The sequence below is a fragment of the Amycolatopsis sp. NPDC031561 genome (genome assembly GCF_055580625.1).
The window spans coordinates 1-50536 of sequence record NZ_JBVILA010000031.1 but is presented as its reverse complement, the minus strand read 5'-3'; the positions used below and the strand labels follow the sequence as shown (position 1 = coordinate 50536).

Sequence of the window (50536 nt, the reverse complement as noted above, 5' to 3'; positions counted from 1 at the left end):
GCGTCGGCTGCGGCCGCGAGCGCGCCGGTGACGACGGACTTCACCATGCTCCTCCGCACCGCGTCGGGCAGGCCTTCCAGGAACTGCTCGGGTGTCACGAACCGAGCGTCGGGTGCGGCGTGCACGGCCGGATCCCAAGGGGTTCGCGAGGTCGGCAGCGCGCTGACGTTGTTCATGATGTCTCCATCGGCTGGTCGAGGTCGGGGTGGAAAGCGAGCGCGAGCCGGTCGATCAGGCCGTGTTCGGTCTCGCCGGACAGCAGCGCGAGCTGTTGCAGCAAGGTGAACGCGGTCGAGACGAGACTGCCGGTCAGGTAGTCCGGCGAATCCGCGGGGAAGCGCTCCCGGGCATCGACGATGTACTCGCTGACGGCGGCCGCTCCCGCTTCGGTCCAGAGATCCGCGTCGACACAGCTCCGGAGGATCGCAAGGGTCGACAGCTGAGCGTCCCCGTAGGGATCTTCGTGCGTCACGAACAGCAGCGTCGCAGAACAGGCGGCGACACGATCGAGCCACTTCACGCCTGCCGAGAGGACTTCGGGGCTGGGCATCGTCTCGGGAACGCACGAGGGCCCCGGCCGTGGATCCGGCGGGGGCCCTCGGGGAACGGGGTCAGATCTCCTTGGCGTGCATGAAACAGCCGCACGAGAGGAAGAGCGCGACAGGGGTTACGGCCATCCACCAGGTTCCCCAGCCCAGGACGAGGGCGAGGCCGGCGGCCACAAGGAACAGCAGGCCCATGCCGATCATGGTTGCCCGTTCGTCGGAGCGGGCCTTCAAGACCTCCTCGACCTCGGCGCGCTTCCGGCGTCGTTCGAGTGTGTCTTCGTAGTCGAGCAGCTGGGTGGTCTGGTGGGTGATACGGGTCCGCAGACGGCGATAGGTGTCGGAGTTCGGATCAAGGGAGTCGAGCAGCTTCGTGTCCTGGTTGATCTTCTCGCGCAACGTCTTCAGGTTCGGCACGTACGACTCGGCGGTGATGATTCCTCCCACAGGCAAGCGGATTCGGCCGGCAGCGGGATGTTCAACGGTTGCCCGCGAGGCGAGGTTCCCGTGAGGCCGGAACTGGGCGGCCGCAGGCAATGGACCGGTCAGCCCATCACGACCAGGCGACGAAGTTCTAGAAAAATCTAGCCGTTCAACCCTTCTTTTAACCCGTTCATGCTACTTTTTAAGTATGAAGACAATGTTGCAGCACTTGCGGGAGACCGCAGACCTCGGCCAGCGCGAACTCGCCTCACTCGCGAAAGTCAGCCAGGAGACCATCAGCCAGCTGGAGACCGGGAAGTCGGCGCGGCCCAGGCTGGACACGCTGACCAAGCTGCGCGATGCGCTCGAGCTTGACGATCTGCGTCCGGAAAGCCTGCTCGACTCCAGCCCACTGCACACCGACCTGGACCTCGCGGCGGCGGAAGCCACCCTGATCACGCTGGTGAAGGTGCTGCCCGCCTACCGCGAGGACAGCGCGCGCCGGTCGGAGTTCTGGTGGAAGCTCTCGAAGCACCTGGGCTACGGGGACCTGTATCCGGCCACGCACACCAGCGGTCATCTGGAGTCGGCCATCACCGGCAGCTATTCCAATGCCGCGACCGATCTCGCCGAGTACGTGCTGATGTTCTTCGACCCGGACGACGACGAAACGATCGGGATCCTGGCGGAGTACTCCGGGATCGGGCCGAAGCGGCAGGTGGCCCGGCGCTGGTGCCGGGATGTCACCGACGCGGCCTGGGTCCTGCACCGTGCCGCGATGACCTCCTACCCGCAGCAGGTCGGCGAGCTCTACAGCGAGGCCGGTGAGACCACCGACCCCGCCCGGATCCGGGAACTGTGCGGCAGCGTCTACGCCATCGTCCGCGCCCGCGCCTACCCCCGCGCCTCCGCCGCGGACCAGATCAACGCGCTGGTGTCCGATCCCTCGACCGAGGAAGTCCACTACCGGATCGGCAAGACCGCCGGGCTTGAGGTTCAGGAGACCGCGGTCAAGTTCCGGACCGCCTGGCCCGGCCTGGTCGCCAACCCTGACCTCGACCATGACGTGGCCGCGCGGCTTCTCGACGCCGTGCTCGACCGGCTCGGCGACCCCCACGCCACCCTCGCCGGCCGCGCGCTGCTCGGCCTGGCCGAGCGACCGGACCTGCCGCGCCCGCTGCTGCAGCGCATCAGCGACACCATCGACGTTGACCGCGACCAGCGCCCGGAGATCGACGGCGGCTGGGTCGTCGCCTCCCTGCTGGCGATCCGCAGAACCCTGCACGAGCTCGACAACGCCGACGAGGCGGACACCGACGATGTCGTCTCCCGTCCGGTCCTGCACGTCGTCACCGATGAGGAGGCACAGCCCACCGCGTGGTGGCAGCGCTTCCTCAACCGCGGCCGCTAGCGCGACAGCCCGCGACAGTGCCCTGAACGCACGAAAGCCCCCAGCCGATGTCGGCTGGGGGCTTTCGTGGAGGTGTTCGTCAGTCGCCGTTCCACAGGACGAGGTGGTTGGCCTCGCCGCCGATGTCGATGGCGGCGTCGTGATCGGGGTCCCGGAGGGCTTTGCGGTTGCTTTCGGGGACAAGGTGCACTTTTCCGGCGAGGGAGAGGCGTTTGAGGTGTTCGTCCTGGGCGCCGCGGCTCAGGCCTCGCTGGTCGAGGCGGGGCCTGAGGTCGACCAGGGCGACCCAGTCCCGGGGGCCGCGCGCGAGGTCGTTGATCTGCTCGCGCAGGTAGTTCTCCCACCGGTCGTCAACGGACATGCTGGTCATCCCTTCTCAAAGCGGCAGGTGCCGTGGGCCATGCGGTGTTTGATCAGATCGGGAAGGTCGCGCCAGTCGACACCGACGGCGCCGAGCCATAACGCCTGCTCGCGTTTGCCGAGGGTGACGTCGTAGTGCCAGGTTTCGGCGGCGAAGCTGCCCGGCGGGGCGGGGATCGGTCTCGACACGGAGCGGACGCGCGGGTCCTGGAACCAGCGCCGTGGCAGCCCGAGCTGAGCGGCGAAGTCGTGGAGTTCGGGCTCGGTGTCGGCGATCAGGTGCGACCAGCGGCCCGCTCGGCCGCCGGCCACCGCGGGAACGGTGAAGTCGTCCACGTAGACCGTCATTCGCTCTCCGCGCGGGCCTGGCACGGCGTGCTCGGCGCCGGTTGATGTACCTGCCGGTAGGCAGCCGCGCTGGCCTGGATCCGCCGGGCCAGCTCCTGCAACTCGAGGATCGCGAAGGCGGCCTTCCCGTCGAAGGTGCTGAACAACGTGGCCGCGCGGTCGTTGACCGCCGCCGCGACCCGGGAGTCCTCGAACGCCAGGAACTCGCCGTCCTCACTCTCCAGCCCCTCGACCGGCGGGTGCGCGAGATCGTCGTAGGCGCTCACCGGACACACCGTTTCAGCATGTCCCCGAGCGCCGTCTTCTCCGCGGTGGTGATCGTGAGGCTGTAGTAGTGCTTCACGGTGATCCAGTCCGTGGCGTAGGTGCACCAGAAGGAGACGAGCGGCGGCTTCCACTGGTCCGGCGCCTTGTCGCTCTTCTCCTGGTTGACGTTGTCGGTGACGGCGAACAGCTGCGGCCGCGTCAGGTCGTTCGCGAACTGGCGGCGCTTCTCGTCTGTCCAGGACTTCGCGCCGCTGACCCAGCTCTGGGCGAGCGGGACCATGTGGTCGATGTCGACGTCTGTCGGGCTCGTCCAGGTGTCGCCGTCGTAGATGCTGGTCCAGCTGCCGGAGGTCGGGGCGCAGTCGGAACCGGCCTTGACGTCCTTGCCGTCGCGCTTGAGCACGAACTCGCGCGTGTTGCAGTTGTTCCCCTGGTTGTCCCAGTGCGGGTACTTCTTGCGGTCGTAGCCGTCCATCGAACCGCGCGGCGCGACGACGAGCTCGTCCAGCTGCTGCCCGGCATCAATCGGGACGACAGCCGAAGCAGGGGCGGGCTCGGCGCCGGTGGCCGACGGCAGACCGCAGGCGGTGGTGATCGCCGCGACGACGGCGGCGATCGTGGCGAGGCGCTTCACGCGGCACCTCCCGTGGCGCGGGCGCGCACCACGGCGACGAGGGCGTCGACCTGGCGGGGCGGGGGAGTGTGAGTGTCGACGACGTCGTGGGCCTGCTCGTCGAGCACGTCGGTCGCCGCGGCATCGAGCGCCAGGTGGCCCCAGCGGCCGCGGTAGTGCGTGCCGAGCCGGGCGATCACCCGGTCGACCAGATTCGGGTCGGCGTCGTGCGCCACGACATCGCCGTGTCCGTTGTGGATGGTGGTGGGCATGTAGATGTCCTCGAAATTGGTTGGCGGGCAAACGAAAGAAACCGGGGCCGACCTCGTGGTGAGGTCAGCCCCGGTGGCGTAACCGGGTGGTTCAGCGCTGGGTGTGGGGAGTGAACAGCCGCCGCTGCCGCGTCTCGCTCACCTCAAGTTCTCGGGCAGTTCGTGCTGGTTGGCGATCCAGTACTCGATCACCTGGTCCAGTGGCACGTTCTCGTTGAGCTGGTGGGAGTAGTGGGCGGCGAGGTCGCTCTGTACCTCGGTCTTGGTGGTGTGGCCGTCGTTGAGCGCATGCTCGAGGTCGTTCACGATCCGCTCGACGAGATCGGTGGGGATGGCGAAGCGTTCGGCGATGGTGGCAGCACTTGGTGATGTGCTCACTGATGACCTCACTCCGTTGGTCGGTGAAGGGGCGGACGTTCAGCGCTGGGTGAGCAGGGTGGCGATGTCGCGGGTCTGGGCGGCGACGGCGTCGGTCAGGATCCGGCGGTGGTCGAACGCCAGCTGATCACCCGCGAGTACCTCGTGGACCGGTCGCCAGGCCGACACGGGGTGATCGTGGGCGTGCAGCCCGAGCTGGGCGCGGGCGACGTCAAGGGAGAACACCTCGCCGAACCTCGCGGCGTTCTTCCGGCACAGCGTCGTCTTGCCGCTGCCCGAGCACGCGATGAGCAACCGGAAGGTGGTCACCAGCCGACACCGTCCGGGAGCGGGACCGGTTTCCATCCGCTGGGCCAGGGCGCGTCGCGGACCATGTCGTGGGTGCGGGTGCAGCGCCGCTGCGCCTCGGCGCGCGCGGCCGCGGTGTCCGGCTCGACGTCGAAGGCGGTGCCGTCGCCGTCGCAGGAGGCGGTGAACTCGACATCCGACGTGGCGGGCCGGGAACCGGTCCCACCGGCGGCGGGTGGTTCGCAGGACGAGGCCGGTGCGACGGCGAGGACGCCGGCGAGAACGAGAGCGTGGATGGTGGCCATGGACTTCTCCAGTCGGTCGGCATGGGAAACGGGGCTGGGGCCGGAACCAGTGGTTCCGGCCCCAGCGGGGCGTAGCGTCAGGCAGGGCGGTCAGGTGACCGGGAGACCTTGGTGGTCAGGGGCGAGTGCCCGATGTGGCGCTATGGGCGTAGGCCTGTTCGGCCTCCCGCAGCGAGGCACCGTTCTGGGTCGCCTCGTAGATCTGGTGGGCCTGGTCCGGGTCGCTGTATCCGGGATTGCACTCCGAGCAGCGGTCGACCATGCGGACACGGGCACAGGCGGGATGCAATGGAACGCTCCTTCAGGGAGTTGGGCGCTAGCTGAACGGGATGCCGGTGATCACCGGCGGCACCTGCGCGTCGATCGCGGTGTCCTGCCGGTTCTCCAGTCGTTCCGCGACGAGGTCCAGGACGCGGTCGAGCACCATGTGCAGCAGGTAGAGCACGACGGGCGGGGCCAGGCGCAGCGCCAGCCGCGTCCCCACCTCGTCGAACCCTGCCGGGTCGTTGGCCGTCCAGGCCGCGGCGACGTCCGGGACGACCGGCGCGACCAGCAGCGCGGCCAGCGCGAGATGGGCCACCGCGGTGACGCGGGACAGAGCGCGGCCGTCGCGGTCGAGCTGGAACCGCACGTACGGGTCCAGTGCCTCGAGGTGGTGAGTCCGGCCGAGGTCGCCGTAGATCGCGTCCCGCCCGACCCGGATGACCATCAGCAGCAGCACGACGATCAGCGCGCCGGTGAGCAGGTGCTGGGGACTGCGGCCGGTGGCGGCGGGCCACAGCATCGTGTCGGGCTGGGCGACGACGACCAGGTAGAAGACGGCCAATGCCGCGCCCACCAGGATCAGCTCGGCGAGCGCCTGCGCGGTGTGCAGCCAGCGCCGGTAGTGGGTGTTGAACCGCAGCGGCGACTCCGGCGGCCGGGTCCTCGGGTCGGGCCCATCGGTGAGCTCACGCATGCGAAACCCTTTCCAGGTAAGGCGAAACGGGATGGCGGGGCAGGTCCCGGGGACGGGCCGGGGCCTCGGTGCCGGGCGGGTCGTCGGGGGCGGCGGCGATCGCGGCCCGATAGCACTGGCGGGCGATCAGCGCCGCGACGAGGGCGAGGACGAACACCGCGACAGCGGCGATGAACGTCACCGCGGCGATCACGCCCACGGCTCGGTCACCGCCGGGGCGGTGTAGAGGTCGCCGAACGCGGCCGCGGTGGCCGGGTCGAGCGGGGCGTCGGGGGCGATCTCGTTGTCCAGCCAGGGATCCCCGTCGGGCAGGCAGGGCAGCCTGGTGTCGTACTCGTTCCCGGCGGCGTCCCGGATCCGCGCGGTGCCCGCTTCCGTTCCCGATCCGCGCATCTGGATGTGGTTGGTGCCCGACAGCATGCGCCAGAGGGCTTTCTGCCCGGCCACGTCGGTGTCGCCGCCGGTGTGGAGCACGGGCAGGAGCGCGATGTTGAGCTTGCGGGCCCGGCGCGCGATCTGCGCCCACCGGTGCGGATAAGCACCGACGACGTGTTCGGCGTCCTCGATGACGGCCAGCACGATCGGCAGTTCCGTCCCGGCCAGCGTCGCCAGCCCACGGGCGGCGGCGATCTTCACGCGGTACTCGACCGCGGTCCGCAACGCCGTGACGGCCCGGTCGGGGGAGTCGAGCACCGGGATGGACGCGAGACGGGCGAGCGGCGGATTCGACGCGCCACCGCGGGTGTCGGTGTAGAGGGTGGTGACCGCCACGGCGTCGCTGGCGCGGGCGGTGGCGGCCAGGGCGAGCGCGGCGTTGCTGCGGCCGCTGTGGCGGGGGCCGGTGATCACACCGCCGGAGACGTGGACATCGTCGGTGAGGTCGAACCAGGCGGGTCCGGCGCCGTCGAGCCGGGTGCCGAGGCCGAGGTTCCCGGCGTGGTCCCAGGCCAGGGCCGGGGTGGCGGCGGGTGTGGTGATCATGGTGGTCACGAGCGGGTGCCTTTCTGCGAGGTGGACGGTTCACGGAAGGTCAGGCGGCGCCGATGCCGTCGGCGGCTTCGTGCTCGGCGGCGTTCTCCCCGTCCGGGCGACGGAAGACCGCGAGAGCGAGGCGCCGGGCGAGCTGGGTGCCGAGGCCGAGGTCGATCGCGTGGTCGATCAGGGCGTTGAGCCGCAGGGCCAGGACCCAGCCGGGCTGGTCGTCGGCGGGGGAGGCCATGCGGTTCAGGACGGCCCGCAGGTAGGACGGCTGCTCCAGTACGGGCAGCAACCCGAGGACACGAGGCCGGTCGTAGGCGCGGGCGTGAGCCAGATCGGCCAGCAGTGCGGCGAAGCGGGCGTCGTCGACGTCTTCGGCGGCGCGGGTCAGGCGCGCGCGTTCCTCGGTGGCGTCGGCGAGTTCGGCGAGCAGTTGCGAGTCCTCGAGGTCGTTGTCGCTGCGGATCATCGCGGTCACCAGCCCGTCGACGAGGTCTGCGAGGTCGAGGCAGCGGAGGCTCGTGCCGGAGGTGAGCGGGGTGAGCGTGCCGGTCATGCACGGTCCTTCCAGGTCAGCGCTTCAGCTAGGCGTGCGAGGTGTGCGAGGCTTATCTGGCCTCGCAATTCGTGCGTGGAGGTGTGGAGCTACAGGTCGCGGGTGCTGCCGAGGAGCTTGCGGGCGAGGCGGATCCTCGTACCGGTTCCCTTGCAGCGGCGGCATGTGCGCCAGTGCTCACCGGAGGAGTCGAAGTGCTTGCCGCCGTCGCAGCTGCCGCAGGCGGTGTAGGGGTAGCACCAGCAGTAGGCCAGGTAGAACAAGGCCAGCGCGGCGAAGAACAACAGGGGCTTCATGGGCGGGGCCTTCCCGAAACGGTGACGGCCCCCGCCGGGAGGGGCGGGGGCCGTCGCGTCGAGCGGAGTGCGGTCAGGAGACGGAGACGTCGCACCCGCCGCCGGCGTCCGCGATGGACGTGGTGTCGGGCGCCGGGCAGGAGTCCCCGGCGTCCAGGCCCCCGCCGTCGCCGACCGGGGTGCCGTTGCCGGGGTGGATGGGCGCGGCGGCGGACGGTAGGGCGGTTCGGCTCGGGCGGTCGTTGCCGAGGCGTGCTGGCTGTCGACGGTTCATCAGCGAACTCCTTTATCGGGGTTGGGCGGGACGGATGGGCGCCGGGCGGAGCGGAGCAGACCCGCTGGAATTCCTCGGGAGTCCTACGAGGCATATCGGGCCTCGCAGGACTAGCAGGGTGTAGTGCGGGTCTGTTCTGCCGCGCGGGGAGCGGTCACTTGATGCGGTAGCGGCCCTTGCCGAGGTTGTCGAGGCGGGTCTCGCCGATGGAGCGGATGTGTCCGCGCACGGCCTGTTCGCTGATGCCGAGCGCGGCGGCCATGTCCTTGGTGTGCCAGGCCTGTCCGTCGCGCAGCAGGATCATGACCCGCTGGGCGCCGGGTTTGAGATCAGCCGCGGGGACACCGTCCGGTGCGGCCACCGCGCCGCCGGCGGCGGCGGCGGGTGTGGTGGCGCCCTGGGCGGAGGGCCGGACCGGCAGGACCCGTACCGACGCCATCCCGCCACCCGACGCCGGGGTGGCGGTCGTGCCGGTGCCGGCCTGCTCTGTCTGGGGTCCCGTGTGGAGCATGGTCAGCGCGGTCGCCTCGCCTGCCGCGTCGAAGGCCTCCAGGGTGGCGAGGGCTTTCTCGGTGTAGCGGGCGGCGGTCTTGTGCCGGTCGCGGTAGGCCGGGCCCGCGGCCTTGGTGGCCCGCGCGTCCAGGGTCGCTTTCGGCTTGGCGGCCAGGCGCTCGGCGGCGTGGTCACCGATGTTGCGGGCCCGCCACATGACGTGCTCGCGGTCGGTGTCGATGGCGTAGCCGTAGCCGCCGCCCTTGCGCAGGCTCAGCGGGGACGGCGCGCTGCCGGGCAGCAGCCCGCAGTGCGACTTCTCCATCATCCGCATGATCAGCAGGTTCCCGGTGATCATCCCCGACCGCAGGGCGGCCGAGTTGCCGAAGGTGTCCATGGTGAAGATCTGCGACGCGCCGATGAACCCGATGCCGAGTTTCCGGGTGACGCGGTCCAGCTCGCCGAAGTCGTAGCCGAAGGTGTTGCCGCTGACCGGGTTCTTCAGGTTGAACGCCTTGTGGCACTCGTCGATCATCACCATGATCGCCGGGCGTTCGCGGGTGTGGGTGAACCCGTCGAGGCCCATCGCGACGTTCTCCGCCTCGCGGATCTTCGCCACGTTGCACACGGCCCGCCACAGGTGCAGCAGGTTCCCGATGTAGGCGACCTCGAGCGGCGTGTGCTCGTCGGAGTCCAGGCCCATCAGCGACCAGTCGGCGTGGTCCTTCAAGGCTTTCGACGACGCACCGCCTTGGGGGTCCATCCACCAGATCTCGAACCCGAGCGCGCGCAGCCCGTCGGCGATGAGTTCCAGGACCCTGCTCTTGCCGGAGCCTTTCGAGCCGAGCACGAAACCGCTGTTCACGCTGTTCGGTCCGGCGACGTGGTAGCGGGTCGCGCCCTCGCCGTCGACGTAGGGGCCGATCTCGATGTAGATGTCCTGGCCCTCGACGATGACGACCGGGCCGCTGTAGGTGGTGTCGACCTCGGCGCTGACCCGCACCGACATGACCACCTCGGTCGGCCGGGCGCCTTCGTCGAAGCTCAGGTCCTTACCGAAGAACCCGATCGCCGAGCCGATCTTGCCCGCCAGGTTGCGCAGGTCCTGCACGGTCTGTTTGCCCGGCACCAGGCCCAGGGAGAACGTCACGCGGTGATCGGCGAGCTGCGGGGCGGTGAGTGTCGAGCCGGGCACCAGCCCGCCGGGGACGGTGACCGTGGCGGACCAGGCCTCGAGGATCGACTCGGCCGCGGTGGCGACCGCGGTGGCTTCGGCGTCCGCGTCGGTGGCGGGGACGAGGGCGGTCTCGCTGGCGAGGACGAGGTCGGTGCCGGCGGGGTAGCCGGGGCGGATCCGCTGCCACCAGCGCGCGGACAGGCCCACCGTCCCCAGACCGAGCGCGAGCCACATCTCCAGCGCGCTCGCGCCGGTCAGCGGGGTGGTCAGGCACCAGGCGCACGACGCGGCGACCCCGGCCTGCACCCGGCTGGTCATGCCGGCCTTCTCGATCTGCTCGGCGCACTTCTTCGCCAGAGCCCAGCCCCCGGCGAGCGCGACCGCGCCGGTGCCACCGGCGACCGCGAGGTCGACCGGGGTGTCGGTGAACTCGGTGGCGACCGACCCGGCGACGCCGAGGCCTGCGGTCGCGGCCGCGGCGTACCAGGGGTAGCTCGCGCGGCGGGTCCGCCACCCGAGCGCCTTGGCCTTCTTCTTGGTGCGAGCGACGTTCTCCTTGGCGATGCTGACTTTGGTGCGGGCGGTGGCGTAGGTGTCCCGGGCACTGCCCAGCACGCCCTTCGCCTTCCCGGCCTCGGTGTTCGCGGTGGGCTGGGGGAGCGGGTCGTGGGTGGCCACCGGCGCGGCGGCCGGGGCGGTCGTGGTGTCGGCCATGGTCGGGTGTCCTTTCGCTCGGTGACCGGATGTGCTGAGCGCGCCGGGCGGGAATCGGACCCGCCCACCGCCACGGGGCACCGGCCGTGATGGCCGGTGCCCCGTGGCGGTGTCCTCTTTCAGCGCTGTCGTGCGGGGTCAGGCGTTGGCGTAGAAGGCCGTGTTGTCGGCGACGTTGCCGGTGGCCGCCTGGGTCTGGACCTGCTCGGCGATACCGGCCTGCCGGTCGAAGGCGTCGGACGCCTTGTCGTAGGCGCCCTTCGCGCTGGTCATGTTGTCCGGCAGCGGGTTCAGGGCCTGCTCGGCGCCCGCCAGCGCCTGCTGCGCGAGCATCAGCTGCTCGTTGGCCAGCTGGAACTCGGCGACCGGGTCACCGGTGAACCCGTGCGACTGCAGGGAACTCATCGCGAGCTCGGCGTCGGCCAGCTCGGCCTTCAAGTCCTCGGCCAGCTTCTTCAGCTCGGCCTTCTGGGCCTCGACGACACTGCCGACCGTGTTCAGGTACTCGGTCATCTTCGCGGTGTAGGCCTTCGCCGCGGGCAGGTTGGTGATCTCGGCACTGGCGTTCATGTTCACGTCCTCCATGGGGGTGGGGTTGCCCGCCGAGCTCTCGGCGGGGGCGGGGGTGTCCTCGACGATCTCGGCGTCGAGAATCTCGGTGTCGGCGGCACCGGCGGTGGAGCCGGCTTCCAGCTGCAGTTGAGGACGGACGATCTCGCCTTCGGCGCGGACCGTGCCCGGGGATTCCGGCGGCGGTTCTGGTGCGGGGCCCCACATCGGATCCCGGTCCTGGTCGTCATAGACCCGTCCGGTGCCGAACCGGTAGCGGTCCTCGTCCGTGGTCCATCCGGTCGCTCGGCCCCCGCCCCCGCCCTGCGTACCGTCGCCCGACGTGCCGACCCATTCCTCGTAGAGAGAGCCGGCGCCACCTCGGCCGTTGCCCGGCCCGCCGGGAGCGGCGTTGCCCGAGGCACCGGACGCGGACGTCCCGGGGCCCGGCGTTCCCGGCGGTGTTTCCCGACCTGCCGGAGGCGGTTGCGGCGCGGGACCGTCGTTTCCCGATGTGGCGCCCGGTGTTTCCCGGGGACCAGCGGCCGGAGCGTCGGCGGAGGCCATGCCGGGGTCGCGGACGGCGTTCTCGTCCCAGGCCGCGTTCTCGTCGCGGCGGGCGGTCGCGGCGGCCTTGGTCTTGTCCCACATGACGCCGAACTTCGCCGCCCACTGCTCGGCGCGGGCGGCGCGTTTCTCGGTGCGGGCGATCTTCTTGCGCAGCCACTCGGAGTCGTTGTGCTTCTGCCGTGCGGCCTGGAACATCTTGCGCCGCCTGTGTCGACGGCTGGATCGGTCGGCCCAGGCCTCGACGCTGTTGGTGAGCATCCGGCCGAAGTAACCGCGCAACCCAGGCTCTACCGGCTTGTCCGGGTGCTTGCGTTTCCACTTCTCCACACTCGGTGCGGGTTTGCCCCGGGCCAGGGCGATGGAGTCGGGGACGGCCTGCGCGGCCTGCCTGGTCAGGTAGGCACTGATGATCAGGATGAACAGCAGCTCCACGGCACGTTTCCTCCTTGTCGGCTCGATAAGGGACGCGATCGGTACGTGCCCCTGGCGGGAGTCGAACCCGCCCATCCGCAAGGCCCCCTTGGCGGGGGCCGTGTGGTGACACCGGTGAGGGCCGCCCCGCGTGAGTGACGCCCGGGGGCTCGGGCGGGCTGGCACCTGGCCACGCGGGCCGGACCTCAGCCGGTGATGGCGGCGATGACCTGCGGGCCGACGCCGCCGGTGCCGGTCACGATCGAGCTCAGGAGCCGCCCGACGAAGCCGAGGCATCCGGCCGCGAGCATGGGCAGCAGCACCAGGCCGGTCTTGGCCAGGCCGTCGGGTTTCTTGTCGACGCCGATGTCGAGCACGGTGCCGAGGAACAGCGCCGCGGCGACGATGGTCACCAGGATCGCGGGATTACCGCCGAACCAGGTGACCGGCCAGCCGACGATCCAGATCAGGATCCCGCCGAGGAAACCGCCGATGTCCGACAGCGCGAACGCGGTGGTGGCCAGGAACAACACGCCCGGGGAGATCAGCCAGGCGAACCAGTCCGGGATCCATTTCGCCCGTCGCTTGCGGATCAGGATCCAGGTCACGAACAGGGCGAGCGCGGACAGGATGTACATGAGGGACTCCTTCAGATCGGGCGGGTCAGTAGTTGGTGAGCAGCTCGATGGCGGTGTGCGCCGGCCACAGCAGGACCGTCAGCACCGCCCGGGTCCCGGGCAGCAGCGACGCGACGATCAGCAGCGCGACGAACACCCCGGCGCGGACCGGGCGTTCCATCAGCCACGCGCGGGCGTAGCCGCGGGCGGCGTGATACATCGCGATCCAGGACCACGCCTGGCTCGCCGCGCGCAGCACCGGCACGTCCGGGGTCTGCGTGTTCTCCTTGCCGTAGCGGCGGATCTTCGCCAGGGACGGCCGGTCCTTCGTGGCGATGTCCGGCGGGCCGAAGATGTCCTTCGCCCACGGCCTCGCGACACCCTCGGTCCAGGCCTTCACCCGGTCCACCGGCGACCGGCCGGGCCCGGTGCCGGGGCTGGTGTCGCTCGCGGCGTCCCCGTCCGGGCCCGGGGCGGCGGGTGTCGGGACGACACGGAGGTGGGTGTCGGGGCGGATGGCCGGGATCGGGAGCGTCTTCTCCGCGTCGGTCTCCGGCGGGACCGGCGGCCGGGCCTGGTCCGTCGTGGACGCGGGCGTCGGCTGGGGCAGCTCGTGCACGGCGGACATGGGGCATCACTTCCTCTGCTTCAGGGTGGGGACTTCGTGGGATGGGTCAGCGGATGAGCTGGTCGCCCGCGCGGACGAGCGCGTGCAGCGCGGCGTCCAGCGCCGCGGTGACGTCGGCGCCGGGATCGCGGCGCCGGGCCCGCGCCGCCGCGGCGCGGGCGTAGTCGAAGCCGTGCGCCAGGCGCTCGACCGGATCACCGGTGGCGGCGAGTTTCTCCGCCAGCAGCGCCCTCGAGTTCTCGTGATGACGCCGGCGCGCGGTCGGCGTCCCGGGTTTGCGGCGCCTGCGGTGACCGGCCATCCGGCTACACCAGCCAGCCGCGATACGAGGTCACCAGCCGGGTACTCCCCGGCTGGTAGATCCTCAGCACATACCGCGCCAGCCACGGCATCTCCGCGCGGTCACCGCCGGGGTCCTCGCCCTCAGCGGTACAGGCCAGCGGCAGAAAGTGCTTGGCCAGTGTGGTTTCGGTGTCATACGCGTCGTCGAGGTCGAAGAACTCGCTGACCTCCTCGACCCGGTTCGGCAGCCTGCCGCCGTCGAGACGTTCCAGGCGCAGTTCGTAGCGTTCACGAGCCAATCGGATGGTCCTTTCCAGACGTGCCAACAAAAACCGGGAAGGCGAGGGCCGGTGGCCGAGCGCGCGCTGAAACCCGCGAGGGGTTTCATCGGGGTTGCGGCGCTCGGCCACCGGTGTTTCCCGCGCAGCACAAAAGCGGGGGAGGGTGTGCTGCGCGGGGTGGGCGCCGGAAGCCGTGCGGGTGTGGCTGCTCACCACGCGGCTCCCGGCCGTCTCGGACGGGCCGTTCCAGAGGCCTGGGCAACGCTCGCGGACCGCGGGGAGGGCTGACCTCCGCGAGCGTTCCCCCGGTGCTGGACCGGGATCTATTTGATGTCGGCGAGCCAGTTCCGGACAGCACGTTCGGTGACCAGGTCGTAGCCGCGTTCCTTGAAGTGCTTGAGCACTGGCGCCGGGGTCAGGTTTTCCGGATCCGGTTGCCGCAGTGCCCAGCTGAGGACGTCGTCCTTCGTCATCTTCGGCTTCCCGGACGGCTTCGTGGTCTGCTTCGTGGCGGGTTTCGGTTTCGTCGATCGGGCGGCCGGTTTGACGACTGCTGCCGGCGTCGAGGCGGCGGCTTCCAGCTGCCGACGGGCTGCGGCGGTGCGCAGTCGACGCTGTTCGGCGGCCTCCGCTTGCTGCTCCGCCTCGATCTCGGCGATCGCGGCGTCGAACGCCGCCTTCTCCGCGCGGTACTGCGTCCCATCGCCGAACCCGTGGATGACGTGCAGGAGGAACCCGAGGAACGCGATCCCGCCGAAGAGGATCGCCATCGACGGGTTCTTCTCCATCCAGTGGATGACGTTCATCCCCGAGGCCGTGACCGCCGCGGTGAAAGCGATCAGGAGAAATGGAACCCACTGCCGCGCGGCCCTGCCCTGATCCCGCTTGGCGAGGGCGGTGTCGCACGCCGACACCATGATCGTCTCCGAGGTGGTGGCGATGATCGCCGCCGCGAAATAGCCGGGGAGCCCCAGTTCGAACAGGTCACCGAAGAAGATCACCTGGCCGATGGCCCCTGTGGCGATCGCGATCCAGTACACGGCGACCAGACCGTGCTTACCCCACCGGTTCGGCGCCGCGGGTGCGACCGGAACACGAGGTTCGATTCGAGCAGCGGGCTGCGGGAGCGGAGCGGGCGTCTCGGTGGACGCGACCTGAGTGTTCGCTGCGGGCGCCGGGGGCTGGGGGGCTTCCACCGGAGCGCGTAAGGCAGGCGCAGCCTTCGGCGGGGTCGGCAGGTCAGGCACCTCCAGCTGGGACGGCATCTCAGTGAGTTGCGCGGCCAGCTGGTCGAAGGTGTCGTGAGGTTCTTCAGCAGGGCCAAGGTGCGTCGCGTCGGCAGACACGGGTCATGTCCTCTCATGCTCGGGGAGATTGATCTCGCCGGTCGACGGCGGATGAGGTTCCGGTGGCCTGGGCACCACACGCGCTCGAGGGGAGCGCATGTGGTCCCCCGGTGCCGGAGCGCCGAGTCAGATAGCTCGCAGCGCGTCCTGCAGATGAACCAGGACATCGAACTCTTCGGCGATCTCGGCCTGCAGGCGAGTGATCCGGGCGCCAGTGCCGACCGGGTCGATGCCGCTATGGAAGGCGACGGTGTGGCACCTCAGCAGCAGTTGCTTGCCGACGGCGTCGGTGAGCACGTCGTGCTGCAAGGCGCCAAGGTCCGGGGAATCGGTGACGGGAAGGCTCATCGCTGCGCCTTCCCCCGGGCCCGGAAGACCCGGTACAGCCAGAAGGACGCTGCGAGCCCGGCGAGCGCGGCCACGAGCTGGATCGGCTCGTGGGAGGCGAACAGCAGGACCAGACCGGCGGTCAGGATCGTGGCCATCGCCAGCAACGGCGACCCGACCGGCTCGATGACCGTGGTGGGCGGGACGAGCTGCGGGTCGGCCAGGCCGACGTCATGGGAAAGAGGTTCGGTGATCATGCTGCTGCCTCCAGCTGTTCGTGATCGGAACCGGCGGGGAGCGGAGCCAGGGCCGCGGTGAACTGCGGCTCGGCGAGGCGCTGTCGGTGTACGCGCTCGTCCCTGGTCGTGGTCATCAGTGCGAAGAACTCGAACAAGCCGTTGAGCTGCCTGTCGCTCGTGTTCAGCAGGTCCAGGTCGACCTGGGTGAACTGGGCGGCGTACTCGGCGCGGGTCATGCGCATGTCGATCTCCGTTCGTGGGTGACTCCCAAAGGCCCACCCGCGGGGAAGTGCGGGTGGGCCAACGGCAGGCATCGATCGGTCTGACCTGCAAAAACTTGTGTGCAAGGGGACCGCCTCGACTTCGGGGATACCTAGGCGCGCATCGCTCGGGCTAACCGTCCTGGCGGGCTGGTAATACGCGCTCGTAGAGACCTAGGTTTCGCGGTCCTATGAATTTCTCTGCGATCTCCCGCGTCTACAGGGAGTCCTCACCAGCACAGCTGGGGGAGTGGAGCGTGCCACCACGGGCGCAGACCCGCTTCGTTTTGGGCGGAGCCGGGATCGGACCGGAGTCTCGCGCCAACTTGCTGTTCAGACAGTGCCGCGCCAGTCACGTACCGTTCTGTAATTACAGACGTTACTGTTATGACAGAAGCTGCGCAAGAGTCCGGATCATGTAAGTTTTGTAATTACAGAAAGAGGCCGCCGCGTGAGGAGCCGCAAGCCCGTGAAGAAGCCCCGCTGGGAGGTCGTTTACGACGGCCTGCGCGAGCGCATTGAGCTGGGAAAACTGGCCCCTGGCGAAACCATCCCTGGCGAAATTGCGCTATGTGACCTCTATGGAGTTAGCAGGCCGACCGTCCGCACCGCACTGGGCAAGCTCGAACAAGAAGGGCTGATCACCGTCGGCGCCGGCCGCCTTGGGCGCCAGGTCCGCAAGTACGCGCCTGCGGTCTGGCACCTGACCGAGTGGGAACGCGGGGACCGACGCGACGACGCCGCGCGGGGAATCGACGACTGGGCAGCTGACATGGTCGCCCAGGGCAAGACGCCTCGACAGCAGGTCAGTGTGCGGGGCATTCCTGCATCACGCCAAGTAGCGCGATGGCTGGACGTGGAGACCAACACGATGCTGATCCGGCGACGCCGGATCCGGATCGCTGACGACGAAGCCGTGTCCATCGCCGACAGCTGGTTCCCCATGGACATCGCCGACCGTGAATGCGTGGTCGACGGCCGCCGGATCAAGCCGATCATGACCGAAGCCGACATCGCCGTCGCCGGCGGCTTCATCAACGCCATGGGCATCAAGCAGGTCCGCTACTTCGACGAGATCCGCTCGCGCGTGGCCACTCCCGAGGAGCAGGAGCTGCTCGACATCGGAGCGGACCCCGTCGGTGAGCACGCCCGCGTCGGCATCGACGAGACCGGCCGTCGCATCCGCGTGATCGTCTCCGTCTTCCCCGGCGACCGCATGTACCTCGCCCTCACCTTGGAGGCATGAGCATGGTCCAGCCCATCACCTACCGCATCCGCCACGCCGATCACCAGGACCTCAACGCCTGCCTCGATCTCCGCGTCCAGGCCGAGAACGCGCTCGCGGCCGCGGGGATCGTCCAGTGGCACGACCGCGAGCACGGCCGCCAGGTCATCGCCAGTTGGATCGACCAGGGCGCCATGCACGTCGTCACCACCCAGGCCGGCGACGTCGTCGCGTGCTTCGCGCTCGCCGCCGCCGACCCAGCCTTCTGGACACCCGCCGAAGCCGCTCAGCCCGCGCTCTATCTCTACAAGTTCATTCTTCGCAGCGATCGCCGCGGCTACGGCCTCGGCGATCTCCTGCTCGACTGGTGCGCGCAACGCGCCGCCGACACCGGCGCTCGCTGGCTCCGCCTCGACTGCTGGCGCACCAACACCGGCCTGCACAACTACTGGCTCCGCCATGGTTTCCGGCAGCTCGACATACGCGAACATCCCGTTCGGAACTCCGGCGCACTGTTCGAACGTGACGCGGATACACAGCTCGCATCCGCCGAGATCCGCGCGGCCATCACGCTCGTCGACGACACCAGCGCGGTCCTCACCGCCGCCGTTCCTCTTCGTGAAGACCGGGATCGGTACGACCCCACCGGCGAAGCCGCGCTGTGGAACGAAGCCGCCGCGCTGGTCGCGAACCTGAAAACGTCCGCCCGCTCGACCGACCCCGACGCCTGGAACACCGCCCTCGACCAGGCCAGCCGGGCATTGGAAGACCGAGCCCGAGCCGTTCGCCAGGCTGGGGGCATGTACCACCGAGTGATCTCCGCCTAACGGCTGGCTGCTTTGGGGTGGGACCAGGAATCACCTGGTCCCACCCCTTTTCTTGCCTGTTTCCGCTTTGAAGTTCTCAAACAACATCTAGTCAATACGACATTGACTAAGTCTGTACGTGAGAAAGGCCTGTTCAGGTGCCCTGAAGAAAGCCTCGTCTGATGCGGTCGAGGTGGCTGCGGGCGTCGTCGCCCCAGGTGATGAGGTCTTGGATCTCGGTCCAGTAGTTCTCGTAGTCGCGCAGGTTCTGGGCGTCGGTGATGAGCGCGGTGGCGTTGATGGTGCCGACGAGGACGGCGCGGGAGTCGTAGATGGCGAAGGGATGGAGCGCGGGCACGGTGGCCGGGGTAGTGGAGGGGATGATCCCGAGCCTGACGTGCCCGGCCTGGCTGATGTCGATGAGGTGGGCGAGCTGTCCGACCATGACGGCGGGGCTGCCCATGCACCAGCGGAGGGCGCCTTCGGCCATGACGATGTCGATCGTGCGGCCGCTGGTGAGGATGTCCTGGCGGAGCAGTCGGGCCTGGACGGTTCGATCGAGGTCGTCTTCGGGCAGGGAGTCGCCGAAGAGCGCGCGGATGTAGTCGGGTGTCTGGACGAGGCCAACGACGATCGACGGGGAGAACTCGCGGATCCGTTCGGCGGTCCGCTCGATCTTGCCGATGCGTTCCTGCATCCACCAGCCGCCGCGCTGCAGGGTCATCCGGGCGCTGTGGCTGGCTTCTTTGAGGTCTTGGGCCATCTGCATGAGCTCCTTGCGGACTGAGGCCGGCGCCTTGTAGACGCTGCACAGGGCGGCGACGTCCTCGGGGCTCGGCGCGAAGGCGCCACGTTCCGCTCGGGAGACCTTGCTCTGGGACAGCCCTGCCCGCTTGGCGGCTTCGTTCCCGCTGATGCCGAAGTCCGCGCGCAGGGTGCGCAGCGCGGTCGACAACGGCGGGGTCGGCGTGGTCATGGTGTATCTCCTGGATCAACAGGGTCAGGCGGCGTGGCGATCACGCCAGGCATCGGGGTGGCCGCGCCAATAGTCGCCGAACGACTGCGCGGCAGACCACGCGGCCTGGGCGCAAGTCTGGTACCGGGCGAGCTGGTTGACGTCGTCGACGGGCTCAGCGCCGGTGAAACGGCCGCGATCGTCGTAGTGCATGAGGACCAGGTGCTCGTCGTCGATCAGCCAGAAGTCGTGGTCAACCAACTCGGCCGGGGCATCTCGCTCGGCGAGATCGAGGATCCCGATCCGTTCGCCGGCTTCTTCGTTGTGGACATAGCCCCACTCGAAGTCGAAACGCAGGTAGTCGGTGAGCGGGGAGCGCACGACGTGAACGCGATAGGTGTGCTTGCCCTGAGCGACCTCACTTCGGATCACGTCCAGCCAGGCTTTCTTGCGGGCCATGTCCGGGCCGGGCTGCCCGGCGAGGTAACGCTGAAAGTCCTCGCCGTCGCTGCCGACATCGAGGAAATCATGGGTTTCCAGGCGAAACAGGCGCCGGGTGAACCGGTCGTCGATGTAGGCGCCAAGCTGCTCCTCATCCAGCATGGGCAGGGATCCTTCCAGGCGCGGCCGCGACCTCGACGGCGTCCTCGCCCTCAGGCAGCTGCAGCTCGGCGAGCGCTTCGGCGTCGACCACCCGGGGACCGACGACCAGCAGGGTGTCCCGGCCTGTCGGGTAGATCCGAATGTCGTCGGCGACCAGGCCGTCCGGTAAGAGCCCGACGGGAATCTCCACTACGGCGTCGGAGGCGGTCAGGGTGAGACCGGGCACGCTGTCGCAGGCCGCGATATAGCCCTGGACTACGACGGTGCCGCGATCGCTGGTGTTGATGTTCGGGCAGGTCCGGCCGTTGTTGCAGGCCGCCGCCACCAAGGTGATCTTCATCGTGCCCCTGACCTCTCGCCGAGCGGACGAACGCAACTGAGTGTGGGACATGATCACACACTTAGTCAATATACAATTGACTAAGTGCTGATTTCCGCTGTCTTTCGACTGGCGACTGCGGGGGATATTTGCTCTAGCTCGCCTCTGCGAGGTCTAGCAAAGAAACGCGGTGTCCAAGGGCTAAATTGGCAGGTGGACGACCAGTTACTCCGAGAGGAAGCACCGTGAACAACGGCAACTCCGTTCTGCTCGTCGTCGACATGCAGGCTGGGTTCGTGTCCAGCAAGTCGGCCCCGGTCGTTCCGCACGTCGTCGATCTCGTCGACCGCTGGGAAGCGCTCGGCCGGGACGTGGTCTTCACGCGCTTCATCAACCGGCCCGGTAGCCAGTTCGAGCGGCTGATCCACTGGTCACGCTTCATGCCAGACGCCGAAGAGGTCGAGATCATCGACGAGCTCGCCCCGCACGCCGCGCGAGCCGCGGCCGTGGTGGACAAGGTCGGCCAGTACTCCCCGTTCACGACGGAGTTCACCAGGCTGGTGAACCTCCACGGCTGGTCGCAGATGGTGATCTGCGGGATCGCCACCGAAAGCTGCGTGATGAAGTCGGCCTGCGACGCGTTCGAGCAGGGCTACACCCCGTGGGTCGTCACCGACGCCTGCGCCTCGCACGCGGGCGCCGACAAGCACGAGGCCGGCCTTCTCGTCATCAAGCGATTCATCGGCCGCGGCCAGCTCGTCGACGCCGCCTCCGTGATCGACGGCAGCGCTCAGGCCGCTTGAAGAGGAACCGGTCCTTGAGCAAGAGCCGCCTGGCGGTGCTGGACGTCGACGGCGTCATCGCGGACGCCGCCTGGCGCCTTCCGCTGCTCGGCAACGATCCGATGTCCGCGAGCAGAAAGTCCTGGGCCGCGTTCTTCGACGCGGCCGGGGACGATCCGCTCATCCCCTCAGGGCGAGCGCTGGCACGTCAGCTCGCCGTCGACCACGAGATTTGCTGGCTCACCGCGCGCAGCGACCGCACACGCGACCTGACCGCGGCCTGGCTCGATCGGCACGACGTTCCGCGAGACGAACTGCGGATGCGCCCGAACGACGATCTCCGACTCTCGCCGGTGTGGAAGGTCGAACAGCTCCACGAGCTCGCCCGGACCCGTGCCATCGACGTCGTGGTCGACGACGACGAACGAGTCGTCGCGATGGCCTTGGACCAGGGCTTTCCTGCCGTGTTCCCCCCGGCTGCGAACACCTCGGCCCGCCACCTCGCGTAGCTTTCTCTTCTGCGATGTCTCGCAAAGATGCGACAAGTCCGGCGAGAAGCACCAGTTGCGTGCGGACCAGGCCAGGCTGCTGATCGAGCGTTCGTGATGCGGAATGCTTTGGTCATGAGCGAAGAATCCGAGCGGCTGGCGAAGGCTCTCATCGCGTTCCGGAAAGCGGAGGGCATCTCCGTGAGGGAGCTCGCGCATCGCACCCAGTTGAGCCAGGCGACCATCAGACTCCACGAGAGCGATCGCGGACGCCCGCCTGTCCCGATCGCGGCCCGTCGTTTCGAGGAAGTACTCGGCTGGGCCCCGGGCAGTATCCCGACCGATTCGAGCGAGACGACGGACCTCGACCTTCCACCGGACTCCAGCGCTGGCACTGGGTAGTCCGAGAGATCAGGTGGTCAGAGACCTATGCCGGGAAAGCTGCAGCGGGTTACCGACAGTTCCGATCCGGCTGACCCCAGAGCCTGACAATTTTCTCCACGAGTTCTCGTAGATCACGCCCCTGCTCCGCCTGTGCCGGCCGGGGACCCGCCGACGCAGGCTCTTTCGTCGGAGCATGATGTCGCACCAGGCGCAGGTCTCTGGTCTGCTCGTCTGGCTGGCGCTCGTCGTGGGCGCTCACCATTCCTGCCCGCCGCGCTGGTGGGGCACGTCAAGGTCGGTGACGTGGAGGAACTGGAGGTAGCAGGTGGTGCAGGGCACGCCGTGGGCGTGTTCGGCGGGTTCGGTCTGGTCGAGTTCGAGTCGGGTGCCGCAGAGGGTGGTGACGGCGGTGTCGTCGCCGTCGACGGCCGCGCTGGGCACGAAGTGGGTTTCGCGGTCGGTTTCTCCGCAGATCCGGCGGCTGGGGGTGGTCGCGCCACGGCGCAGGCGCAGCGGGACCACGCGCGGCCGGGTCCGGGACGGGCGGGCGTGAAGGTTGGGGCGGCCGGTGCAACGGGGGTTCATGGGAGTAGAAGGATCCTCACTCGACTGGGGTATTGGCCTTTGCGACAGAGGAATATTCGGGTTTCAGGTGTAATAATTCGTGTCGCACTGAAGAGTTATTGAGTGCACGGGATGCGGGGCCGGCCCGAAGGCCGACCCCGCAGTCGGTTCTCTGACGGGGAACCGGTTAGTCAGCTGATCAGGATGATGGCCTGATCGGCGGCGGTGGTCAGCAGGACGAGCAGAGGTACGGCGATCATCATGATCACCGCGCATCCGCCCCTGCTGGCCAGCCCGCCGTCCTTGTCTTTACGGTGTTTTCCGCCCATGTGGGCGCTCCTTTCTGTTCACGGGCTGGGCCCGTGGGCCCGCGTGTCGGGCACGGGCCGGTCCATACCGGCCGGGCGAGTGGCGGGGAAATGCGGCGTTTCCGTGTTCATGACGAGGGCTCCTGGAAATCGATATCTGTCGATGCTTTTGCCGTCGATCTTGGTCCGGCGAGAACCAAACTATCCAGCTGCGCGAGGCCGCCGGGAGCTGGAACTGTGCTCGGACGATAGGGAGTCAGTCCCTGTCGGTGAACGGTTTTGAATATTTCTGCCCGGCAGATCACGTCGAACTGTATTGCCTGGTCAGGGCAATAAAACGGCTGGTCCGAATCGTCATGGCACTGATGGCACTAATGATTACTGAACCTGACGGTAATGAGGCACTGAACGTGGCACTGAACAATTAATTGCCTGGGTCAGTGCCGTACTCGCGTGTTCAGTAGCCGCCGGTTGGCCGCTGTGGCGCCGAGTGTGGTGCGGACAGCACAGCGCCCGGGCGGCGACGACGTCGCCGGCCGGGCGCTGTGTGGAGTGCCGGAGGGTCAGGCCGAGGGAGGTACCGGGGCCAGGCGCCGGTCGTGGTGATCGACGAAGGCGGGCGGCGGGCGCAGCCGTGACCGCGGGAGCGGCGGCAACGGCGAGCGGGTGCAGCCGATCATCGTCTCCAGCTTCCGCCGGACCTGGGGCTTGGTCAGGGACGGGTCGTTCCGGAAGATCGCGGTCTCGGCGGCCTGGGTCAGTTTCGCGATCTGGGTCCGCAGCTCCCAGCTCAGGTGGTCGAGTTCGAGGTTGTCCTCGAGGAGCTGCCTGATCTGGGCCCGCAGGGACCGGATGAGGTCTTCCTGGGAGCGGTAGGCCCGGGTCATGGAGTCGAGTAGCAGCCGGAGATCCGGCGGGTTCTCCCACGACGGGACCGAGCTTTCCCAGGCCGGGGTCGGGGTTTCCGCCATCGGCAGGGTGTGGTGGTCCTCGCGCGGCTCCTGGTGAAGAGGCTCGCGGGACGGGGGCGCAGGGTCCGCCGGATGCGGCGGCGGATCCGTGCGGAGGGCGGCGAGGACGGCGGCCTTGGCCACGATGTCCTGTTCGCCCCAGGGCGGGGGCGTGATCGGCCCGGTGTAGCCCGGAGGCGCCGTGACGTCGTGGGCACGGCACCACAGCCACGCCGCCCAGGGCAGCAGCCGTTCGCACTCCTGTGCCGACAGCGCGGCACTGAACAGGTCGGTCAGTACCTCCCAGGTCGGCGAGGTGCGGGCGGCTTTACCGAGGAATTTGCTGCAGGAGTACCGCAAGCCGGGCAGGTCCTTGCCGTGGCACCAGTGCCCGGGACGGTCGCCGTACTTGGCGAGCACGGCGTCGTAGGCGTCGGTCAGCGTGTCCTCTCGGGTGAGGCAGCACAGCGCGAACAGCACCAGCTGGCGCGCGGGCTTGGTCAATCCGGCGTTGGTGAACGCCGCGGTGGAGCTGATGGCGGCGAGCGCGGGCTTGCCGCGACGCCGGGCCGAAAGGTTCGTAGTCGGCGAGACCGGGGCCAGCACGCTGGCGTCCGGTCCGGGGTTGATGGTGTACACGGGATTGTGCATCTCTATCCGTTCTTGCCGGCGATCTCCGGCGGCTCCCCGATCGCCGCCTGCCCCCCGGCCGAGCATCTAGGGAAAAACGAAATCAGTTCGCCTCTGTGCCGCGGGCGGGTTTCCCAGGCCGCGGGTGATGTTCCCTATTGCTGTGATGTAGCTCTGCCTTTCTGTGGAATGAGCTCGTTCGCGCACACGAGCAGGAAGGCCGGAGCCCACTCCCCGGGCTTGGCGCGAGCGGCGGAAACTCCCTACTGGCTTCCGTCGCTCTCCGGCCGTCGAGCCAACCTATCTGTTACCGGCCGGTGACCAAGTGCTACGCCCCAAAATCACTCTGAATAGGTGTCATTGCCAAGTCATAAGCAACTCGTTTGGCCTAACAAAGGCGTGAAGCGCTCTCTGCATGTCGATAGCGCGTCCCACGGCTGCAGGGCCTTGATCCCACAGTCGTGGAATTCGAGTCCGCGCAGCAGCCACTGTCAGCAGACCGGTCCGCGACGGGGCCGAAGCGGACGTCGCCGGCCTCGACCATCTGTCCCGGCAAGGCCGTTCCCCGGGAGGTCACCGGCGAACTCGCTGGCCAAGACCAGTGCCACGATCAGTTGCCAGGTGCCGATCGGTTGGAACGGTTCTCTTCGGCAGAAGCGGGAGAGGCATTAGACCGGCAGGCGGACGACGCGAACCGACTCCGGGTACGACTCCGGGTTCGGCGTGATCACCGAGGCGTCGTGCGTCGCCGCGGTGTGCACGACGTGGCCGAGGTCCGGCGCCAGGTCGGCCAGCGATTCGCACAGCGCGGTGACGGCCGGGGCGTCCAGCGGGACGACGTGCAAGGTTTCTAGCACGGACACGTGCCGGGTCAGGCCCGTCCGTTGGCGCCCCGCGTGCAGCAGGGCCATCGCCGGGACCAGGAGTCGAGGGCCTCGGTAGAGGGCCAGGACGACGTCGTCGACGTCTCGAGGCGAGCCGTAGAGCAGCTTCGCCAGCACTGGGTTGCCGGTACCGAGGGCGTTCAGCGCCGCGGTGTCCAGCACGAAGGACCTCACGCGCCAGCGGCCCGTACGAGGGCTTCGTCATCTCCTGCGTCCAGCGCCGCCCAGAGCGCTTCACCTTCAGCGCGGTCGCTGGGAGCCAGCTCGATTCCGAGCTGACGAAGGCTCTCGCGGGTGCGTTCGTCCCGGGCGTCGAGCTCGGCGGCGGTCGGGAGGCGGTCCGCGACGCCGGAGATGAAGGCGCCGATGGACTGTCCCTTCTCGGCCGCGAGCAGAGCCAGCCGGTCACGAGCTTCTGTCGTCACCTTCACTGTGGTCATCGCGGTATCCGAGGTCATCTACTTATCGTATACCCGGCCGGTCGGGATCCGAGCGCATTCGGATGCCAGCGGCGACCAGGCCGGCCTGCCGGGGGCGGCGGGGAGCGGCATCACGGTGTCGAAAGGAGGGAGGACGCGCTCGCCGGGCGAACACGGTGCGGGGTCGATCGCCGAACGAGCCATTGGCGGTGTGCCAATGGCGTTTTGAGGGTCTACCTGCGGAAACTTTGTCAGTCCGGCGACACGCCGTACTGACCGGGGGCGTGGGAATGCGCGCATTGTGACGCTAGGGTTACCCCCGCAACTTGTCTCAGATGTCTCAGGAGCCCCAGATGACCACCGTGACTGCGCATCAGCTCAGGGCGAAGGTTGCCTTGCTCCGTGAGTCGATGCTCAAGGGCGAGGAACTGGAAGTCACCTTCCACGCGAAGCCGCTCGCGCGCGTGATCCCTCCTGCTCGGGTCGAGCAGGAGCGTGCGGAGCTGGCTCGTCTGCGGGCCGAGGTCGCGCGGTTGCGGCGTCAGGTCCGTCAGCTCGAGCAGCAGCGGGAGGTGCCCGCCGCATAGAACAAACGCCCTAGGGAGTTGGCGCTCCCTGGGCGTTAAGGCCTTGAACCCTCGGGTTGGCGCCCGAGGGGAGCGGAATCGGCAGTCCGCTCAATTTTGAGTTTTACCCCGTAGATCCATCTATTCGCTCAACCAACAACTTCACACGAGAAGCGGTTTGGCGGCCGCTGTCTCGAACCTCGCCGGATTGGCGTCCGGTGAGCCACCAACAGGACGTTCGTCTTGTTGGCCATTTTGCTGCGCTCTGGGAGTGCAGTGCTTGTTCGGGAGTGACCATACCAAATGGCAGCCCGGCCGGTACCCCTATGCCTGCAATTTCGCAGGTAAATGTGCGTGTCGTATCGGCCACACAAGAGGAACTGTTCCCTGCGGACAGTGTCCAGCAGTTGTTTCAGCTGGCTGTTTCCGCTGGTCAGTGCCTTAAATGCGGTCGTCCTGGCCGTCAGCGGCCGACGTTGGTGGAGTCGTTCCCGCGTCCGGTGGCGTGCGATCTGTGCTGGCTCAGCTGCGGTGGTGCGGAGGGTTTGGCCGCAGTGGTGGCCGGTGAGGTGCCGGATCCGTTCCCCGCGCGGTCGCCGGTGGAGGAGCTGCGGCAGGTCGACGATGGCCTGCGGTGGGACGATCTCCATCCGGTCGACCAGTTCCTGATCGAGTCGGGGGTCGGGTGGGCGCTGCTGCGGTGGGTGCCGCGGCCGGTGAGGGTGGAGCTCGCGCTGAACCTGAAGCCGCGGCGGCCGCCGGAGGGGACGCAGGCGGCGGAGTCGAGGCAACTGTGGCTGGACGAGGTCCTGACCCGGATCGCGTGCTCGATCGACTTCCACCAGGACCGGTCGCGCCGGACGTGCTTCTCGGTCGCCGAGGTGTACGCGTGGGACCGGGACCGGGACCGGACGGGGCGGCCGCTGGTCTGGATGACTCACGAGGCGGTCGGGGAAGCGATCGGGAAGTCCTCGAAGACGGTCCAGCGGTCGGTGCACTGGTACCAGCAGCAGGAGCTGATGCACGAAGTTGTGCCGGGACTGAAACTGCCGCGGATGACCCTGCCGGAGAACCCGACCGCGGAGGAGCGTGCGGCCGCGCGGACGGCCGAGCAGGAACAGCTGGAGGCCGCGGAACGGTCCGAAGCCGCAGCGATGGCCAGGGCCCGCGCCGAGCTGAAGCTGGTCGCGTCCGGGCTGCCCCGCCACGAGGCCGTCCTGATCGCCGGGATGCGACACCCGGCCCCGGAAGTGCCGGCGCCGGACGAGAAGGCCGGCTTCGTGTTCGTCGCGCCCGTCTACGAGCTGCGGGTGCCGGTCCCGGCCGAGGTCCTGGCCGAGCGGGCCGCGATCGAACGCGCCCAGCGCGAGCAGCGGTGCCTGGGGCTGCGGATCCTCGACGCTAACCGGGACCAGTACCTCGATGTCCGGAACGCACTCGAGCTCGGCAGGGGCGCGATCGCAGTCGGCACGGACGGCACCCTCGCCTGGGTCACCGCCCACGAACTCATCGCCTACGAGCAGCACAGCTCCGGAAACCCGCTGACCAGCGTAAACGTGGTGGGCCTCCTTCGTGGAACCGAAAATGTCCACCCACCTCTAGGGCTCTTTACCCATGATCAGTTCCTTACCGTGACAGATGTGGACAAACGACCGGCTTCGCCGGGCTCTTGGACGAGCCTGTTCGGATCTGGCCCTCAGATCGCTCCTGCGAGCCGAAAACGCCGCCGAGAGCGCGCGACCCTTCCGGAGCCGCGTTCGGCGACTCAGCGGCAAACTCAGGAACTCCGTGGGCTGCTTGATCCCGCTCTGGCGGAGATTCCGCTCCGCAGTCTCGAAGCACTCATCCGCCCATGGCTGTCCGCAGCGTGGTCGGTGTCGTCGATCCTCCGGCGGATTCACGGCCAGGGCGTGCCGCCCTTCGTGCACTCGCCGACTCGCTACGTCCAGCACCGGCTGAAGGACTTGTCACAAGGACTGTCTCCCGATCAGCGGGAAGCCCTGCAGGACAAGCTCGACGAGCTCGACGCCGAGAATCGGCAGGCCGCTCAACATCGGGTCGACGTGGAGGCGCGCATGAAGCGCCAGCGCATCGGCGAGTGCGACCTGTGCGACGAGGTGGGCTGGGTCGTCCTGGACGAGGACCAGGACGTCGTGGCCCGCTGCAACCATGATTCGGTAACCGGAGGATGGTGACCCCGCCCTGCTGTATAACACTTTATACAGCAGGGCGGGGAACAATTCTCCAAGGGAGCATGATCGAACTGGGCTACCTGGGGCGAGGTTGCAGAGTGTGACCCCGGTGAGGCTCGAAAGGTTTCGCGGCCGAGCGTTCCATGCCTGGACGGGCCTAAGCGCAACGCGCGACGCGTACGCGCGCGAGACCAAGGATAGCGAAACCTGCGGCGAAAGGGCGCGAAACCCCGGCGGCGGCGTGTCCTTGAGATGCAGAGCGTGACCTACGTCCCTGCGCGACGATGACGGGGGAGGCCGCCCCGCGCCGGACCGCTGCGCGAGCACCGGGCGAAGAGGTTCTCCACCGCGGCGCACGTCAGCCTTCTCGATGGATCGGCGAGCGACTCGACATCTATCCGGAAGCCCATCGGGTGTGCCTCATGCATCCGGCGTGCGCGGGATGTCACCCCGGCTCGAACCCGGAACGGAACCATGGAAATGCGCGGAAGCGTTCCGGTGCGAGACGTGTCCGCGGTTCCGGAACTCGATGTTCGTTCCGGGCGGAACGGAGAGCTTCTGAACCTCGGAACGTCCACCAGAACGCGGTGTCGGTGCCGGGCGGAACCGGGGGTGTAAGACCCGGAACGTCAGCCCGGAAACGTTCTGGAACCGACTACCCGGAACGTGTCGTCTGACCTGCGGCGTTCCGGGTCCGGTTTGGGTCTCGTTCCGGGTGGCCCAGGCTCCGGAACCGTGCGGATGTTCCGTGCTGAACCGCTCCGCGGACCTGCTGCCGAGGTTCCGGGTGCAGCGGTTACGCGGACTCGCCGTTCCGCCCAGATGTATACGGCCGTAAATCGCCCCGGGTGCCGTTAGCCGGAAATGGCGCGCACCCGCACCGAGGCCGGCGCCTGAACAAGGTCTTCGGCACCCCGGCCAGCAGTCCGAGTCGCGAGCAGAGGTCGTTCAGGTAGAGGTCCGTGTTGCCGCCACCTTGTATACGGTCGTAAATCGTTGTTCGTCGGGAAGCCCGCTCTCGCGGGGGAGGTCAGGGCATGCAGAAGGCCCCCGGCGGGCGGTCTACGCCGCGCGTCGAGGGCCTTCATGTGGAGGCGACGTAGCCGCCACCTTGTATACGGCCGTAAATCCACGCAGTCCTACGGGGCGGGCTGCTGGAGCAGTTTCACCAGCACGGTGAGGTCCTCCTCGCTGAGGAATTCCCGCAGCTTGGTGGCCATTTCGTCCGGTGCGCCGATCTTCACCGTCCGAGCCCGGGGCCGACCACGAGGCGCCGCTGCAGGGGTGTCGTCAGCAGCGGGTTCCTTGCCGCCAGCTCGTTGCTCGTCGGCGAGCTGCTGGCGAGCGAGGTCGGCGTCGCCGGTGCTATCGCGTAGTTCCAGCAGTCGTTGCCAGCGCGGGAGCTGCTCCTCGGCGGGGAGCGCGCTGAGCGTGCGCGCGTCCTCGAAGGCCACCTTCTTCTCGCGGACCGCGGTCTGGAGCTCATCGACAAGCCGAAGCAAACCGATCCGCTGACTGACGTAAGCCGGGGTCTTGCCGATGCGTTCGGCAACGACACTCTGACTCCCGTGACGATCGGCAAGGTCCTTCAACGCCAGAGCCTCCCGCAGCAGCGGGAGCTTCTCGCGGTGGATGTTGTCGATCAGGACGCCTTCGTCGAACTTGCGGTCCCGGCCGAGGTGGTCGGCGATGGTGACCGGAACTTCGGCGAGGTCGAGCAGCTTCGCCGCAGCGAGACGCCGGTTGCCGTTGAGGACGACCCAGTCGCAGCCGGCGATCTCGTGCTCATGCTCGGGATAGTGGGTCAGGTACACCTCATACCGCGTGACCGCGAGCGGCGTCATGATCCCGACGCTCTTGATCCCCATCGCGAGCTCGCCGACGTCGTTGTAGTCGTCGCGCGGATTCCGGGGGTTGTGCGCCAGGGAGCCGACCGGGACCGTCTTCGGCCCCTCGCTGGCATCGCCGAGGGCCGATCCCTCGACTTCACGCCGACGCGCCATCAGACCGTCCCCCCGTACCCGAGCTCCAGCGCCAGCTGCAAGAAGTCGTTCTGCGCCTCGGACGCCGTACGACCCGACGGGTACTGGGTGCAGACACGCCCCTCGGCCGAAGCGGTGGAATGCATCTTGTACTTGCGGATCACTGTGTTCGTGTAGCGGAATCCCTGGGCGTCGAGCCACTTCGTGGTCAGGTCCAGATCCGTACGGCCGTCGCGGCGATCCCACAGGTTCCGCACGATCCGGTAGGGCAGCCCACGCGGCTTGATCATGTCCAGCACCGTGCGCTCGGTCGGCCCGTAGGAGAGCGGCTCGAGGATCACCGGGACGACCACGTCGTCGCTGGCGTCCATCGCGCGCGCCAGGACCGCCGGCCGGGCCAATGAGCCGGGCGCGTCGATGAAGATGTGCTCGTACTCCTCGCGGTTCTTCAGTGCGGCGACGTCATCAGGCCGGTCATCGACCTGCTCGAAGTCGAACGGCAGAGTGTCCAGATCGGTGCGGCTAGCCCACCACACCGCCGATGCCTGCGGGTCGATACTGGCGACCATGACGGTCGGTTCCGCGGGATCTGAACCGAGAGTCTGAGCGACCACCGCCGCGAGATTGACCGCGATCGTGGTTTTGCCAACGCCGCCTTTTTGCGACAGGACGAGATGAACCCTTGGCATGAGCCAAATTTCCTTCCGTGCGCTTCACCGCGCGATGCGCGGCTACTTCGGACGGGGCACAGCATGCCAGCTCGAGGTCCGGAAAGCGGGGAGCCCGCGAAGACCTTGGCGTGTTCGTGCTCGAACCGTTCAGGGTGCTCTGTGTATACGGCCGTAAATCCAGTGATCCCACTCCAGGAAGCAGAGCGAGCACCACCCCAAGCTGTATACGGCCGTAAATCCCAACGAGCCTTCTCGTGCCGCCCACATCGGCCGCAGCACCTGCAACCGCTGCCGCACGAGTTATTCCCGCGGACTCTGACGCTATTTTGCGTGCGGTGTAAGCCGGGTCCGGACCTTGCCTTTGTGCTTGACCCCTTCGCGGATCAGCTCGGCGAGAATTCGGTGCTTCGGCACCACACCCCGCAGGTCGTAGTACAGCTCGTCACATGCGGAGGACAGTTCGTCGGCGACGTCCTGGGGTAGGTACCAGGAGCGCGTGGTGAGTTCGTTGCCAGCCATGAGCAGCAGCGTAGAACGCGGATATGAGACCTGCGAAGACCATCAGTTCCAGCATCACCCACAGCAGTGAGAACACTGCTTGATCTAGCAGAAGTATCACAGCAGGTGAGGGCTACTTTCACTCCGGCGACGGCTTGTCGCTTCGCTGGTACCACTGGGACCATCGGGTGATGAAGAAGATCCTGTCCCGCGCCGCACGCGACCAATGGGCCTCCGTGCTCGACGACGTCCAGTGGCGTGGCGAGGAGTACGTGATCCTCCGGGGCGGGGACGACAAGCCGGTCGCCCGGCTCATCCCCTACCAGCCGTCCGAAGGTGAGGAGGACTCCACCGACGCGTGACCACCTCGAGGCCCACGCCGACATCGTCGATCCCGCCACCGCGGCCGCCGTCCGGCACGCCGCCGCCCGCGCCCGGACCGAGGCCCACGACCATGACCACGCCGCCTGGAGCGACCAGGCCGTCGTGCACGAGCTCGGCGCGCTCTTGGGTGGGGTGACACGCCGGTGAGCGTCCTCCTCTACGGCGCCGCCCTGGTCCTCGACGTCACGGCCGAGGCCCTGCAGCGGTTCGCCGACCGCATCGTCGCCCTGGCCGACCACGCCGGAGGCGTCCGGTGACCCCCGACGAGGCCCGCGCCCTGCTCGTCCGCGACGCGGCCGGGATCCTGCGCTGCCCGCCAGGCGACGCCGAACCCTTCGTCGCCGAGATCGCCCGGCGCGACGACGGCGGGATGCCCTGCTTCCTGGTCCGGGACTGGATGGCCAGCAATCTCGGCCACCGGCACCCCGCCGCCCAGCCCGCCTTCGTCGACGCCGTCCTCAAGCGCCTCCACGCCCCCGCCGGGGCCGAGACAGCTCTCTCCCCTGCGACACCTTTCACACATCTCTTCTATGCGAGGCCTATCAAGCGTGAGAGTGCGCCCTCGCCTCGCCGGACACGACGTTCGGCGGGCCGCCGACGACTCCAGGCCGGGTGAGACGGCCATGCCGATCCACCCGGAGTTCCAACCTCACTCCCCCGCCTGCTGGCCGATGATCAGCTATCGCGGCCGGGTCCAGCGCTCCGGCGGCCGTATGAATGCCGCGGCGAGTGCGGCCGCCCACGGGGCGCCTGGCCGTCAAGGCCAGGCGCCACAATCGGTACGGCGCGGCCGCGACCGGCACCGACCTCGTGCTCACCACCGCACACCGCGACCACCGACAGGCCCGCGCCCGGCGGCCGCGCGAGATCGCCGAGTCCCAGATGTCCCGCTCCTCGACCTGACACCGAAAAGCTCGCATCCGCGATAGCCCTCGTATGTCTCGCAGAACTATCCGGCCAGTTCAAAGTCCGAAGAAGCCAAACCGGCTGGTCACTTTGATAGGTCTCGCAGATACCGCAGGAGGAACCTATGACGACTCCATGATCACCACGGGTCGACGTCGGCGTCCGACCACTTCCGCCACACCGTCGAGCCGGTGACCGCCGGTCGCTCCATGGCCACGCTCGACCGGTACCGGCGCGACGTCCACCAGGCCGGGGCCATCGGCTTCGCGATCGTCCGGGAACTGGACCTCGAGGCCGCCGAGGCGATGCCCTGATCCCTTCCGTGACGGCGAGAGGTGCGGCGGCTCGCACGTCTCGTAGAACACGCATGCCTGCCACCCCTATCCATCCAGCTCAGACCCCATGGAGAAGCTCATGAAGGCATCCTCCGCCCACCCGATGACCCCGACATCCACCGTCGCCTGTTGGGCGGTGATCGTGTGAACAGCCGGCGGGCGGTGAAGGCGCTCGCCCTGTTCGCGGCGGTTCAGGCCACCTTCTCCGACGTTCATCCGTACTGCGATCAGATCCTGCAGAACCCCCGTGCCGCGTCGACCAAAGGACACCACGGTGACCACCTGGTCTATGCCGACGGCGTCAGGGTCGGTGAGGAGCCCGCCGGATCGGACCGGGCCGGCTGGCCCACGATGACCGCGACCAGACTCGGCCAGGTCAGCACCGCCCACCACGTCGCCACCTACACGGCCGGGCAGCTCGCCGCGGTCGTGGCGGTGACCCGGGTTCTGGGTTTCCGGCTGCCCTTGCCGGGACTGCTTGCCGGGACCGTGATCAACGCGGCCACGCACTACCTGATCGACCGGCGCGAACCGTTGAAGAAGTTCCTGCGTTGCAAGTGGATCGGCAAGAGCAGCTACCTCGACCACGCCACCGTCCAGCGACGGCCAGGCGTGGTGGACGAATCCGGGCCAGGCACCGCGCTGATGGAATGCGACCAAGCTGCGCACCGGCTGATCAGCGTGATCGCCTCGCTGACCACCACCTGGCTGACCCTGCGCTCACCCCGACGAGAATGACCCCCGCACCCTCGCACAGGCAACAGGCTTGATAGACCTATATGGACAATAGGTCTATCAAGCCAGCTCACGGTCATCTTCCCCGCGTCGAGAATGAACATCCGGCGTCGCCATCAGCGCGTGGCAGGCACAATCCTGGCCATGACCCACGAGGCCCCTTCCGCGTCCGGAGATCCGCTCGAGACGTGGACGGTCGAGCGCCGCCCAGTGCAGCAGCTGCTCGCCGATCAGCTCTCGGCCCTCGTGAGCGAGATGGACGTCGAGTCCGACACCACCAGACGCAAGCTCAGCAAGGGCGGTCTCAGCCGTGCCGGGCAAGCCCAGCGGATGCTGGAACGGGTCGAGCGGGTGATGGAGATGTCCCTGGCCTGCGACCAGGCACAAGGGATGAGCTGGGCCGCGATCGCCACCATGACCGGCCAGCCCGCCGAGAACCTGCGCGACCGCTACGGCGATCCCGTGGACGAACTGCTCGCCGCGGCGCGAGCCCAGGCCCCCGTCCAGGACATCGGCCCGGCATGGATGCCGACGGTGCCGCGCCGGGAGTACCGAGGCGAGAGCTACTCCGGCCCGGACGACCCGGAGATCTCTTTCCCTCGCCGCTAGTCACGTATCGCTTCCTTCGGCGTAGCACGCCCGGCAGATGAAGCAGGCTTGATAGAGCTATCAGTCCTAAATCTCTATTAAGCCTATCAGGCCTGTTCAGCGCTATCTGCCTGGCGAAGGCGGGCTACCGGATCGCCATCGTGCTTCCCAGAGCCGGCCTGTAGCGCAGCACGTGTTGAGTCAGAGCAGCCACCACACCAGGAAGACCAGCAAGGAGAGAAAGAGGAGAGAAGCCGCCACGGTCCGGGCCGACAGAAGCCACCGAAGGCCGAAGACCCTTCTACGCCTGTCGCGGTGAAGGTGCTCTCTAATGTGCAGGTTTCGACCAGCGGCGATGCCGCTGCCGCTGCCGCTGTGCGAGAGCCAAGCCTCACTCGGCTGGAGAACGGTCCCGCGCAGACTCACGCGGGCGTGGTTTGCGTGGACTCGCGCGGTGGACTCGCTGATGCCGATCTCTGCGGCGATCTCGGCGTAGCTGTAGCCGAGCACCTCGCGAAGGTAGAACACCGAGCCTTGCTTGACGGGCAGGCCCGCGATCTCGTCAGTGGCCGCCAGAACAGCGTGGGCGACCACGGTCGGGGGCAGTCTCGTCTGCGACGTCCAGACCACCTCGCCAGTCGAAGAGGACGACCGCTGTTCCTTGTGCCACTGGTGTATGCCGCTGATGACCATGTGGTGGGTCACGGCGTAGAGCCAGGCGCGAGGCTTGTGGAGGGTGTCCCAGCCGGTGCGGAGTGCGGCTTCGAAGGCCTGCTGCACGACGTCTTCGGCGCTGTCGTAAAACTGCGGCAGCCCGCGGCTCAGGGCGAGAGCGAGCGCGTAGCGACGGAGAGGTTCCCGCCAGTGCCGGAACGCTTCGTCCGGCTCCAGCCTGTCCGGCGACGGCTGCGTGTCCTCGGCAGGGTCGCTCATGCCGCCTCCCTGTCGGGCCGGTGGGTGATCGAGACCTTCCACGTGCTCCCATCAGCGGAGCTCTCGGTGACCTCAGCGCCTTCCGCCAGCGCCGCGACCGCGGTCAGCAACGAGGCTCGAGCCCGAATCCGCCAGCGGTAGGCGACGGACCTGGCCAGCTCCAGCACGCAGCGGCCCGCGACTCCCACCACCATCACGATCTCCAGCATCATCGGCGTCGTCCTCCAGCATCACCGACCGCACGCCATCCGTACGGCCTTGTCACTGGTTGAGTGGTGTTCCCGTCCCGAAACGTTTAAGGCAAGTCGCACCGGATCACCCGATCGGACGTCTCGCCCAGGCCTACGGGCGACCAGCTCACCGCCGCCGGCGCGAGTGCACACGACGTCGCCGCGGGGCGCGACATGACAATGGAACGCGTCGACGACTTTCTTCGCCGCGACACTTTCCACGCCGCAGTAGCCACCCCGGCGCCATCACCATCCAGATAGCAAGACCGATAGAAATATCGAACCCGATAGGCCTATCAAGGCTGCTCAAAGCGTCAAGCAGAGCCCCATCTGACTGTGTCCAGCTGACCCGTCTCGCGGGAACTGGCCCGCACCATGATGATCACCCCGACCACGGGGAGAGCGAAAGGCCACGGCAATGGCGGGTGTGGAGCGTGTCGCGGCGCCAGCAGGCGGCCGGTGCTGGATCTGCGGGCTGACCGCGATCGCCGGTGAACGACTCCCCGGCCGGGGCCGCAAGGTCCGGCTGCTGTGCCGCCGGCACGACCAGCTCGTCTTCGGCCAGGCCGCCACCACGACACGGCCCGCCAACCACACGGAACAGGCCTGCGGCACAGATCAAGCCTGATAGGCCGCTCAAAGCCATAGGCCTATCAACCCTGCTCGCAGTGCGGCCGCCGGGCACAATCCCGATCATGACCCGCGACCCATAGGATGCCGCCGCGACCGAGACCCCGCTCGATGCGTGGACCGTCGAGCGCCGCCCCGTGCAGCAACTGCTTGCCGATCAGCTTTCGGCTCTCGTGGGCGAGATGGATGTCGAGTCCGACACCACCAGGCGCAAGCTCAGCGAGCGTCTCTCCGATGGCTGTCACATAGTCGCTCAGCGAGGCGTAGCACGGCCCGCCTCGCTGAGGCCGGATCGCCGCCTCGGGCAGCAGGCCTGTTCGGTGCCATCGTTCGCGACGCCGACGCCATCTTGGATATCTCGGCAGAGGTCGTCGAGAAAGTCGCTGCGCAAGTTCCTCATGCTCGACGGCGGCATGTCAGAGGCACGCGTGGACGACTTCTTCGCCGTGACCTTCCTGCCCCAGACGTAGCCGTCCTCGTACGACGACAACGCAGCTAGCAGGGTTGATAGGCCTATCCGGCCCACAGGCCTATCAACCCTGCTCGTCGTACCGGCTCACCATGCACTGAGATCCGGCTCAATCGCATCCAGGACAGCGACGACGTTCAGGTGCGCGACCAGCGGCACGGGCCAGGCCCAGTCAAGACCTGGCGGTGGGGAACACGAGCTTGCTCTGCCCATCATCGGGCGCGCTCCGCGGACGATCACCAGGCTGCTGTCGCGGGATCGGGGGTTCATCCGCCGCCGACGGCGCCGTCGGCGGAAAACCCTCGGTGAGTTTGCGCAGCCGGCGGACTTCGGTCTCGGTCACGTCGGCCATCGCCGCGATGTCCTTGACGCTGTTGCCCAGCTCGGCCAGTTCGGCGGCCGCGGCCGCCATGGCCACCTCGGCCTCGTCCCGCCGGTCTCGGGCAGTCATGAAGGTGGTGAGCGAGTTCTCCTCGGCCCGTTCCCGTTGCCGGGCGGCCGCCCGCTTCGCCGCGATCCTGTCCCGGGCGATCTGCCGGGTCTGCACTGCTGTCGATGTTTTCGCCATCACCCCAGGTTAGGCACGAATCCGGGCAAGATCACCCGATCTTCCGGCAGGGCTGGGTTCCCTGCCCTGCCGGCCCCGGTCATGTGCGTGAGGTGCCCGGGGAGGACGGCGTGCGCAGAGCGGTCGCCGCGGCCCGGACGGCGAACGGGCCGCCGACGGCGGCCAGCACCGCGGTCGCGATCGCCAGGACGTCGCCGTCGCTGTGACTCCACATGCCCAGCCCGCTGAACAGACCGAGCAGGACAACGCTCGCGATGAACAGCCTGTTGAGCCGCAGCCGCTCCTGGCCCTGGGGCCGCAGGAGCGCGCACGCCACCGCGAGGCCATGCAAGGCCACCGGCAGCAGGATGCCGCCCACGATCTCCTGGAACGTGCCCAGCGGCGCGAAGCCCCAGCGAACGGCCGCCACGGTCAGCGGATTCGACGCCACCTCGACCACGACGGCCAGAACGACGAGCACGACCACTTCGAGCCGGGGGAAGTTTGAAGGACGCGGAGTTCACGAGAGACTCTTCGGCGCCGGGATGTCTCGGCCCGAGCTACCGATCGAGTGCCGTCGACGGGTTCAGGCGGAGAACATCTTCGCGAGCCAGTCCAGGACCAGCGTGCTAGTCCAGTTGACGCTGAACCCGACGACGAAGCTCAATGCCAGCGACGCCCACCACAGGCGTTTCGAGGATCGTGCCTGCTCGCGGAACTGCTGGGCGAGGAACTCCTCGATCATCGAGGCCTGCGCGTCGCGACGACCTGGTCGCCGTCCGCGACGAGCTCCAGACCGTCCGCACGAAGCTCGAGGAGGAGACCGCCCGTACGAGCGCGGCCCGCGAGGACCTGGCCACGGTCCGGGCCGAGCTGAAAGCCGAACGGGCCGGGCGAGAGCAGGACGCCAGCGCGGCGAAGGCCCGGCTGGAAGAAGTGCGCACCGAGGCCCGCGCCGAGGCCGAGCGGCGAGTTAGCGACGTCGGCGCCATCAAGGACGTCCAACTCTCTGATCTGCGTGCCCAGCTGGCTGACGCGATCGGTGAGCCGGAGACGAAGAAACGTCGGTGACTACCGGTATCCTGACCGGCTTTTCCTTGCACACACCAACGACCGGGCCCAGCGGGGCTCGATGTGGAGGACGTCATGCCCGAGCCGACCGAGGACTGCGCCGTGCTGCACCCGGACGGCCGTCTGACGTGGGGAAGGTTCGAGGGCCGGTCCGCGTACGAGGCGATCCGGGAGGACGTGCCACGGCCGTCCAATCAGGGCATGGGCAGGGTTCGAGCCTGGTTCGCCGACGACTTCACCGGCCAGGCCCGAAACCAGCTCGCTAACAAGGTGCTGGCCGCTGTGGGCTACGAGCATCCGACCGGGTGGGCGGGGCCGGTGGTCATCACGATGGAGGAAGACTCCACGTACACGATTCCGCCGCTTCTGCCCGAGGTTCGGGAGATGCTCGACGAACTGGCCCAGCAGCACACCTTGAGGAGCTGACCGGCCGTGTCGCTGACGAGCGAGCTCGCGACCCCGAACAGCGCGCTGGCCCTGTGGTGCGCCCGCACCTTCACCGGGACACAGGCCGTCGCCGAGCAGGTCGCGGCCGCGGTGCGCGACGTTCGTCCCATCCGGCCGAAAGGACAGGTCTCGCCCCGGCATTGGGCCGAGATCGGCGGCGCGTTCGGGCAGCGCCTGGCCGACCTGGTCCAGCCCGCACCGCCGTACTACGCACTACTAGGCATGGTCCGGGCGCACTGGGCGAGCTGGTCGTGGGCGCATGACCAGGCCGCGCGATATCCCAGCCACCGCGGCCTGGAGCCGGAATATCGTGCACGGGCGCTCGACATTCGGCCCGCCACGACGACGTGGCTGGACCTCGGCGGAGTCGTCGAACCGGACGTGCCCGGCAACGCGGCCGCCGAGGCCGCACTGGCCGACCTGCTTGACCGGGGCCGTGCTTATCTGGCCCGCCACGCCCCGCCCGGAACGCTGAGCTCTCCGGGGGCCGAAGCTGGTCTCGCGCGGCTGTGCTGGCTGCTGTCCGCGTGCGAGGACGTCTACCGCAGCGGCGGAATCGACGATCGGCTCGCGAGGGTCTTCGACCGCCGTCCGAGTGTCGAGGCGCTGCGCGGGCTGGTCGACGAGCACCAGGTGACGGAGCTGGTCGAGCTGTCCGGGCAGCTGCACGCGCGCGGAACACTGTGGGAGCTGAAAAAACTCGCCGGGAACCCGGGCGCTGGCGAGCCGCTCGGCCTGGCCGCGCCGACGATCGTGCCCCAGTGGGCCGACGCCGACCTGCTGCTCGGCGCGACCGACCCCGCCACCGGAACCGGTGCGGGCGACACGACACTGCTCGACGTGAAGACCGTGATCAACGTGCGCGATCCCGGGAAGGTCGGGCGCTGGCTGCACCAGATCCTGCTGTACGCGTGGCTGGATACCGCCGACGTCTGCCGCGTGCGCCACGTCGGTCTGCTGCTGGCCCGTCACGGCGTCATCGTCACGTGGACGGTCGACGAGCTCGGCGACCGCCTGCTCGGCCGCCGCGACGTCGGCGAGCACGCCCGCGACACCGCCCGCGCGATCGCCGGAGAGATCATCACCGGCCACGGCTTGCCCTGGCCGGTCTTCTCCTGATCGCTGTTTCCGCTGGTCCGGGCCGCGTAGTTGAGTAGTCCTACGCGGCCAGATCAGTAGATCACCCCTTCCGATGATCAGTCCCAAGTGGACTATGGAGGTCATGGTGGGGAAATGGAGTCAGGAACAAGTCCTCGGGGTGCTCGGTCCGGGGCAGCTCGGTCGCAAGGTCCAGCTACGCGCGTTGCTCGGCGTGTTCGTGCTGGCGTTCCTGTTGTTCTGGTGGTCCGGGTGGGCCTGGTGGCCGACCGTGCTCTATTGGCTGGCGCCGCTGATCGTCGTTGTGCTCCCGGGGATCCGGCGGTTCATTGACGAGTCGTGGGGTCTGGTCGCCGGTTTCCTGCTCGCCGCGTTCGTCCTCATGCCCGAGGTACCGGGCGCTCTGGTCGCGACCGCGTGGGGCCTGGCCATTGGCGCCGTGGCCGCGGTCTCGTTCCGCCGCCATCGGTTCGGCTGGCGGAAGTGGGTGCCGGTCGGTGCGCTGGTGCTCGCCGTCGCCTTGGTCGTCCTCGGCGGACTCGCGTGGTGGGCAGGTGCGCAGGACCGCGCCGCCAGCGAGGCCCGTACCGCGGCCGAGTCGCACCGGTACAACGTGTCGAAGCTCCTGCCGACCAGCCCGCGCGAAGCCGTGTTCGCGCTCGTCGAGGGCGTGGCGGAGACCGAGCGCGCCGATCGGGTGTGCACCGTGTTCAGTCCGGTTGCCACGGCGTCATCTCCTGCCACGCGTCCCGGTCGGAATCGTCGGGTCCGGGATCCCCGTAGCCGCCCGCCGAACCCTCAGGGCGTCCGCTCATCTCGTCACCTCTCCCCTGGCGCGATCAACACGAACCGAGCCTAACCGAGCAAAACCGCTGGTCCTAGCCGCTGCGCGTGCGACGATCACCGATATGAGCCGACGTCGATCAGGACCAGACTGGCGCGTTCTCCTCGCGGCCGCGGTCGCCGTGGCCGTGGTCCTGGTGGGCCAGGACCTGGATTTCGGGTTCGGCGTGGCGCTGTTCCTGGCCGCGCTCGGTGCCGCATTCACCTACGCCGCCGTCAGTGCACGCCGTCCAGCGAGACCGGTCACCGAACGACGTGCGCCCGCGCCGCAACCCCGGTTCAGGACAGGGGATCAGGTGGTATTGCTGCGCGACGTCAGCGGAGCGACCAGCGAATACGTGCCGCGCGGCAGCCGAGGAAACGTGGTCGGCACAGGGTAGGGGAAGGTTGCCGTCGCGTTCACGATCCACTCCCCGCTCGGCATTCGCCAGGTTCGCGTCGAGTTCGCGCCCGGTGACGTCAGCCCCGTGTGAGAGGCCGATCGGTGGACCACATCGGACGGTCACCCCGCGTGGTACCAGGGGCACGCTGCCCCTGGACCCCTGCGGGCCGACAGCACGGTTTCGCCCAGTCGTTCCAGCGTGGTCAACCGTCGTCGGGCGAAACCGCACTGCCGGAGCGGTGTGTCACCGTGCTTGTCCGTGCTGCCTGGCCCGGATGATCTCGGCCATGCTGATCTCTTCCTCGCGCCCGTCATCGTGTCGGACGACGTAGACGTCACCCCGGCTGGTGTCGAAGAAGTACCTGACGTACGTGGCGGACTGCGGGACCCCGTCGGGACGGGCGAAAGCGAGTTGTTCGCCGATTTCCCCGGCAAGCTCATCGGGAGTACCGGGTTTCTTCGGCGCCCATGTCAGCGGCGGCCCGGTGTGGGCTGCGGGGTCGAACACCGGCAGGCGCCGGTATCTGTCGTTCGCCGCTCGTTCACTGATCCCCGTCACGGCCGCGAGCTCCCGCACGGTGGCGCCCAGTTCCCGCGCGGCCTCGGCGGCTGCGCGTTCGACGGCTTCGACCTCGGCCGCCGCGCGCCGGGCGCCGGCCACGAGGGCCAGCGCGGTTTGTTTGCGCGTGAGGTCCGAGAACTCGATGAAGTCGGGCAACTTCGGTCGTTGACGTAGGCCCAGACGGCAGGAACAGCTTCTACCGTCGTCGCGGGCTTCACGTCCCGATTGGTCTTCCACGGGGTGTCGCTTCCGGAAAGCAGGCCGCGCTGGCCGACCTGATCCACAAGACCACTGAGCCGCAATTCTTCCGCCATGCCTGAAGGCTGCATCATGAAGCAAGCTTCAGTGAGCTGCTCGTTTGGGGACGGTGCGACACCAGGGGCAAGGAGGCCCGCCGAAGCGGGCCCCCTGCTGCGTCGGGACCTCGTGCCTCGCTACGCGGCGAGGTTCCAGGCGACCATGTACGCGGCGGCTACACCGCGCACGTGGCATTCCAGGTTCTTCCGGTTGGTATTCCGCCTCAGCTTGAACACCTTGCCTCGCCTCAGATCCCAGACCTGCGGTTCCGCACCGGGTAGCGCCTGCGGGATGGACTCCTCCATCACGTACAGGAGGACGTCGGCGTCGTCCTGCGTCAGCGGGGTCGGCTTCACGTACGGGGCGATGTAGAGCAGCTTGCCGTTGGCCTGCCGAACGCCGATCATGCGACGCATCTCCACAGTGAGGTCGCCGTCGACCCAGGCCGCTGGCTTCACCGGAACTCCAGAGGCCTTGCGGGGCATGAGACGGAGGAAGCCGTCCGCCGCGTCGCGGTAAGCCTGGCCGCGGCCTTCGTCCACGCTCATGACGCGGTCGACCACGCGATCGAGCGAGGCCTTCGGATCCACGGAGCTGACGGCCCTGCGTAGAGCGCCGTACAGCTCGCCGTAGTAGATCCAAGCAGGTCCCTGCTGGTCTTCGTACCACTTGCGGTGGTCGCTAACGATCTTCCTCGACTGCCGAGGCGAGGCCACCGCGAAGTCGAAGAACTGGAAACCGCCGATCTTGGCGGCACCGGGGGTGTGGTGCATATTTGACTCCATTCGTAGGAGTCACACCGCGCACGAACTGCTCGTGCTCCCAGTCACAACCGGGTGATACCGGTTGACTAACCGCCCTGGTGGCGGCTAAGTTCTAAGTGTCTAGCTTTGAACTACTGGTAGTGTGGCTCACAGGTATATACACCTGCACCCACCAGTGTACCAGAAGCACCCCGAGGTGTCTACGCCCGGGGTGCTTTTTTGGGGCCAGTTGTGACCTGTCCGGCCGCGCTGAGCCTCGTAACGGTTCGAAGCGAAGCGCGCCGCCGAAGACGCGGTCGATTGGACCTGGAAGTGGTGCCAGGACCCGACGCCGGTCCAGCTCCCTCGCGACGAAGGGGGTTTCGCCGAGGTGGCGAAGCCCCCTTCCTTCTATGTCGGAGCTCGCTAACAACAGCTTATTTGCGGCACACTGATCGGTGTTAGCGATTTTAGCGGTCGACAAATCTTGCCGCCACCTTCCACATACAGGTTGCGGGCTTTCTGTCTTACGGAGAAAGAGAAACCGTCTTCTTAGAATAAAGAAGACGTATACCTGCCATGGATATAGGGTGCAGGATCCCCTAAAAGACCTTGAGTACCGTCGGTGTGGCTCCGCGAGTTTCTGTTACGACCACTTCTCCACCGGCACCCCACACCTCCTCAAGGTAGGCGTATAGCTGCAAGGCGCGGTTGACGACCACGGTCTTCGAGTCGTCAGAAAGCTCGACGCCACGTTCCAACGCGCGAGACGATCGAGGGATCAGGTTCACAGTCAGCCGCTCCAAGACATGCTTCGGAGCTAACGGCTTCTCGTCCTCGCCTGGCTTCCTCACGGGGCCCGAGTCAGTCGCCGGCTCTTCTGTCTTGGGTTCGTCGGTTGGGTGGCGCGTGGTCTCATCGACTGCCCAATCGCTTTTAGTCTCCGGCATTTGACAACCCTTCATAATGGGAGCAGAGCGCAAATCACCCCACGTGTTGCTCTGCTGCTATTGGCGGAAATGCCCGCAGCCGGACTGTGCTGGCAGTTCGGCTGCGGCGGGCGGCGGGAAGTCTCATCACTCCGGCCAAGAGACGAAAAGACTGGCTTGACATGCTGGTGAGCAGTGCAAGCAGGGAAGCTGCCCAATCTGGGAATGACCGACACGGACGACCGGCGAATGGATGTTGGCGCATCGGCCCACCTCGGCTGAGTCGGTTTGGCATTTATTCGTGCCACGCAAGCGATACCGCACTTTGCACATCGCCCACGTCTAATTCGCTTTTGGGCGCACTGAAATGCATTCGGTGCGCTCATCGCGAGCAGTGGACCGGCCCCTGTCTGGAGGATAGTCCACTGTTCGTAGTGTAATCATCCGCTCATAAGCACCCCGCTGTCAACCAGGTTGTATGCTCAATCGCTGAACATGGGACGTATGTTACGCATCTGTGTTCTCTGTCGTCGTACTGCCTACCTCTGCTGTGGCCTGCGTTACAAGCTAGTTGGCGCACCTTTGCCCGGTAGGGGCATCGGCTCTACACGTTTGGCTTGCGCTACTCGCCGGTACGCCCTTCCCTTGTTACACGCCGTTAGGTCAGGGGTGTTCTAGTACGCCAAAAGTTAGTAAGGTTCCTATGAGCTCATGATCCAAAATGTGCAGGCAGAGACGATACGCCAGTGAACAGGGTTCACTTTCCTGAGTCGCTGGGGCTCAACTTTTGATCATGAAGGAGATGGGCGGAGAGTGAGCGAGTAGCGGGTTTGTCACTCCGGGCACTCGGACCGGACCACAAGCGTTGACTGGTATGAAGTCCCTGTGAGGTTGTCCGGGGAAGACGCGGTCGCCGAACGTCCACATGCGACTGTTGTATGTACAACGAGATCATGAAGCACATCATTGCTACGGGCCTTGAGCATACGAGGTTCATACCCCTGATATCATCTGCGGCTTAGGGCACGGCTGGGCACTTCCCGCGTCCTGTGGATCGTCGATCGAAGTTTTTGGGGTCTGGCCCGCGCGGCCGGTTACAAGATCAGAAAGGCGGCCTAGCCCGTGTTCCGCGATATCAAAACGAATTTGCCCGAAGACGACCCGCGTCCGGAGCCTCGGGTCAGCGAGGACAGGTCCACGGTGCTCAGGCAGGTGGAAGGGTCGACCGACCTGGAGCCGCTCTACGGAGGCTCGGACGCTGCCGTCGAAGCGAGTTTGCAGAGCAAATTCGCTTCTGGGGTCGTGAAACTCCGCGCGCCGTTGGACTCGAAGATCGAGGCGGCCATGGCTTTCATGATCTACATCGTCGGCGCAAGCATCCCGATGCTGATGTGCCTCCTGGCGGGTATGCACGACCTCCTGGCGGTGCTGATCGGCATCGTGTCGTTCGTCGCCCTGGCCGTCTACTTCGCGAAGGCGACGAAGCTCCCGCTCAGGATCCCGACGCAGAAGACGGTCATCGAAGGCGAGCTTCAGGGCGAGCCGAAGGTCGAGAAGCTCGACGCGGGCACCGAGTCCATCGAGCTGGCGCTGAAGAGCGCGGCGCCCGAGAAGCCGACGACAGGCTCGAAGGTGAAGGCCCCGGACGCCTCCTAGGAGCGGTACCCCAGACTTCGATCATCCCCGCCTGCTACTTCGGCGGCGCGGTGGAACCGCCAGCGGCCGCCGCGATCTCTTCGCGGCCTCCGCTCGCGAGCTCGGGCATGTATTTGTAGAACACCAAGTCAGTTCGTCGGGCGTTGCTCGGCCAGGACGTTGTACACGGTGCCGACGGAGACGCCGGTCGCTCGTGCGATGGTGCGGATGGATTCGCCCTCGGCGTTGCGGGCGCGGATGATTCGGCGCTTGTCGTCGTCGACGACGCGCGGGCGGCCGCCGACACGGCCACGGGCGCGTGCGGCCGCAAGACCGTTGGTGGTCTTGCGGGATATGTCCCGTCGTCGGTCCTCGGCCAGCGCTAACGCCATGTCCAACACGAAGCTGCGCTCGGTGTGCTCGCCGGCGGCGATCCCGTCGAGGACTTTCACCGCGATGCCGCGGCCGAAAAGATCGTTGAGGACGATCAAGCCTTCAAGCAAGTTGCGGCCGAGCCGGTCGACTTCCTGGACGGTCAGCATGTCGCCCGGCCGCATGTACTCGAGCGCGGCCGTCAGCGCGGGCCGAGCGTCGACGGCGAGACTGCCGGAGAGCTTCTCCTCGAACAGCTTGACGCAGATCGGGCCGAGCGCGTCGTGCTGCCGCTGCGTCTCCTGCTTACTCGTGCTCACCCGCACGAGTCCGACGAGCGCCATCAGGACCGGCCGCGCTGCTGGATCTCGAACTGAATCTCGTCGACCGCCGCGCCGTCATCGACCAGCCTCATCGCGTCGGCGAGGACCGGCTCGACCTGGTCCCGCATGACCACCGCGACCTCATCGGGCGTCAGCCCCTTGCCCGCCAGCATCGCGCCGAGCCGGGCCGTCTCGACCGCCGAGCTGCCGCGGCCGCCCTTCGTCTCGCTCATCCGCCCTCGATTCGTTCAACAAACGAGTTCATCAACCACGTGACAGCCTACCGGTTGTTGAACGAGTTTTTGAACACCGACACCTGGATGAACGACGCGACGGCCAGGTCCTCGGCGAGTGTTCAGCCAACGACCGTTTGTTGAACACTCCTCCAATGCGGCAGGGACGCGCCCCGCCGCCTGGATCCGCTCGCGCAGGCCCAGCGGATCCAGGCGGTGCTGGGTCCCTCATGCAGTGCGTGCGCCGGTCGCTCAGTCGAGCTTGAGCAGGGGCCGCAGGCCCTGCCGCTTCGAAGAACCGGCTACGAGGATCGTGTCCTGCTTGGTGTGTATCTGGCTGGTCAGGCGGTAGAGGGTTCGTTTGCGGACTTCGTCGAAGGCGGAACTTCTTTTTCCGCTGGCCAGTGGTTGCCGCTCGGTTTCGAGAAGACCGCGGGCGACGAGCTGCTTCGTTCCCTCGGCTCGGGTCTTGTGTGAGATCGAGTACCGCTCAGGGAATGCCGACGTGCTGAACCACACCGGCCTCTGGTCGGCCTGTTCCGACAACAAGATCAGCAACATCACGGTTGCCGGACCGGACAGGTCCTGAAAAGTGCCGTTGAGCCAGAGCTCGCGAGCCAGCTTGAAGTACATGTGGCGTTGGCGTTGCTGGTCGTTGCGCGCGAATTGATACGCCGTCGAGGGCGGGCTGTAGGCGCGCCCACTCCCGTCTTCCATCGTGAGCCCGATCAGGTTGGGGTGCCCCGCCTGCGCGGTCATCGTGATCAGCTTTGCCTGGTTCAGAGCCTTGAAGGCGTTCGCGACTCGCCTGGTGCCAGCGACGTACGGGTCCGGGAGATCCAACAGCGTCGCCCAGGCCCGCGCGGGCTTATCCGTTTCGTAGGGCGCCTTCGCGCAGCGCCAGAGCAACGCGATGTACAGCTTCACCGCGACCAGGCCGCTCTGTCCGCCCACGTAGATCTGCGCGAGTGGAGCACGGGTGTTCTCGTCCCAGGCGCGAACGAAGGACTTCCGGATCGGGATGTCGACGCGCCGGCCGACTTGGTCAGCTTGAGCTTGCGCGGCGTCCAGGGATTCCACCGACGTCGTGTTGTTCGCAAAGAAGGTTCGAAGGTCGGGTGCAGCAGGGGGCGCAGCCGACTGTCCTACGATGTTACGTGGACTCAATTGTCGCCCTCTCTACTTCGCACCAAAACTGTAGGTCGTGTTACACCAAAACAGTACCTCAAGGTGCACCAAAGCCGTAGGGGTTAAGGCACCAAAAACGTAGGGGGAGAGATTATAGATTGACAGTTGACTTCTGTCAATCCTGCTGTTACCGTTTCTTCACGGCAGTGAGCAAGGTGTCGAGGCGAGCGCATCACCGTGGATGAACGCCCTTGACCAGCATCACCGCTGAGCTGGACCGGCCTCTTGAAAACCACTACGTGGACCTTGAGGACAGTGCCGCGAAGCCATCTGGCGCCCAGTGGGGACCGTCAATGGCCAGCGTAGCGGCGAGAACGTCCGGTGCCTGGCCGACCGCGTAGAGCGGTATTGGGACGCGGTCGGCCAGGAGTCTAAAACCGGATGAACAAGCCTCGCGTGACCTGATCCGCGAGGCTTGCGTTCGTTCAGATCAGGTGGTTGGCAGGTAGGTGCCGACGTCGGCGAGCGCGTCGAGGGTTTCCCTGTCGAGGCGGCCGCGGGCGGTGTCGGCTTCGGCGACGACGATCGCGGTGCGGTCCGGCCGGGCGCGGTAATGCAGACCAGTCATCTTTACCCCGGTGATGCCGAGGACCGCGGCGACGTCGAGCGGCCGGACGTCGCCACTGCCGTGCACGTCCTCGACCTTCTTGAATGCGGCCGCGTCCTTCGTCGTCTTGAACCCGACGCGCACCACGCTGACGACCGCGGCGTTGCCCTGGCCGTCGCCGACGGCGAGCAGCATCCGCTCCATCGACGTGCACGGCGTCCGGACCAGGAACTCCCGCACCCGATCCGTCGCCGCCGCCACACAGTTCGTTCCGCGCTCGACCTCCCGCCGCAGCTTCTTGAGCCGAAGACGGCTCAGCGCCTCATCGGTCCGGCCGCGTTTGGCGGACTCGCGCCCTTCCTCGCGCCGGGTCTTCATCGACCGGCCCGGCAGCGAATCCGCCACACCGCCGGTGTTGCCCGCCAGCGCTTCCGACGCCGCACCGGCACCCGCCTGCCCCGAGGCGCCGCCAAACGCACCGAGGCCCGCCGCTCCCCCGCTGCCGGCGACCACCGCTACCACGGCGACGGCCGCGACCGCGGGCCCTGCCTTGCTCTTGATCAGGACCTTCCGGCCGTCCTTGAGCGTCACCCATCGTTCCGCCACCCTGCGAATCCCCTCGCCGTCGGACCGAATCACGTCGTCAACACGACGTGGTGTAGCCGACCATTCACGCACAGGCCCCCTCGAAGGGTTGCCCGCCGAACGGACGAACCACCGATCGAGTCGGCACATCGGGCGCGGACCTCCCCGTGCAAGAGCGCTGCGCCAGTGAGCCTCGCCGAGATACTCGACGGGCTCCAGCGAGCCTGGCCACCCACCGCCGACGAAGCCGAGCTCGCCGCACTGGCCGACTACGTCCGCAACCAGGTTTCCGGCTACTACGGCAACGCCGTCTGAGAGCAGCGGTCAGAGCGAGCGGAGCCGCACGAACCGATCTACCCCGTCCCACCGTCTCCGGTGGCGTCATCGAGGGTGGTGCCGGGCAGTAAGCCGCCAGCGCCGAACATTGGTTTCCCCCAGGCGCGGGCGATCTCGTCGGCCCGTCGCAGCCAGCGGCGTCGGGAGTCCGGGCCTTCCATTGGGGAGCCCCAGACCTCCGCCACTTCGTCGGCGCGCAGCGAGCGGTTCCAGTCGTGGCGAAAAGACACCGGTCGGGGCCGCAACGTCGGGTGCTACGGCCAGCAGTACGACTACGTGTGCCCGAACGCACCCCGCCATCCGGGCAGGCCGGGGCTCGTCGAGCCCTACGTTCGCCCGGCAGGCGCGGCCATCGACTGGACCAACCTCGGCACCCCGATTGGCCAACGGCCGCGACCCCTCAAGTCCACCACGATGGACAAGATCGAGGCGGCGATGGCGATGCTGGCGACCGAGCCGATGATGGTCACCTTGACCCATGGCAAGGACGCCGACGGCCGCTCGTATCCGGCCAGCGCCGCGCCCCTGCACACTCGCACGGTGAAGATCGGTGACGGTGTCGCCGTGCCGCCGGGCGCGCTGGTCCCGTCCGGTGGCACATGGCGCAAGGATCCGACTGGGCTGTCGGTACCGATGCCCGCGCGCACGACTCGCGACAACGACGCCCTGGTCGTCCCGCCGTCCATCGTGACTCTGCGGAAGAACTCGCGGCACCACACGGCCGACGGCGGGCCGCTCACCACGATGGCCGCCAGCGGGAATCACCACGGCCTGGTCGCGCCGCCGCGTGGCGAGCTGACTCTGCCCGATTCCTGGGACCGGATGATGGTGATTCCCTATCGTCGCGGCGCGAAGCCGCACCGGGTCAACTCGCCGCTGTCGACGGTCGCGACGCACGCACAGCACGGCCTGGCCGAACTGGCTGTCGACATCAATGATGTTCGGTACCGGATGTTGAGCTGGCGCGAGCAGGCGAGCGCTCAGGCATTCCCGCTCAGCTACGAGATGAAGGGCACCGGCGAGGAGAGGACCATGCAGGCAGTCAACGCGGTGTCGACCAACGTCGCGCGTTTCATCGGCGAAGCTCTGGCAAAGGTTCTCTGAGGTTCTCCCCGTCCAACCAGCCCGCCCTACGGGCTGGTTGGACGGGGCGGCTTTCCCTCTCGCCGCGCGGGGCGGCGATATCCTCGATTGGACAACGAGGACCGAGGGACGAGGAGATAACCTCATGGCGGAGCGCAAGACGGGGCCGGAGAGCGGCGCGACCCTGGCCGAACTGAAGTCGCGACGCGACGCCGATGACCGGGCTCTGGCCGAGCGCAAGCGCCGGGAGGACGAGGCGTTCGTCCGGTACGCGGACGCGCTGAAGGCTACGGCCGCGGTCGACACCAAGCTGGCGAAGGACTTGGAAGCGCTGGAGATCAAGGCCGCCAGGCTCAAGACCGACGCGGCGAAGCGCCGGGAGCACTCCGAACGCGACGCGGCTACGGCACTGGCCGACCTGACTGATCTCGGAAGGTCCGTGGAGACCGTCGCCGAGTGGATCGGAGTTCCGGTGAAGCGCGTCCGGCGCATGGTCAACGAGGTCCGCGATGCGAAGAAGAGCGTGGCACCGCCGAAGGCCATCGAGGAGGCTCGGAAGGCGACAGAGGCATCCAGCGTGCCGACAGAATCCGGCGAGAAGAGCGATAAGGCGGCCGAGACAAACTGACCCTGGTATGACGAAGCGGGGGGGACGGAGGTGGGCCGGTTTTTTCTCCCCAAGGCCCCCCCTCTTTGGTTTTTTTTTGTGGGCAC

At 67.7% G+C, this 50536-nt stretch carries 76 protein-coding genes and 1 pseudogene (1 of these 77 cut by a window edge); 25 read left to right on the top strand and 52 right to left on the bottom strand.

Going from position 1 to position 50536, the window contains the following annotated elements; translation table 11 throughout:
* From ACZ5IK_RS39505 to ACZ5IK_RS39495, 3 genes are all read right to left on the bottom strand, one after another.
* Positions 1-176, bottom strand: the 5' portion of a protein-coding gene (locus tag ACZ5IK_RS39505) for a hypothetical protein (protein WP_465492362.1). 250 nt of this gene lie to the left of the window's left edge; only the first 176 of its 426 coding nucleotides appear in the window; the start codon lies at positions 174-176; its stop codon lies off the left edge, out of view.
* Entirely contained in the window at positions 173-550 is a 378-nt protein-coding gene (locus tag ACZ5IK_RS39500; RefSeq protein ID WP_465492361.1) for a hypothetical protein, read from the bottom strand. Before ACZ5IK_RS39500 ends, ACZ5IK_RS39505 begins: the two co-directional genes overlap by 4 nt.
* A 61-nt stretch (positions 551-611) precedes the next feature.
* Positions 612-992, bottom strand: coding sequence for a hypothetical protein (locus ACZ5IK_RS39495; RefSeq protein WP_465492360.1), 381 nt, complete (start codon positions 990-992; stop codon positions 612-614).
* A 184-nt stretch (positions 993-1176) separates the two neighbouring features.
* Between ACZ5IK_RS39495 and ACZ5IK_RS39490 the strand changes: the two genes are divergently transcribed.
* Positions 1177-2379 carry a helix-turn-helix transcriptional regulator gene (locus tag ACZ5IK_RS39490; RefSeq protein ID WP_465492359.1) on the top strand — a complete coding sequence of 401 codons (1203 nt, stop codon included), beginning with the start codon at positions 1177-1179 and terminating at the stop codon, positions 2377-2379.
* Positions 2380-2458: 79 nt separating this feature from the next.
* Here ACZ5IK_RS39490 and ACZ5IK_RS39485 read toward each other — a convergent pair whose 3' ends face one another.
* The 25 genes from ACZ5IK_RS39485 to ACZ5IK_RS39365 form a co-directional block, all read right to left on the bottom strand.
* Complete coding sequence (locus tag ACZ5IK_RS39485; protein ID WP_465492358.1) at positions 2459-2740, bottom strand: hypothetical protein; 282 nt, start codon at positions 2738-2740, stop codon at positions 2459-2461.
* 5 nt (positions 2741-2745) lie between these two features.
* A complete protein-coding gene (locus ACZ5IK_RS39480; protein WP_465492357.1) occupies positions 2746-3087 on the bottom strand; it encodes a DUF4031 domain-containing protein in 342 nt (113 codons plus the stop codon).
* Positions 3084-3353, bottom strand: coding sequence for a hypothetical protein (locus ACZ5IK_RS39475; RefSeq protein ID WP_465492356.1), 270 nt, complete (start codon positions 3351-3353; stop codon positions 3084-3086). The genes ACZ5IK_RS39480 and ACZ5IK_RS39475 overlap by 4 nt, the downstream gene beginning before the upstream one ends.
* Positions 3350-3931: an HNH endonuclease family protein gene (locus tag ACZ5IK_RS39470; RefSeq protein ID WP_465492404.1), complete on the bottom strand. Its 582-nt coding sequence runs from the start codon at positions 3929-3931 to the stop codon at positions 3350-3352. Before ACZ5IK_RS39470 ends, ACZ5IK_RS39475 begins: the two co-directional genes overlap by 4 nt.
* A gap of 53 nt (positions 3932-3984) precedes the next feature.
* Positions 3985-4239: a hypothetical protein gene (locus ACZ5IK_RS39465; protein WP_465492355.1), complete on the bottom strand. Its 255-nt coding sequence runs from the start codon at positions 4237-4239 to the stop codon at positions 3985-3987.
* A gap of 138 nt (positions 4240-4377) precedes the next feature.
* The gene (locus ACZ5IK_RS39460; protein ID WP_465492354.1) at positions 4378-4617 is read right to left on the bottom strand and encodes a hypothetical protein; all 240 of its coding nucleotides are present in this window, start codon (positions 4615-4617) and stop codon (positions 4378-4380) included.
* A gap of 39 nt (positions 4618-4656) precedes the next feature.
* Positions 4657-4926: a hypothetical protein gene (locus ACZ5IK_RS39455; RefSeq protein WP_465492353.1), complete on the bottom strand. Its 270-nt coding sequence runs from the start codon at positions 4924-4926 to the stop codon at positions 4657-4659.
* Entirely contained in the window at positions 4923-5210 is a 288-nt protein-coding gene (locus ACZ5IK_RS39450; RefSeq protein WP_465492352.1) for a hypothetical protein, read from the bottom strand. Before ACZ5IK_RS39450 ends, ACZ5IK_RS39455 begins: the two co-directional genes overlap by 4 nt.
* 115 nt (positions 5211-5325) lie before the next feature.
* Positions 5326-5499, bottom strand: coding sequence for a hypothetical protein (locus tag ACZ5IK_RS39445; protein WP_465492351.1), 174 nt, complete (start codon positions 5497-5499; stop codon positions 5326-5328).
* Between the two features lie 27 nt (positions 5500-5526).
* Entirely contained in the window at positions 5527-6168 is a 642-nt protein-coding gene (locus tag ACZ5IK_RS39440; RefSeq protein ID WP_465492350.1) for a hypothetical protein, read from the bottom strand.
* Positions 6161-6367: a hypothetical protein gene (locus ACZ5IK_RS39435; protein WP_465492349.1), complete on the bottom strand. Its 207-nt coding sequence runs from the start codon at positions 6365-6367 to the stop codon at positions 6161-6163. Before ACZ5IK_RS39435 ends, ACZ5IK_RS39440 begins: the two co-directional genes overlap by 8 nt.
* On the bottom strand, positions 6358-7158 hold the full coding sequence (locus ACZ5IK_RS39430; protein WP_465492348.1) for a hypothetical protein: 801 nt from the start codon (positions 7156-7158) through the stop codon (positions 6358-6360). Before ACZ5IK_RS39430 ends, ACZ5IK_RS39435 begins: the two co-directional genes overlap by 10 nt.
* A 40-nt stretch (positions 7159-7198) precedes the next feature.
* Positions 7199-7702 carry a hypothetical protein gene (locus tag ACZ5IK_RS39425; RefSeq protein WP_465492347.1) on the bottom strand — a complete coding sequence of 168 codons (504 nt, stop codon included), beginning with the start codon at positions 7700-7702 and terminating at the stop codon, positions 7199-7201.
* An 89-nt stretch (positions 7703-7791) separates the two neighbouring features.
* Entirely contained in the window at positions 7792-7998 is a 207-nt protein-coding gene (locus ACZ5IK_RS39420) for a hypothetical protein (protein WP_465492346.1), read from the bottom strand.
* A gap of 73 nt (positions 7999-8071) precedes the next feature.
* On the bottom strand, positions 8072-8272 hold the full coding sequence (locus ACZ5IK_RS39415; RefSeq protein ID WP_465492345.1) for a hypothetical protein: 201 nt from the start codon (positions 8270-8272) through the stop codon (positions 8072-8074).
* 154 nt (positions 8273-8426) lie between these two features.
* On the bottom strand, positions 8427-10655 hold the full coding sequence (locus tag ACZ5IK_RS39410; protein WP_465492344.1) for a helix-turn-helix transcriptional regulator: 2229 nt from the start codon (positions 10653-10655) through the stop codon (positions 8427-8429).
* Between the two features lie 138 nt (positions 10656-10793).
* Positions 10794-12206 carry a hypothetical protein gene (locus ACZ5IK_RS39405; protein ID WP_465492343.1) on the bottom strand — a complete coding sequence of 471 codons (1413 nt, stop codon included), beginning with the start codon at positions 12204-12206 and terminating at the stop codon, positions 10794-10796.
* A 185-nt stretch (positions 12207-12391) separates the two neighbouring features.
* Positions 12392-12823 (bottom strand): hypothetical protein, encoded by a 432-nt coding sequence (locus tag ACZ5IK_RS39400; RefSeq protein WP_465492342.1) that lies wholly within the window; start codon positions 12821-12823, stop codon positions 12392-12394.
* Between the two features lie 25 nt (positions 12824-12848).
* The gene (locus ACZ5IK_RS39395) at positions 12849-13430 is read right to left on the bottom strand and encodes a hypothetical protein (RefSeq protein ID WP_465492341.1); all 582 of its coding nucleotides are present in this window, start codon (positions 13428-13430) and stop codon (positions 12849-12851) included.
* 46 nt (positions 13431-13476) lie between these two features.
* Positions 13477-13731, bottom strand: coding sequence for a hypothetical protein (locus ACZ5IK_RS39390; RefSeq protein WP_465492340.1), 255 nt, complete (start codon positions 13729-13731; stop codon positions 13477-13479).
* Positions 13732-13735: 4 nt separating this feature from the next.
* The gene (locus ACZ5IK_RS39385) at positions 13736-14011 is read right to left on the bottom strand and encodes a hypothetical protein (protein ID WP_465492339.1); all 276 of its coding nucleotides are present in this window, start codon (positions 14009-14011) and stop codon (positions 13736-13738) included.
* A gap of 305 nt (positions 14012-14316) precedes the next feature.
* On the bottom strand, positions 14317-15339 hold the full coding sequence (locus ACZ5IK_RS39380; RefSeq protein WP_465492338.1) for a hypothetical protein: 1023 nt from the start codon (positions 15337-15339) through the stop codon (positions 14317-14319).
* 126 nt (positions 15340-15465) lie between these two features.
* Positions 15466-15687, bottom strand: a complete 222-nt coding sequence (locus ACZ5IK_RS39375; RefSeq protein WP_465492337.1) for a hypothetical protein — start codon at positions 15685-15687, stop codon at positions 15466-15468.
* On the bottom strand, positions 15684-15923 hold the full coding sequence (locus ACZ5IK_RS39370) for a hypothetical protein (protein ID WP_465492336.1): 240 nt from the start codon (positions 15921-15923) through the stop codon (positions 15684-15686). The genes ACZ5IK_RS39375 and ACZ5IK_RS39370 overlap by 4 nt, the downstream gene beginning before the upstream one ends.
* Positions 15920-16147: a hypothetical protein gene (locus tag ACZ5IK_RS39365; RefSeq protein ID WP_465492335.1), complete on the bottom strand. Its 228-nt coding sequence runs from the start codon at positions 16145-16147 to the stop codon at positions 15920-15922. The genes ACZ5IK_RS39370 and ACZ5IK_RS39365 overlap by 4 nt, the downstream gene beginning before the upstream one ends.
* 487 nt (positions 16148-16634) lie before the next feature.
* On the opposite strand from ACZ5IK_RS39365, the gene ACZ5IK_RS39360 reads away from it, so the two are divergent.
* Both ACZ5IK_RS39360 and ACZ5IK_RS39355 read left to right on the top strand, forming a co-directional pair.
* Positions 16635-17411: a GntR family transcriptional regulator gene (locus tag ACZ5IK_RS39360; protein ID WP_465492334.1), complete on the top strand. Its 777-nt coding sequence runs from the start codon at positions 16635-16637 to the stop codon at positions 17409-17411.
* On the top strand, positions 17408-18217 hold the full coding sequence (locus ACZ5IK_RS39355) for a GNAT family N-acetyltransferase (RefSeq protein WP_465492333.1): 810 nt from the start codon (positions 17408-17410) through the stop codon (positions 18215-18217). The genes ACZ5IK_RS39360 and ACZ5IK_RS39355 overlap by 4 nt, the downstream gene beginning before the upstream one ends.
* Before the next feature lie 133 nt (positions 18218-18350).
* On the opposite strand, the gene ACZ5IK_RS39350 is transcribed toward ACZ5IK_RS39355, so the two are convergent.
* The 3 genes from ACZ5IK_RS39350 to ACZ5IK_RS39340 are packed head-to-tail and all read right to left on the bottom strand — an operon-like array spanning position 18351 to position 20094.
* Entirely contained in the window at positions 18351-19172 is an 822-nt protein-coding gene (locus ACZ5IK_RS39350; protein ID WP_465492332.1) for a helix-turn-helix domain-containing protein, read from the bottom strand.
* Between the two features lie 24 nt (positions 19173-19196).
* Positions 19197-19754 (bottom strand): DUF6879 family protein, encoded by a 558-nt coding sequence (locus ACZ5IK_RS39345; protein WP_465492331.1) that lies wholly within the window; start codon positions 19752-19754, stop codon positions 19197-19199.
* The gene (locus ACZ5IK_RS39340) at positions 19744-20094 is read right to left on the bottom strand and encodes a hypothetical protein (protein ID WP_465492330.1); all 351 of its coding nucleotides are present in this window, start codon (positions 20092-20094) and stop codon (positions 19744-19746) included. The genes ACZ5IK_RS39345 and ACZ5IK_RS39340 overlap by 11 nt, the downstream gene beginning before the upstream one ends.
* Positions 20095-20318: 224 nt before the next feature.
* Here ACZ5IK_RS39340 and ACZ5IK_RS39335 point away from each other — a divergent pair, with 224 nt between their 5' ends.
* From ACZ5IK_RS39335 to ACZ5IK_RS39325, 3 genes are all read left to right on the top strand, one after another.
* The gene (locus ACZ5IK_RS39335) at positions 20319-20876 is read left to right on the top strand and encodes a cysteine hydrolase family protein (protein ID WP_465492329.1); all 558 of its coding nucleotides are present in this window, start codon (positions 20319-20321) and stop codon (positions 20874-20876) included.
* A gap of 14 nt (positions 20877-20890) precedes the next feature.
* Positions 20891-21364 (top strand): phosphatase domain-containing protein, encoded by a 474-nt coding sequence (locus tag ACZ5IK_RS39330; protein WP_465492328.1) that lies wholly within the window; start codon positions 20891-20893, stop codon positions 21362-21364.
* 114 nt (positions 21365-21478) lie between these two features.
* Positions 21479-21745, top strand: a complete 267-nt coding sequence (locus ACZ5IK_RS39325; protein ID WP_465492327.1) for a helix-turn-helix domain-containing protein — start codon at positions 21479-21481, stop codon at positions 21743-21745.
* 237 nt (positions 21746-21982) lie between these two features.
* On the opposite strand, the gene ACZ5IK_RS39320 is transcribed toward ACZ5IK_RS39325, so the two are convergent.
* The 5 genes from ACZ5IK_RS39320 to ACZ5IK_RS39300 all read right to left on the bottom strand — a co-directional run bounded on the left by ACZ5IK_RS39320 (position 21983) and on the right by ACZ5IK_RS39300 (position 25521).
* Positions 21983-22312 carry a hypothetical protein gene (locus ACZ5IK_RS39320; protein ID WP_465492326.1) on the bottom strand — a complete coding sequence of 110 codons (330 nt, stop codon included), beginning with the start codon at positions 22310-22312 and terminating at the stop codon, positions 21983-21985.
* 170 nt (positions 22313-22482) lie between these two features.
* Positions 22483-22620, bottom strand: a complete 138-nt coding sequence (locus ACZ5IK_RS39315) for a hypothetical protein (protein ID WP_192746951.1) — start codon at positions 22618-22620, stop codon at positions 22483-22485.
* Positions 22621-23162: 542 nt separating this feature from the next.
* Entirely contained in the window at positions 23163-24200 is a 1038-nt protein-coding gene (locus ACZ5IK_RS39310; RefSeq protein WP_465492325.1) for a hypothetical protein, read from the bottom strand.
* Between the two features lie 647 nt (positions 24201-24847).
* The gene (locus ACZ5IK_RS39305) at positions 24848-25225 is read right to left on the bottom strand and encodes a PIN domain-containing protein (protein ID WP_465492324.1); all 378 of its coding nucleotides are present in this window, start codon (positions 25223-25225) and stop codon (positions 24848-24850) included.
* 8 nt (positions 25226-25233) lie between these two features.
* Entirely contained in the window at positions 25234-25521 is a 288-nt protein-coding gene (locus ACZ5IK_RS39300) for a hypothetical protein (RefSeq protein WP_465492323.1), read from the bottom strand.
* Between the two features lie 314 nt (positions 25522-25835).
* Here ACZ5IK_RS39300 and ACZ5IK_RS39295 point away from each other — a divergent pair, with 314 nt between their 5' ends.
* Positions 25836-26069: a type II toxin-antitoxin system Phd/YefM family antitoxin gene (locus tag ACZ5IK_RS39295; protein WP_465492322.1), complete on the top strand. Its 234-nt coding sequence runs from the start codon at positions 25836-25838 to the stop codon at positions 26067-26069.
* 524 nt (positions 26070-26593) lie between these two features.
* The gene (locus tag ACZ5IK_RS39290; protein ID WP_465492321.1) at positions 26594-28243 is read left to right on the top strand and encodes a hypothetical protein; all 1650 of its coding nucleotides are present in this window, start codon (positions 26594-26596) and stop codon (positions 28241-28243) included.
* A 1136-nt stretch (positions 28244-29379) separates the two neighbouring features.
* On the opposite strand, the gene ACZ5IK_RS39285 is transcribed toward ACZ5IK_RS39290, so the two are convergent.
* The 4 genes and pseudogenes from ACZ5IK_RS39285 to ACZ5IK_RS39270 all read right to left on the bottom strand — a co-directional run bounded on the left by ACZ5IK_RS39285 (position 29380) and on the right by ACZ5IK_RS39270 (position 31412).
* The gene (locus tag ACZ5IK_RS39285) at positions 29380-30243 is read right to left on the bottom strand and encodes a ParB/RepB/Spo0J family partition protein (protein WP_465492320.1); all 864 of its coding nucleotides are present in this window, start codon (positions 30241-30243) and stop codon (positions 29380-29382) included.
* The gene (locus ACZ5IK_RS39280; protein ID WP_465492405.1) at positions 30243-30791 is read right to left on the bottom strand and encodes a ParA family protein; all 549 of its coding nucleotides are present in this window, start codon (positions 30789-30791) and stop codon (positions 30243-30245) included. Before ACZ5IK_RS39280 ends, ACZ5IK_RS39285 begins: the two co-directional genes overlap by 1 nt.
* 39 nt (positions 30792-30830) lie before the next feature.
* Positions 30831-30911: pseudogene (locus tag ACZ5IK_RS39275) on the bottom strand (ParA family protein); the annotation flags it as partial.
* A gap of 303 nt (positions 30912-31214) precedes the next feature.
* Positions 31215-31412, bottom strand: coding sequence for a hypothetical protein (locus tag ACZ5IK_RS39270; RefSeq protein WP_465492319.1), 198 nt, complete (start codon positions 31410-31412; stop codon positions 31215-31217).
* 170 nt (positions 31413-31582) lie between these two features.
* Here ACZ5IK_RS39270 and ACZ5IK_RS39265 point away from each other — a divergent pair, with 170 nt between their 5' ends.
* The 7 genes from ACZ5IK_RS39265 (at position 31583) to ACZ5IK_RS39235 (ending at position 34360) form a co-directional block, all read left to right on the top strand.
* Positions 31583-31753, top strand: coding sequence for a type II toxin-antitoxin system Phd/YefM family antitoxin (locus ACZ5IK_RS39265; protein WP_465492318.1), 171 nt, complete (start codon positions 31583-31585; stop codon positions 31751-31753).
* Positions 31728-31922: a hypothetical protein gene (locus ACZ5IK_RS39260; protein ID WP_465492317.1), complete on the top strand. Its 195-nt coding sequence runs from the start codon at positions 31728-31730 to the stop codon at positions 31920-31922. The genes ACZ5IK_RS39265 and ACZ5IK_RS39260 overlap by 26 nt, the downstream gene beginning before the upstream one ends.
* 106 nt (positions 31923-32028) lie before the next feature.
* Complete coding sequence (locus tag ACZ5IK_RS39255; protein WP_465492316.1) at positions 32029-32391, top strand: hypothetical protein; 363 nt, start codon at positions 32029-32031, stop codon at positions 32389-32391.
* A 101-nt stretch (positions 32392-32492) separates the two neighbouring features.
* Positions 32493-32678, top strand: coding sequence for a hypothetical protein (locus tag ACZ5IK_RS39250; protein WP_465492315.1), 186 nt, complete (start codon positions 32493-32495; stop codon positions 32676-32678).
* Between the two features lie 194 nt (positions 32679-32872).
* Entirely contained in the window at positions 32873-32995 is a 123-nt protein-coding gene (locus tag ACZ5IK_RS39245; RefSeq protein ID WP_465492314.1) for a hypothetical protein, read from the top strand.
* 165 nt (positions 32996-33160) lie between these two features.
* A complete protein-coding gene (locus ACZ5IK_RS39240; RefSeq protein WP_465492313.1) occupies positions 33161-33754 on the top strand; it encodes a hypothetical protein in 594 nt (197 codons plus the stop codon).
* Positions 33755-33895: 141 nt separating this feature from the next.
* Positions 33896-34360, top strand: a complete 465-nt coding sequence (locus tag ACZ5IK_RS39235; protein ID WP_465492312.1) for a hypothetical protein — start codon at positions 33896-33898, stop codon at positions 34358-34360.
* A gap of 180 nt (positions 34361-34540) precedes the next feature.
* On the opposite strand, the gene ACZ5IK_RS39230 is transcribed toward ACZ5IK_RS39235, so the two are convergent.
* Both ACZ5IK_RS39230 and ACZ5IK_RS39225 read right to left on the bottom strand, forming a co-directional pair.
* Positions 34541-35272, bottom strand: coding sequence for an RNA polymerase sigma factor (locus ACZ5IK_RS39230; RefSeq protein WP_465492311.1), 732 nt, complete (start codon positions 35270-35272; stop codon positions 34541-34543).
* A complete protein-coding gene (locus ACZ5IK_RS39225) occupies positions 35269-35484 on the bottom strand; it encodes a hypothetical protein (protein ID WP_465492310.1) in 216 nt (71 codons plus the stop codon). The genes ACZ5IK_RS39230 and ACZ5IK_RS39225 overlap by 4 nt, the downstream gene beginning before the upstream one ends.
* 436 nt (positions 35485-35920) lie before the next feature.
* On the opposite strand from ACZ5IK_RS39225, the gene ACZ5IK_RS39220 reads away from it, so the two are divergent.
* Together ACZ5IK_RS39220 and ACZ5IK_RS39215 are read left to right on the top strand one after the other, a co-directional pair.
* Complete coding sequence (locus ACZ5IK_RS39220) at positions 35921-36130, top strand: hypothetical protein (protein WP_465492309.1); 210 nt, start codon at positions 35921-35923, stop codon at positions 36128-36130.
* Between the two features lie 139 nt (positions 36131-36269).
* On the top strand, positions 36270-36602 hold the full coding sequence (locus tag ACZ5IK_RS39215) for a hypothetical protein (RefSeq protein ID WP_465492308.1): 333 nt from the start codon (positions 36270-36272) through the stop codon (positions 36600-36602).
* 171 nt (positions 36603-36773) lie between these two features.
* On the opposite strand, the gene ACZ5IK_RS39210 is transcribed toward ACZ5IK_RS39215, so the two are convergent.
* From ACZ5IK_RS39210 to ACZ5IK_RS39195, 4 genes are all read right to left on the bottom strand, one after another.
* Positions 36774-37169 (bottom strand): hypothetical protein, encoded by a 396-nt coding sequence (locus ACZ5IK_RS39210; RefSeq protein ID WP_465492307.1) that lies wholly within the window; start codon positions 37167-37169, stop codon positions 36774-36776.
* Between the two features lie 79 nt (positions 37170-37248).
* Entirely contained in the window at positions 37249-37629 is a 381-nt protein-coding gene (locus ACZ5IK_RS39205) for a hypothetical protein (protein ID WP_465492306.1), read from the bottom strand.
* A gap of 105 nt (positions 37630-37734) precedes the next feature.
* Entirely contained in the window at positions 37735-37893 is a 159-nt protein-coding gene (locus ACZ5IK_RS39200; RefSeq protein WP_465492305.1) for a hypothetical protein, read from the bottom strand.
* The gene (locus ACZ5IK_RS39195; protein ID WP_465492304.1) at positions 37890-38153 is read right to left on the bottom strand and encodes a hypothetical protein; all 264 of its coding nucleotides are present in this window, start codon (positions 38151-38153) and stop codon (positions 37890-37892) included. The genes ACZ5IK_RS39200 and ACZ5IK_RS39195 overlap by 4 nt, the downstream gene beginning before the upstream one ends.
* A 141-nt stretch (positions 38154-38294) precedes the next feature.
* Between ACZ5IK_RS39195 and ACZ5IK_RS39190 the strand changes: the two genes are divergently transcribed.
* The 4 genes from ACZ5IK_RS39190 to ACZ5IK_RS39175 all read left to right on the top strand — a co-directional run bounded on the left by ACZ5IK_RS39190 (position 38295) and on the right by ACZ5IK_RS39175 (position 40987).
* Positions 38295-38645, top strand: coding sequence for a hypothetical protein (locus ACZ5IK_RS39190; RefSeq protein WP_465492303.1), 351 nt, complete (start codon positions 38295-38297; stop codon positions 38643-38645).
* Positions 38646-38651: 6 nt separating this feature from the next.
* Positions 38652-39785: a hypothetical protein gene (locus tag ACZ5IK_RS39185; RefSeq protein WP_465492302.1), complete on the top strand. Its 1134-nt coding sequence runs from the start codon at positions 38652-38654 to the stop codon at positions 39783-39785.
* Between the two features lie 106 nt (positions 39786-39891).
* A complete protein-coding gene (locus ACZ5IK_RS39180; RefSeq protein WP_465492301.1) occupies positions 39892-40623 on the top strand; it encodes a hypothetical protein in 732 nt (243 codons plus the stop codon).
* A gap of 49 nt (positions 40624-40672) precedes the next feature.
* A complete protein-coding gene (locus ACZ5IK_RS39175) occupies positions 40673-40987 on the top strand; it encodes a hypothetical protein (RefSeq protein ID WP_465492300.1) in 315 nt (104 codons plus the stop codon).
* 246 nt (positions 40988-41233) lie between these two features.
* Here the strand turns inward: ACZ5IK_RS39175 and ACZ5IK_RS39170 are convergent, their stop codons facing one another.
* Positions 41234-41707, bottom strand: a complete 474-nt coding sequence (locus ACZ5IK_RS39170; protein ID WP_465492299.1) for a hypothetical protein — start codon at positions 41705-41707, stop codon at positions 41234-41236.
* 278 nt (positions 41708-41985) lie between these two features.
* A complete protein-coding gene (locus ACZ5IK_RS39165) occupies positions 41986-42621 on the bottom strand; it encodes a hypothetical protein (protein ID WP_465492298.1) in 636 nt (211 codons plus the stop codon).
* A 2099-nt stretch (positions 42622-44720) separates the two neighbouring features.
* Between ACZ5IK_RS39165 and ACZ5IK_RS39160 the strand changes: the two genes are divergently transcribed.
* Entirely contained in the window at positions 44721-45176 is a 456-nt protein-coding gene (locus ACZ5IK_RS39160) for a hypothetical protein (RefSeq protein WP_465492297.1), read from the top strand.
* 128 nt (positions 45177-45304) lie between these two features.
* Here ACZ5IK_RS39160 and ACZ5IK_RS39155 read toward each other — a convergent pair whose 3' ends face one another.
* The 4 genes from ACZ5IK_RS39155 to ACZ5IK_RS39140 form a co-directional block, all read right to left on the bottom strand.
* Complete coding sequence (locus ACZ5IK_RS39155; protein ID WP_465492296.1) at positions 45305-45871, bottom strand: recombinase family protein; 567 nt, start codon at positions 45869-45871, stop codon at positions 45305-45307.
* Positions 45871-46083, bottom strand: a complete 213-nt coding sequence (locus ACZ5IK_RS39150) for a hypothetical protein (RefSeq protein WP_465492295.1) — start codon at positions 46081-46083, stop codon at positions 45871-45873. Before ACZ5IK_RS39150 ends, ACZ5IK_RS39155 begins: the two co-directional genes overlap by 1 nt.
* Before the next feature lie 252 nt (positions 46084-46335).
* Positions 46336-47163 (bottom strand): hypothetical protein, encoded by an 828-nt coding sequence (locus tag ACZ5IK_RS39145; protein WP_465492294.1) that lies wholly within the window; start codon positions 47161-47163, stop codon positions 46336-46338.
* 538 nt (positions 47164-47701) lie between these two features.
* Positions 47702-48424 carry a hypothetical protein gene (locus tag ACZ5IK_RS39140; RefSeq protein WP_465492293.1) on the bottom strand — a complete coding sequence of 241 codons (723 nt, stop codon included), beginning with the start codon at positions 48422-48424 and terminating at the stop codon, positions 47702-47704.
* A 165-nt stretch (positions 48425-48589) separates the two neighbouring features.
* Between ACZ5IK_RS39140 and ACZ5IK_RS39135 the strand changes: the two genes are divergently transcribed.
* The 3 genes from ACZ5IK_RS39135 to ACZ5IK_RS39125 all read left to right on the top strand — a co-directional run bounded on the left by ACZ5IK_RS39135 (position 48590) and on the right by ACZ5IK_RS39125 (position 50450).
* On the top strand, positions 48590-48718 hold the full coding sequence (locus ACZ5IK_RS39135; protein ID WP_465492292.1) for a hypothetical protein: 129 nt from the start codon (positions 48590-48592) through the stop codon (positions 48716-48718).
* Positions 48719-48796: 78 nt separating this feature from the next.
* Entirely contained in the window at positions 48797-49843 is a 1047-nt protein-coding gene (locus tag ACZ5IK_RS39130; protein WP_465492291.1) for a DNA cytosine methyltransferase, read from the top strand.
* Positions 49844-49967: 124 nt separating this feature from the next.
* Complete coding sequence (locus tag ACZ5IK_RS39125; RefSeq protein WP_465492290.1) at positions 49968-50450, top strand: hypothetical protein; 483 nt, start codon at positions 49968-49970, stop codon at positions 50448-50450.
* Positions 50451-50536 lie beyond the last annotated feature (86 nt).

What these genes read in the sequence shown, in the direction of transcription:
- ACZ5IK_RS39310 (WP_465492325.1), bottom strand. Translation starts at nt 24,200, where the DNA reads ATGCACAATCCCGTGTACACCATCAACCCCGGACCGGACGCCAGCGTG.
- ACZ5IK_RS39440 (WP_465492350.1), bottom strand. Translation starts at nt 6,168, where the DNA reads ATGCGTGAGCTCACCGATGGGCCCGACCCGAGGACCCGGCCGCCGGAG.
- ACZ5IK_RS39320 (WP_465492326.1), bottom strand. Translation starts at nt 22,312, where the DNA reads ATGAACCCCCGTTGCACCGGCCGCCCCAACCTTCACGCCCGCCCGTCC.
- ACZ5IK_RS39450 (WP_465492352.1), bottom strand. Translation starts at nt 5,210, where the DNA reads ATGGCCACCATCCACGCTCTCGTTCTCGCCGGCGTCCTCGCCGTCGCA.
- ACZ5IK_RS39390 (WP_465492340.1), bottom strand. Translation starts at nt 13,731, where the DNA reads ATGGCCGGTCACCGCAGGCGCCGCAAACCCGGGACGCCGACCGCGCGC.
- ACZ5IK_RS39235 (WP_465492312.1), top strand. Translation starts at nt 33,896, where the DNA reads ATGACCCACGAGGCCCCTTCCGCGTCCGGAGATCCGCTCGAGACGTGG.
- ACZ5IK_RS39365 (WP_465492335.1), bottom strand. Translation starts at nt 16,147, where the DNA reads ATGCGCATGACCCGCGCCGAGTACGCCGCCCAGTTCACCCAGGTCGAC.
- ACZ5IK_RS39285 (WP_465492320.1), bottom strand. Translation starts at nt 30,243, where the DNA reads ATGGCGCGTCGGCGTGAAGTCGAGGGATCGGCCCTCGGCGATGCCAGC.
- ACZ5IK_RS39350 (WP_465492332.1), bottom strand. Translation starts at nt 19,172, where the DNA reads ATGACCACGCCGACCCCGCCGTTGTCGACCGCGCTGCGCACCCTGCGC.
- ACZ5IK_RS39490 (WP_465492359.1), top strand. Translation starts at nt 1,177, where the DNA reads ATGAAGACAATGTTGCAGCACTTGCGGGAGACCGCAGACCTCGGCCAG.
- ACZ5IK_RS39190 (WP_465492303.1), top strand. Translation starts at nt 38,295, where the DNA reads ATGCCCGAGCCGACCGAGGACTGCGCCGTGCTGCACCCGGACGGCCGT.
- ACZ5IK_RS39200 (WP_465492305.1), bottom strand. Translation starts at nt 37,893, where the DNA reads ATGATCGAGGAGTTCCTCGCCCAGCAGTTCCGCGAGCAGGCACGATCC.
- ACZ5IK_RS39400 (WP_465492342.1), bottom strand. Translation starts at nt 12,823, where the DNA reads ATGTACATCCTGTCCGCGCTCGCCCTGTTCGTGACCTGGATCCTGATC.
- ACZ5IK_RS39295 (WP_465492322.1), top strand. Translation starts at nt 25,836, where the DNA reads ATGACCACCGTGACTGCGCATCAGCTCAGGGCGAAGGTTGCCTTGCTC.
- ACZ5IK_RS39355 (WP_465492333.1), top strand. Translation starts at nt 17,408, where the DNA reads ATGAGCATGGTCCAGCCCATCACCTACCGCATCCGCCACGCCGATCAC.
- ACZ5IK_RS39220 (WP_465492309.1), top strand. Translation starts at nt 35,921, where the DNA reads ATGGCGGGTGTGGAGCGTGTCGCGGCGCCAGCAGGCGGCCGGTGCTGG.
- ACZ5IK_RS39230 (WP_465492311.1), bottom strand. Translation starts at nt 35,272, where the DNA reads ATGAGCGACCCTGCCGAGGACACGCAGCCGTCGCCGGACAGGCTGGAG.
- ACZ5IK_RS39415 (WP_465492345.1), bottom strand. Translation starts at nt 8,272, where the DNA reads ATGAACCGTCGACAGCCAGCACGCCTCGGCAACGACCGCCCGAGCCGA.
- ACZ5IK_RS39280 (WP_465492405.1), bottom strand. Translation starts at nt 30,791, where the DNA reads ATGGTCGCCAGTATCGACCCGCAGGCATCGGCGGTGTGGTGGGCTAGC.
- ACZ5IK_RS39480 (WP_465492357.1), bottom strand. Translation starts at nt 3,087, where the DNA reads ATGACGGTCTACGTGGACGACTTCACCGTTCCCGCGGTGGCCGGCGGC.
- ACZ5IK_RS39410 (WP_465492344.1), bottom strand. Translation starts at nt 10,655, where the DNA reads ATGGCCGACACCACGACCGCCCCGGCCGCCGCGCCGGTGGCCACCCAC.
- ACZ5IK_RS39250 (WP_465492315.1), top strand. Translation starts at nt 32,493, where the DNA reads ATGCCGCGGCGAGTGCGGCCGCCCACGGGGCGCCTGGCCGTCAAGGCC.
- ACZ5IK_RS39375 (WP_465492337.1), bottom strand. Translation starts at nt 15,687, where the DNA reads ATGAGCCTTCCCGTCACCGATTCCCCGGACCTTGGCGCCTTGCAGCAC.
- ACZ5IK_RS39225 (WP_465492310.1), bottom strand. Translation starts at nt 35,484, where the DNA reads ATGATGCTGGAGATCGTGATGGTGGTGGGAGTCGCGGGCCGCTGCGTG.
- ACZ5IK_RS39265 (WP_465492318.1), top strand. Translation starts at nt 31,583, where the DNA reads ATGAAGAAGATCCTGTCCCGCGCCGCACGCGACCAATGGGCCTCCGTG.
- ACZ5IK_RS39345 (WP_465492331.1), bottom strand. Translation starts at nt 19,754, where the DNA reads ATGCTGGATGAGGAGCAGCTTGGCGCCTACATCGACGACCGGTTCACC.
- ACZ5IK_RS39150 (WP_465492295.1), bottom strand. Translation starts at nt 46,083, where the DNA reads ATGAGCGAGACGAAGGGCGGCCGCGGCAGCTCGGCGGTCGAGACGGCC.
- ACZ5IK_RS39370 (WP_465492336.1), bottom strand. Translation starts at nt 15,923, where the DNA reads ATGATCACCGAACCTCTTTCCCATGACGTCGGCCTGGCCGACCCGCAG.
- ACZ5IK_RS39425 (WP_465492347.1), bottom strand. Translation starts at nt 7,702, where the DNA reads ATGACCGGCACGCTCACCCCGCTCACCTCCGGCACGAGCCTCCGCTGC.
- ACZ5IK_RS39155 (WP_465492296.1), bottom strand. Translation starts at nt 45,871, where the DNA reads ATGGCGCTCGTCGGACTCGTGCGGGTGAGCACGAGTAAGCAGGAGACG.
- ACZ5IK_RS39125 (WP_465492290.1), top strand. Translation starts at nt 49,968, where the DNA reads ATGGCGGAGCGCAAGACGGGGCCGGAGAGCGGCGCGACCCTGGCCGAA.
- ACZ5IK_RS39325 (WP_465492327.1), top strand. Translation starts at nt 21,479, where the DNA reads ATGAGCGAAGAATCCGAGCGGCTGGCGAAGGCTCTCATCGCGTTCCGG.
- ACZ5IK_RS39315 (WP_192746951.1), bottom strand. Translation starts at nt 22,620, where the DNA reads ATGGGCGGAAAACACCGTAAAGACAAGGACGGCGGGCTGGCCAGCAGG.
- ACZ5IK_RS39420 (WP_465492346.1), bottom strand. Translation starts at nt 7,998, where the DNA reads ATGAAGCCCCTGTTGTTCTTCGCCGCGCTGGCCTTGTTCTACCTGGCC.
- ACZ5IK_RS39300 (WP_465492323.1), bottom strand. Translation starts at nt 25,521, where the DNA reads ATGACCTCGGATACCGCGATGACCACAGTGAAGGTGACGACAGAAGCT.
- ACZ5IK_RS39485 (WP_465492358.1), bottom strand. Translation starts at nt 2,740, where the DNA reads ATGTCCGTTGACGACCGGTGGGAGAACTACCTGCGCGAGCAGATCAAC.
- ACZ5IK_RS39165 (WP_465492298.1), bottom strand. Translation starts at nt 42,621, where the DNA reads ATGCACCACACCCCCGGTGCCGCCAAGATCGGCGGTTTCCAGTTCTTC.
- ACZ5IK_RS39340 (WP_465492330.1), bottom strand. Translation starts at nt 20,094, where the DNA reads ATGAAGATCACCTTGGTGGCGGCGGCCTGCAACAACGGCCGGACCTGC.
- ACZ5IK_RS39395 (WP_465492341.1), bottom strand. Translation starts at nt 13,430, where the DNA reads ATGTCCGCCGTGCACGAGCTGCCCCAGCCGACGCCCGCGTCCACGACG.
- ACZ5IK_RS39500 (WP_465492361.1), bottom strand. Translation starts at nt 550, where the DNA reads ATGCCCAGCCCCGAAGTCCTCTCGGCAGGCGTGAAGTGGCTCGATCGT.
- ACZ5IK_RS39270 (WP_465492319.1), bottom strand. Translation starts at nt 31,412, where the DNA reads ATGGCTGGCAACGAACTCACCACGCGCTCCTGGTACCTACCCCAGGAC.
- ACZ5IK_RS39465 (WP_465492355.1), bottom strand. Translation starts at nt 4,239, where the DNA reads ATGCCCACCACCATCCACAACGGACACGGCGATGTCGTGGCGCACGAC.
- ACZ5IK_RS39175 (WP_465492300.1), top strand. Translation starts at nt 40,673, where the DNA reads ATGAGCCGACGTCGATCAGGACCAGACTGGCGCGTTCTCCTCGCGGCC.
- ACZ5IK_RS39210 (WP_465492307.1), bottom strand. Translation starts at nt 37,169, where the DNA reads ATGGCGAAAACATCGACAGCAGTGCAGACCCGGCAGATCGCCCGGGAC.